Origin of the sequence: Aeromonas sp. FDAARGOS 1411 (assembly GCF_019047125.1) — a bacterium.
GTDB classification, from domain to species: Bacteria; Pseudomonadota; Gammaproteobacteria; order Enterobacterales; family Aeromonadaceae; genus Aeromonas; species Aeromonas veronii.
Map to the genome: position 1 here is coordinate 3,742,501 of NZ_CP077214.1, position 57,018 is coordinate 3,799,518.

The 57,018-nt window shown below is 57.6% G+C and carries 50 protein-coding genes and 2 rRNA genes (2 of these 52 cut by a window edge); 30 read left to right on the plus strand and 22 right to left on the minus strand.

The annotated features are described in order from the left end of the window. From I6L41_RS16925 to tcdA, 3 genes are all read left to right on the plus strand, one after another. A 23S ribosomal RNA gene (locus tag I6L41_RS16925) occupies nt 1-2,260 on the plus strand; it begins 630 nt to the left of the window's first position. A gap of 125 nt (nt 2,261-2,385) precedes the next feature. After that, a 5S ribosomal RNA gene (gene rrf, locus I6L41_RS16930) occupies nt 2,386-2,500 on the plus strand. Between the two features lie 194 nt (nt 2,501-2,694). Beyond that, entirely contained in the window at nt 2,695-3,531 is an 837-nt protein-coding gene (gene tcdA / locus I6L41_RS16935; protein ID WP_215802458.1) for a tRNA cyclic N6-threonylcarbamoyladenosine(37) synthase TcdA, read from the plus strand. Nucleotides 3,532-3,552: 21 nt separating this feature from the next. Here the strand turns inward: tcdA and I6L41_RS16940 are convergent, their stop codons facing one another. Both I6L41_RS16940 and I6L41_RS16945 read right to left on the minus strand, forming a co-directional pair. Beyond that, the gene (locus I6L41_RS16940; protein ID WP_216960206.1) at nt 3,553-3,987 is read right to left on the minus strand and encodes a SufE family protein; all 435 of its coding nucleotides are present in this window, start codon (nt 3,985-3,987) and stop codon (nt 3,553-3,555) included. Between the two features lie 13 nt (nt 3,988-4,000). Beyond that, a complete protein-coding gene (locus I6L41_RS16945) occupies nt 4,001-5,221 on the minus strand; it encodes a cysteine desulfurase (RefSeq protein WP_216960209.1) in 1,221 nt (406 codons plus the stop codon). A 181-nt stretch (nt 5,222-5,402) separates the two neighbouring features. Here I6L41_RS16945 and rep point away from each other — a divergent pair, with 181 nt between their 5' ends. Further along, complete coding sequence (rep, locus tag I6L41_RS16950) at nt 5,403-7,415, plus strand: DNA helicase Rep (protein WP_216960212.1); 2,013 nt, start codon at nt 5,403-5,405, stop codon at nt 7,413-7,415. Between the two features lie 2 nt (nt 7,416-7,417). On the opposite strand, the gene I6L41_RS16955 is transcribed toward rep, so the two are convergent. The 5 genes from I6L41_RS16955 to I6L41_RS16975 all read right to left on the minus strand — a co-directional run bounded on the left by I6L41_RS16955 (nt 7,418) and on the right by I6L41_RS16975 (nt 13,466). Further along, nucleotides 7,418-9,694: a bifunctional diguanylate cyclase/phosphodiesterase gene (locus tag I6L41_RS16955; RefSeq protein WP_216960215.1), complete on the minus strand. Its 2,277-nt coding sequence runs from the start codon at nt 9,692-9,694 to the stop codon at nt 7,418-7,420. Between the two features lie 84 nt (nt 9,695-9,778). Beyond that, nucleotides 9,779-10,234, minus strand: a complete 456-nt coding sequence (locus I6L41_RS16960; RefSeq protein WP_041234042.1) for a cytochrome c5 family protein — start codon at nt 10,232-10,234, stop codon at nt 9,779-9,781. Nucleotides 10,235-10,431: 197 nt separating this feature from the next. Then, nucleotides 10,432-11,460 (minus strand): L-threonine 3-dehydrogenase, encoded by a 1,029-nt coding sequence (tdh, locus tag I6L41_RS16965; protein WP_005340852.1) that lies wholly within the window; start codon nt 11,458-11,460, stop codon nt 10,432-10,434. Nucleotides 11,461-11,515: 55 nt separating this feature from the next. After that, nucleotides 11,516-12,706, minus strand: coding sequence for a glycine C-acetyltransferase (locus tag I6L41_RS16970; protein ID WP_005342487.1), 1,191 nt, complete (start codon nt 12,704-12,706; stop codon nt 11,516-11,518). A gap of 115 nt (nt 12,707-12,821) precedes the next feature. Next, nucleotides 12,822-13,466, minus strand: a complete 645-nt coding sequence (locus I6L41_RS16975) for a TetR/AcrR family transcriptional regulator (RefSeq protein ID WP_005340848.1) — start codon at nt 13,464-13,466, stop codon at nt 12,822-12,824. A gap of 158 nt (nt 13,467-13,624) precedes the next feature. Between I6L41_RS16975 and rfaD the strand changes: the two genes are divergently transcribed. The 6 genes from rfaD (at nt 13,625) to I6L41_RS17005 (ending at nt 20,704) form a co-directional block, all read left to right on the plus strand. Next, entirely contained in the window at nt 13,625-14,581 is a 957-nt protein-coding gene (rfaD, locus tag I6L41_RS16980; RefSeq protein WP_040069912.1) for an ADP-glyceromanno-heptose 6-epimerase, read from the plus strand. Between the two features lie 118 nt (nt 14,582-14,699). Beyond that, a complete protein-coding gene (locus tag I6L41_RS16985) occupies nt 14,700-16,460 on the plus strand; it encodes a polysaccharide deacetylase family protein (protein WP_216960218.1) in 1,761 nt (586 codons plus the stop codon). A gap of 39 nt (nt 16,461-16,499) precedes the next feature. Next, nucleotides 16,500-17,819, plus strand: coding sequence for an O-antigen ligase (locus tag I6L41_RS16990; RefSeq protein WP_216960221.1), 1,320 nt, complete (start codon nt 16,500-16,502; stop codon nt 17,817-17,819). Then, the gene (locus I6L41_RS16995) at nt 17,816-18,547 is read left to right on the plus strand and encodes a glycosyltransferase family 25 protein (RefSeq protein ID WP_139408931.1); all 732 of its coding nucleotides are present in this window, start codon (nt 17,816-17,818) and stop codon (nt 18,545-18,547) included. Before I6L41_RS16990 ends, I6L41_RS16995 begins: the two co-directional genes overlap by 4 nt. Nucleotide 18,548: 1 nt before the next feature. After that, complete coding sequence (locus tag I6L41_RS17000) at nt 18,549-19,259, plus strand: glycosyltransferase family 32 protein (RefSeq protein ID WP_216960224.1); 711 nt, start codon at nt 18,549-18,551, stop codon at nt 19,257-19,259. A 245-nt stretch (nt 19,260-19,504) separates the two neighbouring features. Further along, entirely contained in the window at nt 19,505-20,704 is a 1,200-nt protein-coding gene (locus I6L41_RS17005) for a 3-deoxy-D-manno-octulosonic acid transferase (protein WP_083243847.1), read from the plus strand. Between the two features lie 43 nt (nt 20,705-20,747). Here I6L41_RS17005 and I6L41_RS17010 read toward each other — a convergent pair whose 3' ends face one another. Continuing rightward, entirely contained in the window at nt 20,748-21,149 is a 402-nt protein-coding gene (locus I6L41_RS17010; protein WP_254203321.1) for a hypothetical protein, read from the minus strand. Nucleotides 21,150-21,585: 436 nt separating this feature from the next. On the opposite strand from I6L41_RS17010, the gene I6L41_RS17015 reads away from it, so the two are divergent. The 7 genes from I6L41_RS17015 (at nt 21,586) to I6L41_RS17045 (ending at nt 27,197) form a co-directional block, all read left to right on the plus strand. After that, nucleotides 21,586-22,302, plus strand: a complete 717-nt coding sequence (locus tag I6L41_RS17015; RefSeq protein ID WP_216960226.1) for an ABC transporter substrate-binding protein — start codon at nt 21,586-21,588, stop codon at nt 22,300-22,302. 60 nt (nt 22,303-22,362) lie between these two features. Next, the gene (locus I6L41_RS17020; RefSeq protein ID WP_216960229.1) at nt 22,363-23,184 is read left to right on the plus strand and encodes an AraC family transcriptional regulator; all 822 of its coding nucleotides are present in this window, start codon (nt 22,363-22,365) and stop codon (nt 23,182-23,184) included. A 40-nt stretch (nt 23,185-23,224) separates the two neighbouring features. Continuing rightward, nucleotides 23,225-23,860: a LysE family translocator gene (locus I6L41_RS17025; RefSeq protein WP_058059345.1), complete on the plus strand. Its 636-nt coding sequence runs from the start codon at nt 23,225-23,227 to the stop codon at nt 23,858-23,860. Nucleotides 23,861-23,917: 57 nt separating this feature from the next. Further along, nucleotides 23,918-25,048 carry a PotD/PotF family extracellular solute-binding protein gene (locus I6L41_RS17030; protein WP_216960233.1) on the plus strand — a complete coding sequence of 377 codons (1,131 nt, stop codon included), beginning with the start codon at nt 23,918-23,920 and terminating at the stop codon, nt 25,046-25,048. A gap of 391 nt (nt 25,049-25,439) precedes the next feature. After that, on the plus strand, nt 25,440-26,096 hold the full coding sequence (locus tag I6L41_RS17035) for a DUF3313 domain-containing protein (protein ID WP_110304241.1): 657 nt from the start codon (nt 25,440-25,442) through the stop codon (nt 26,094-26,096). Nucleotides 26,097-26,196: 100 nt separating this feature from the next. Continuing rightward, on the plus strand, nt 26,197-26,559 hold the full coding sequence (locus I6L41_RS17040) for a cystatin domain-containing protein (RefSeq protein WP_042054283.1): 363 nt from the start codon (nt 26,197-26,199) through the stop codon (nt 26,557-26,559). 125 nt (nt 26,560-26,684) lie between these two features. Beyond that, nucleotides 26,685-27,197 carry a cupin domain-containing protein gene (locus I6L41_RS17045; RefSeq protein ID WP_216960237.1) on the plus strand — a complete coding sequence of 171 codons (513 nt, stop codon included), beginning with the start codon at nt 26,685-26,687 and terminating at the stop codon, nt 27,195-27,197. 108 nt (nt 27,198-27,305) lie between these two features. On the opposite strand, the gene I6L41_RS17050 is transcribed toward I6L41_RS17045, so the two are convergent. Further along, nucleotides 27,306-27,806 carry a DUF1993 domain-containing protein gene (locus I6L41_RS17050; protein ID WP_216960240.1) on the minus strand — a complete coding sequence of 167 codons (501 nt, stop codon included), beginning with the start codon at nt 27,804-27,806 and terminating at the stop codon, nt 27,306-27,308. A 311-nt stretch (nt 27,807-28,117) separates the two neighbouring features. Here I6L41_RS17050 and ydfZ point away from each other — a divergent pair, with 311 nt between their 5' ends. Continuing rightward, on the plus strand, nt 28,118-28,315 hold the full coding sequence (ydfZ, locus tag I6L41_RS17055; protein WP_005342516.1) for a putative selenium delivery protein YdfZ: 198 nt from the start codon (nt 28,118-28,120) through the stop codon (nt 28,313-28,315). Between the two features lie 31 nt (nt 28,316-28,346). Here ydfZ and I6L41_RS20850 read toward each other — a convergent pair whose 3' ends face one another. Beyond that, complete coding sequence (locus I6L41_RS20850; RefSeq protein WP_302054521.1) at nt 28,347-28,478, minus strand: hypothetical protein; 132 nt, start codon at nt 28,476-28,478, stop codon at nt 28,347-28,349. 42 nt (nt 28,479-28,520) lie between these two features. Here I6L41_RS20850 and I6L41_RS17060 point away from each other — a divergent pair, with 42 nt between their 5' ends. From I6L41_RS17060 to I6L41_RS17075, 4 genes are all read left to right on the plus strand, one after another. Continuing rightward, nucleotides 28,521-28,958 (plus strand): DUF2846 domain-containing protein, encoded by a 438-nt coding sequence (locus I6L41_RS17060; protein WP_216960243.1) that lies wholly within the window; start codon nt 28,521-28,523, stop codon nt 28,956-28,958. 464 nt (nt 28,959-29,422) lie between these two features. Further along, nucleotides 29,423-30,178 carry a TIGR04255 family protein gene (locus I6L41_RS17065; protein ID WP_216960246.1) on the plus strand — a complete coding sequence of 252 codons (756 nt, stop codon included), beginning with the start codon at nt 29,423-29,425 and terminating at the stop codon, nt 30,176-30,178. 12 nt (nt 30,179-30,190) lie between these two features. Further along, a complete protein-coding gene (locus tag I6L41_RS17070; protein ID WP_216960249.1) occupies nt 30,191-30,727 on the plus strand; it encodes a hypothetical protein in 537 nt (178 codons plus the stop codon). Nucleotides 30,728-30,729: 2 nt separating this feature from the next. Beyond that, nucleotides 30,730-31,422, plus strand: a complete 693-nt coding sequence (locus I6L41_RS17075; RefSeq protein ID WP_216960252.1) for a hypothetical protein — start codon at nt 30,730-30,732, stop codon at nt 31,420-31,422. Between the two features lie 328 nt (nt 31,423-31,750). Here I6L41_RS17075 and uvrD read toward each other — a convergent pair whose 3' ends face one another. Next, complete coding sequence (uvrD, locus tag I6L41_RS17080) at nt 31,751-33,922, minus strand: DNA helicase II (RefSeq protein WP_005357014.1); 2,172 nt, start codon at nt 33,920-33,922, stop codon at nt 31,751-31,753. Nucleotides 33,923-34,428: 506 nt separating this feature from the next. Between uvrD and I6L41_RS17085 the strand changes: the two genes are divergently transcribed. The 4 genes from I6L41_RS17085 to I6L41_RS17100 all read left to right on the plus strand — a co-directional run bounded on the left by I6L41_RS17085 (nt 34,429) and on the right by I6L41_RS17100 (nt 39,164). Continuing rightward, nucleotides 34,429-35,427, plus strand: coding sequence for a BMP family protein (locus I6L41_RS17085; protein ID WP_005340803.1), 999 nt, complete (start codon nt 34,429-34,431; stop codon nt 35,425-35,427). 85 nt (nt 35,428-35,512) lie between these two features. Continuing rightward, a complete protein-coding gene (locus I6L41_RS17090; RefSeq protein ID WP_216960256.1) occupies nt 35,513-37,078 on the plus strand; it encodes an ABC transporter ATP-binding protein in 1,566 nt (521 codons plus the stop codon). After that, complete coding sequence (locus I6L41_RS17095; RefSeq protein WP_005355626.1) at nt 37,078-38,196, plus strand: ABC transporter permease; 1,119 nt, start codon at nt 37,078-37,080, stop codon at nt 38,194-38,196. Before I6L41_RS17090 ends, I6L41_RS17095 begins: the two co-directional genes overlap by 1 nt. 2 nt (nt 38,197-38,198) lie before the next feature. Continuing rightward, nucleotides 38,199-39,164, plus strand: a complete 966-nt coding sequence (locus I6L41_RS17100) for an ABC transporter permease (RefSeq protein ID WP_021230728.1) — start codon at nt 38,199-38,201, stop codon at nt 39,162-39,164. A 266-nt stretch (nt 39,165-39,430) separates the two neighbouring features. On the opposite strand, the gene I6L41_RS17105 is transcribed toward I6L41_RS17100, so the two are convergent. Then, entirely contained in the window at nt 39,431-41,422 is a 1,992-nt protein-coding gene (locus tag I6L41_RS17105; protein ID WP_021230729.1) for a bifunctional 2',3'-cyclic-nucleotide 2'-phosphodiesterase/3'-nucleotidase, read from the minus strand. A gap of 349 nt (nt 41,423-41,771) precedes the next feature. Between I6L41_RS17105 and I6L41_RS17110 the strand changes: the two genes are divergently transcribed. Then, nucleotides 41,772-42,713 carry a hypothetical protein gene (locus tag I6L41_RS17110; RefSeq protein WP_204482099.1) on the plus strand — a complete coding sequence of 314 codons (942 nt, stop codon included), beginning with the start codon at nt 41,772-41,774 and terminating at the stop codon, nt 42,711-42,713. A gap of 80 nt (nt 42,714-42,793) precedes the next feature. Here I6L41_RS17110 and mgtE read toward each other — a convergent pair whose 3' ends face one another. From mgtE to argS, 9 genes are all read right to left on the minus strand, one after another. After that, nucleotides 42,794-44,218: a magnesium transporter gene (mgtE, locus tag I6L41_RS17115; protein ID WP_005355593.1), complete on the minus strand. Its 1,425-nt coding sequence runs from the start codon at nt 44,216-44,218 to the stop codon at nt 42,794-42,796. Between the two features lie 146 nt (nt 44,219-44,364). Then, nucleotides 44,365-45,765, minus strand: coding sequence for a siroheme synthase CysG (gene cysG, locus I6L41_RS17120; RefSeq protein WP_216960259.1), 1,401 nt, complete (start codon nt 45,763-45,765; stop codon nt 44,365-44,367). A 12-nt stretch (nt 45,766-45,777) separates the two neighbouring features. After that, nucleotides 45,778-46,590: a nitrite transporter NirC gene (gene nirC / locus I6L41_RS17125; protein ID WP_216960263.1), complete on the minus strand. Its 813-nt coding sequence runs from the start codon at nt 46,588-46,590 to the stop codon at nt 45,778-45,780. A 57-nt stretch (nt 46,591-46,647) separates the two neighbouring features. Then, on the minus strand, nt 46,648-46,965 hold the full coding sequence (gene nirD, locus I6L41_RS17130; RefSeq protein ID WP_128836546.1) for a nitrite reductase small subunit NirD: 318 nt from the start codon (nt 46,963-46,965) through the stop codon (nt 46,648-46,650). Continuing rightward, entirely contained in the window at nt 46,965-49,511 is a 2,547-nt protein-coding gene (gene nirB, locus I6L41_RS17135) for a nitrite reductase large subunit NirB (RefSeq protein ID WP_216960266.1), read from the minus strand. The genes nirD and nirB overlap by 1 nt, the downstream gene beginning before the upstream one ends. A gap of 264 nt (nt 49,512-49,775) precedes the next feature. Next, a complete protein-coding gene (hslU, locus tag I6L41_RS17140) occupies nt 49,776-51,104 on the minus strand; it encodes an HslU--HslV peptidase ATPase subunit (protein WP_216960269.1) in 1,329 nt (442 codons plus the stop codon). A 65-nt stretch (nt 51,105-51,169) separates the two neighbouring features. Then, on the minus strand, nt 51,170-51,703 hold the full coding sequence (gene hslV, locus I6L41_RS17145; protein WP_005342555.1) for an ATP-dependent protease subunit HslV: 534 nt from the start codon (nt 51,701-51,703) through the stop codon (nt 51,170-51,172). A 187-nt stretch (nt 51,704-51,890) separates the two neighbouring features. Continuing rightward, the gene (locus I6L41_RS17150; protein ID WP_005340771.1) at nt 51,891-52,736 is read right to left on the minus strand and encodes an SPOR domain-containing protein; all 846 of its coding nucleotides are present in this window, start codon (nt 52,734-52,736) and stop codon (nt 51,891-51,893) included. Nucleotides 52,737-52,739: 3 nt separating this feature from the next. Continuing rightward, the gene (gene argS, locus I6L41_RS17155) at nt 52,740-54,485 is read right to left on the minus strand and encodes an arginine--tRNA ligase (protein WP_216960272.1); all 1,746 of its coding nucleotides are present in this window, start codon (nt 54,483-54,485) and stop codon (nt 52,740-52,742) included. A 310-nt stretch (nt 54,486-54,795) separates the two neighbouring features. Here argS and I6L41_RS17160 point away from each other — a divergent pair, with 310 nt between their 5' ends. The 3 genes from I6L41_RS17160 (at nt 54,796) to I6L41_RS17170 (ending at nt 56,761) form a co-directional block, all read left to right on the plus strand. Further along, the gene (locus I6L41_RS17160) at nt 54,796-55,362 is read left to right on the plus strand and encodes an LON peptidase substrate-binding domain-containing protein (RefSeq protein WP_216960275.1); all 567 of its coding nucleotides are present in this window, start codon (nt 54,796-54,798) and stop codon (nt 55,360-55,362) included. Between the two features lie 141 nt (nt 55,363-55,503). Then, entirely contained in the window at nt 55,504-56,073 is a 570-nt protein-coding gene (locus I6L41_RS17165; protein ID WP_005355542.1) for a sigma-70 family RNA polymerase sigma factor, read from the plus strand. After that, nucleotides 56,066-56,761 carry a ChrR family anti-sigma-E factor gene (locus I6L41_RS17170; protein ID WP_216960277.1) on the plus strand — a complete coding sequence of 232 codons (696 nt, stop codon included), beginning with the start codon at nt 56,066-56,068 and terminating at the stop codon, nt 56,759-56,761. The genes I6L41_RS17165 and I6L41_RS17170 overlap by 8 nt, the downstream gene beginning before the upstream one ends. Nucleotides 56,762-56,827: 66 nt before the next feature. On the opposite strand, the gene bacA is transcribed toward I6L41_RS17170, so the two are convergent. Further along, nucleotides 56,828-57,018 carry the 3' portion of an undecaprenyl-diphosphate phosphatase gene (gene bacA, locus I6L41_RS17175; RefSeq protein ID WP_005355537.1) on the minus strand. The gene runs 625 nt beyond the window's last position, so only the last 191 of its 816 coding nucleotides appear in the window; the start codon falls outside the window, past its right edge — the gene reads right to left on this strand; it ends in the stop codon at nt 56,828-56,830.

Sequence of the window (57,018 nt, forward strand, 5' to 3'; positions counted from 1 at the left end):
TAACTGGGCGTCTAGTTGCAAGGTGTAGACCCGAAACCGGGTGATCTAGCCATGGGCAGGTTGAAGGTTGAGTAACATCAACTGGAGGACCGAACCCACTAACGTTGCAAAGTTAGGGGATGACCTGTGGCTGGGGGTGAAAGGCCAATCAAACTCGGAGATAGCTGGTTCTCCCCGAAAGCTATTTAGGTAGCGCCTCGGACGAATACTACTGGGGGTAGAGCACTGTTTGGGCTAGGGGGTCATCCCGACTTACCAACCCCATGCAAACTCCGAATACCAGTAAGTAATATCCGGGAGACACACGGCGGGTGCTAACGTCCGTCGTGAAGAGGGAAACAACCCAGACCGCCGGCTAAGGTCCCAAAGTTCTGGTTAAGTGGGAAACGATGTGGGAAGGCTCAGACAGCTAGGATGTTGGCTTAGAAGCAGCCATCATTTAAAGAAAGCGTAATAGCTCACTAGTCGAGTCGGCCTGCGCGGAAGATGTAACGGGGCTCAAACCAGGCACCGAAGCCGCGGATTCACACTTATGTGTGAGTGGTAGGGGAGCGTTCTGTAAGTCTGCGAAGGTGTATCGAGAGGTATGCTGGAGATATCAGAAGTGCGAATGCTGACGTAAGTAACGATAAAGGGGGTGAAAAGCCTCCTCGCCGGAAGACCAAGGGTTCCTGTCCAACGTTAATCGGGGCAGGGTGAGTCGACCCCTAAGGCGAGGCCGAAAGGCGTAGTCGATGGGAAGCAGGTTAATATTCCTGCACGACTTGTAATTGCGATGGGGGGACGGAGAAGGCTAGGTGGGCCAGGCGACGGTTGTCCTGGTGAAAGTGCGTAGGTGGTGTTTGTAGGCAAATCCGCAGACACAACGCTGAGACACGAGACGAACACACTACGGTGTGGAAGCCATTGATGCCCTGCTTCCAGGAAAAGCCTCTAAGCTTCAGATTACAAGTCATCGTACCCCAAACCGACACAGGTGGTCGGGTAGAGAATACCAAGGCGCTTGAGAGAACTCGGGTGAAGGAACTAGGCAAAATAGAACCGTAACTTCGGGAGAAGGTTCGCTCTTGATGGTGAAGTCCCTTGCGGATGGAGCTGTCGGGAGTCGCAGTGACCAGATGGCTGGGACTGTTTATCAAAAACACAGCACTCTGCAAACACGAAAGTGGACGTATAGGGTGTGACACCTGCCCGGTGCCGGAAGGTTAATTGATGGGGTTAGCGCAAGCGAAGCTCTTGATCGAAGCCCCGGTAAACGGCGGCCGTAACTATAACGGTCCTAAGGTAGCGAAATTCCTTGTCGGGTAAGTTCCGACCTGCACGAATGGTGTAACCATGGCCATGCTGTCTCCACCCGAGACTCAGTGAAATCGAATTCGCCGTGAAGATGCGGTGTACCCGCGGCTAGACGGAAAGACCCCGTGAACCTTTACTACAGCTTGGCACTGAACATTGAACCTACATGTGTAGGATAGGTGGGAGGCTTTGAAGGCGTGACGCCAGTTGCGCTGGAGCCGTCCTTGAAATACCACCCTTGTATGTTTGATGTTCTAACGCAGGGCCCTGAATCGGGCTCGCGGACAGTGCCTGGTGGGTAGTTTGACTGGGGCGGTCTCCTCCCAAAGAGTAACGGAGGAGCACGAAGGTTGGCTAATCCTGGTCGGACATCAGGAGGTTAGTGCAATGGCATAAGCCAGCTTAACTGCGAGACGGACAGGTCGAGCAGGTACGAAAGTAGGTCATAGTGATCCGGTGGTTCTGAATGGAAGGGCCATCGCTCAACGGATAAAAGGTACTCCGGGGATAACAGGCTGATACCGCCCAAGAGTTCATATCGACGGCGGTGTTTGGCACCTCGATGTCGGCTCATCACATCCTGGGGCTGAAGTCGGTCCCAAGGGTATGGCTGTTCGCCATTTAAAGTGGTACGCGAGCTGGGTTCAGAACGTCGTGAGACAGTTCGGTCCCTATCTGCCGTGGGCGTTGGATGATTGAAGGGAGTTGCTCCTAGTACGAGAGGACCGGAGTGAACGAACCTCTGGTGTTCGGGTTGTCACGCCAGTGGCACTGCCCGGTAGCTAAGTTCGGAATCGATAACCGCTGAAAGCATCTAAGCGGGAAGCGAGCCCTGAGATGAGTCATCCCTGACCCCTTGAGGGTCCTAAAGGGCCGTTGGAGACCACAACGTTGATAGGTGGGGTGTGTAAGCGCAGTGATGTGTTGAGCTAACCCATACTAATTACCCGTGAGGCTTAACCATACAACACCCAAGAAGTGTTCTAAGGCTTGTAGCAAATACCAAGCGAACTACTCAAAATTCAGTGATAGTGACAAGCCAGGCGCAACATCACTAGTCACGTCAGCTTTCTCAGATTGAAGAATTTGCCTGGCGGCCATAGCGCCGTGGAACCACCTGATCCCATGCCGAACTCAGAAGTGAAACGCGGTAGCGCCGATGGTAGTGTGGCATTCGCCATGCGAGAGTAGGACACTGCCAGGCACCCAATACAAGAAACCCCGCTCATCGAGCGGGGTTTTTTATTGCCTGAAAATCCGCAAATCGCCTGATAATTGACCGTTCATTCTCTCTTCTCTGCCGTTTTCTCTGTTTTCCCTCCCTGATTTTCTCCGGTTATGCCATCGCGGCTGGCGGTGGTTGCCGTTATAATGGCCGCCCTCAAGCAAGGTGGTGGTATGAAAGCAGAGTATCTACAGCGATTCGGGGGCATTGCCCGTCTTTATGGTCAGAACGCCTTGCGTTCCTTTAGCCAGGCCAAGGTCTGTGTGGTCGGGATCGGCGGCGTTGGCTCCTGGGCTGCCGAGGCGCTGGCCCGCGCCGGCATCAACCAGATCACCCTGATCGACATGGATGATATCTGCATCACCAACACCAATCGCCAGATCCACGCCATGCAGGGTACGGTTGGTCGCCTCAAAACCGAGGTGATGGCCGAGCGTATTCGCGCCATCAATCCTGATTGCGAAGTGATCGAGGTGGACGATTTCGTCACCGCTGATAATCTAGCCGAGCATATCAAGCGGGAGTTTGACTATGTGGTGGATGCCATCGATTCGGTCAAGGCCAAGGTGGCGCTGATTGCCTTCTGCAAGCGCAACAAGATCCCGGTGATTGTGGCGGGTGGTGCTGGCGGGCAGATGGATCCGACCCAGATCACTGTGGCCGATTTGGCCAAGACTATTCAAGACCCGTTGGCGGCCAAGGTGCGCTCCGATCTGCGCCGATTGCACAACTTCAGCAAGAATCCGGCGCGCAAATTCGGGGTGGAGTGTGTCTTCTCAACCGAGCAGCTGAGCTATCCGGATGGCAATGGTGGCACTTGCCAGGCCAAGGCAGCCAGCGATGGCACTATGAAGATGGATTGCGCCTCCGGTTTTGGCGCCGTGACGCCTGTGACGGCAACCTTTGGGCTGGTTGCCGCGTCCCGGGTATTGAAGAAGATTGCCGAGCGGGGTGCCCGCGCCGAGAAAGAGGCCGGGAATGAAGATGCCGGGTCGACTAGCGAAGCCTAATCGACCACTGGACGAGGTGGGTTAGACCGCTCGCTCCCGGATCGCCAGCACGATCGCTCTGAGCCCGTTGCCTCGTGACGGGCTCAAGTGTTTCTCAAGCCCAAGTTCGCTGAAATACCCTTCTATATCAAAAGCCTGGATCGCCGCAGACGATTGGTGGTTGAGTGCCGCCAGCACGATGAAGATGAGGCCCCGAACGATGCGGGCATCGGAATCACAGGCAAAGTGCCAGCAGCCATCCTCGCTTTGTTCTCCCTTCAGCCAAGCCTGGCTTTCACACCCCTTGAGGCGAAACTCCTCCTGCTGCCATTCGCCGGGTAGCGCTGGCAGCTGTTTGCCGAGCTGGATGATGAGCCGGTACTGGTTCTCCCAGCCGTGAGCTGCGGCAAACTGCTGGCGGATGGTGTCGGCGTTGGGCTCAATGCCAATCTGGGTATAGCTTGCGAGGTCACTCATTCGGTTGTCTGCCTTAGAAGAAGTCACTGAGTTTGTGCAGGGCGGCCAGCAGGGCGTCGACATCGTCCCGGTTGTTGTAGCAGGCCAGCGAGGCGCGCATGGTGCCGCCGATCCCGAGTGACTCCATCAGCGGCATGGCGCAGTGATGGCCGACTCGCAGGGCGATCCCCTGCATGTCGAGCAGGGTAGCGGCATCTTGCGGGTGGATGTCGTCGAGCAAGAAAGAGGCTGCACCGGCGCGCTGATTGGGTTCGCCGATCAGGCGCAGCCCCGGCACCTGTTGCAGGCCTGCGACCAGATAGTTGGTCAGCGCCTCTTCATGCTTGGCTAATGAGCTTCGGTCTTGCGCCATCATAAAGTCGATGGCAGCGGCGAGGCCGATAGCACCAACAATATGGGGGGTGCCCGCCTCGAATTTGAAGGGCAGGGTATTGAAGGTGGTGCCGCTGAAACTGACGCGATCGATCATCTCGCCACCGGCTTGCCAGGGCGGCATCCGTTCCAATAGCTCGGTGCGGCCCCACAACACGCCAATGCCGGTCGGGCCATAGAGCTTGTGGCCGGAGAAGGCGTAGAAGTCGCAACCGATGGCCTGCACATCCACCTCGAGATGTGCCACTGCCTGGGCGCCGTCGATCAGGGTCAGGGCGCCGGCCACTTTGGCGGCAGCCACTATCTCTTTGACTGGATTGACGGTGCCGAGGGCATTGGAGACGTGGGCCACGCTCACCAGCCGGGTGCGTGGCCCCAGCATGGCATGATAGGCATCCAGATCGAGATCGCCCCGCTCATCGAGCGGGATAACCCGGATCACCGCGCCGGTACGCTGGGCGACCAGTTGCCACGGGACGATATTGGCGTGATGCTCCAGCGTGCTGAGGATGATTTCGTCCCCCGCCTTGAGCTCGCTCATCCCCCAGCTCTGGGCTACCAGATTGATCGCTTCTGTGGTACCACGGGTCCAGATAACTTCGTGGCTGCGGGGCGCATTGATAAAGCGGGCGACCGTCTCGCGGGCATCTTCGAAGGCGCGGGTCGCGCGGCCGCTCAGGGCGTGAGCAGCACGGTGCACGTTGGCGTTGTCGGCCCGATAGTAGTGAGCGATGGCATCCAGTACCGCGTGCGGCTTCTGGGTGGTGGCGGCATTGTCCAGATAGACCAGAGGGTGGCCGTTTACCGCCTGCGCCAAGGCCGGAAACTGGCTGCGCAGTTGGTCATGCTGTTGCTGATTCATACTCCCCTCATCATCTGGAAAAAGTCATCATCTCGAAAGGTCGGCCATGATCCTGAAAATAGCGCTCGAACACAAGGCGCGATAAGCCCGATAGGCGGTTGCCTGCCGTGCAGCAGGTACGGCTCGTCGGGTGATTTCTGGTACAATGCCGCCCCTCATCATAAGCCAAGAGATCCGGCCCATGAAGCTCAACCCCAATCAGAACGAAGCGGTCAAGTATGTTTCCGGCCCTTGCCTGGTGCTGGCGGGTGCCGGATCGGGCAAGACCCGCGTCATCACCAACAAGATTGCCTATCTGGTGCAGCAGTGTGGTTACAACGCGCGCAACATCGCCGCAGTTACCTTTACCAACAAGGCTGCGCGGGAGATGAAGGAGCGGGTCGGCCAGACTTTGGGGCGCAAGGAGGCGCGGGGGCTGATGGTCTCCACCTTCCATACTCTGGGGCTCGAGATCATCCGCCGGGAGCACAAGAGCCTGAATCTCAAGGCGAACTTCTCCCTGTTCGACGATACCGACCAGCTGGCGCTGCTGAAAGAATTGACCGAGACAGAGCTCGACAACGACAAAGACAAGCTCTCGGCCCTCATTACCCAGATCTCCAACTGGAAGAACGACCTTATTCTGCCTGCCCGCGCCATGCGCATTGCCCGTGGCCCGGAAGAGGTGCTGATGGCCCAGCTCTACGAGCGTTATCACCGCCAGATGGTGGCCTATAACGCGCTGGATTTTGACGATCTCATCGTGATGCCGACCCTGCTGCTCAAGAGCAACGAGGAGGTGCGCACCCGCTGGCAGAACAAGATCCGCTACCTGCTGGTCGACGAGTATCAGGACACCAACACCAGCCAGTACGAGCTGGTGAAGCAGATCGTCGGTGAGCGTGCCCGCTTCACCGTGGTTGGGGACGATGACCAGTCCATCTACTCCTGGCGAGGTGCCAAGCCGCAGAATCTGGTGCTGCTGAATGAAGACTTTCCGAACTTGCGGCTCATCAAGCTGGAGCAGAACTACCGCTCCAAGGGGCGCATTCTCAAGTGCGCCAACATCCTGATCGCCAACAACCCCCATGTGTTCGACAAGGCGCTCTTCTCCGAGCTCGATTACGGGGTGCCGGTCAAGGTGCTGTTTGCCAAGAACGAGGAGCACGAGGCGGAGCGCATCGCCGCGGAAATGATGGGCCACAAGTTCATGAACCGCACCCGGTTCAAGGATTACGCCATCCTCTATCGGGGCAACCATCAGTCGCGCATCTTCGAGAAGGCGCTGATGACCAACCGGATTCCCTATCGCATCTCCGGCGGCACCTCGTTTTTCTCCCGCACCGAGATCAAGGACATCATGGCCTACCTCAAGCTGCTGGTGAACCCGGACGAGGACACCGCCTTCCTGCGGGTGGTCAACCTGCCGCGCCGCGAGATTGGCCCCACTACCCTCGAAAAGCTTGGCCAATACGCCAATCAGCGCGGCAAGAGCCTGTTTGCCGCCAGCTTCGAGCTGGGGCTGGAACAGCACCTCTCCGGGCGTGGCCTCGTGGCCCTGCAGGCATTCACCAACTGGTTGGTACGCCTTGGCGATGAGGCGTTGCGCGGCAATCCAGTGGAGGCGGTGCGGGACATGATCAAGGAGATCCACTACGAAGAGTGGCTCTACGAGACCTCGCCCAGCCCGAAAGCAGCCGAGATGCGGATGCAGAACGTCTCTACCCTCTATCGCTGGATCACCGAGATGTTGGAGGGGGATGAGCTGGAGGAGTCGATGACGCTGGCACAGGTGGTCACTCGCCTCACCCTGCGTGACATGATGGAGCGCAACGAGGGGGAGGATGACGCTGATCAGGTGCAGTTGATGACGCTGCACGCCTCCAAGGGGCTGGAGTTTCCCTATGTCTACATGGTTGGGATGGAAGAGGGCTTGCTGCCCCACCAGACCAGCATCGATGAAGATAATGTCGAGGAGGAACGGCGTCTCGCCTATGTGGGCATTACCCGTGCCCAGACCGAGCTGACCTTTACTCTTTGCAAGGAGCGGCGTCAGTACGGCGAGTCGGTGCGTCCGGAGCCGAGCCGCTTCCTGCTGGAGCTGCCACAGGATGATCTGGAGTGGGAAAACCAGAAGAAGGTGACGGCCGAGGAGCGCCAGCAGAAGGGGCAGGTCGGTGTTGCTAACCTGCGGGCGTTGTTCAAGAAGGATTAACCCTAAGGATTGGCCGGGGTCAGTAGCGGTACTATGTCTGCTCCAGGCATGGGCGGTGAGATATAGCGCCCTTGCCCCATCCGGCAGCCAATATCAATCAGCTTCTGCAACTGCTGCTGGTTCTCGATCCCCTCGACCACCAGGGTGTAATCGAGATCCTGACAGATATCACGCATGGCGCGGATCAGCGCCAAATCTTTGGGCGATTGCAGCATCCGCTGGGTAAAGCTGTCATCCACCTTGATGTAATCCACCGGGAAGTGGAACAGGGCGTTGAGGGAGGAGAAGCCGGTACCGAAATCATCGAGGCTGATCTGGATACCCTTGGCCCTCAGGTCATGCAGGGATGCCAGCGCATCGGAATCTTGCCGCGACAGCTCCCGCTCGTTGAATTCAAAAATCAGATAGCCGGGGGCGACCCCTTCCTCTTCGATAATTCCCATTAGGCGCATGATGTGGTCATGGTTGACCAGATGCTTGCCCGACAGATTGATGGCGACCTTGAACTTGCTCTGCCCGGAGATTGGCAGCCAGTTCTTCAGTTGCTGACAGGTGTGGCGCAGGATCTGGTAATCCAGCTCCAGTATCAGACCGCACTGCTCTGCCAGCGGAATAAAGTCGAACGCATCCTTCAGAATCCCCTCCTCGGTCAGCCAGCGCGCCATCACCTCCAGTCCGGTCAGGCGGCTATCCTGCAGCCGGATCACCGGCTGGAAATAGGGGACGATACGCCCCTCCCGCAGGGCTCTGGCCAGCATCTCTTCCGGCGAATTCCAGTTCTGGTTGATGCAATCATCCGAGTAGCTGACGATGCGACTGCGACCATTGCGTTTGGCCTGATACATGGCCAGATCGGCCTGATGGAGCAGCTGGCTGATATCTGAGGTTTGCTCGGAGACGCTCGATACCCCAAGGCTGACGGTAATGCTCAACTCGTTGCCGAGTAGCCGGAACGGGTAGGAGAGACGGCTGATAATGCGGTTGAGTACCGGGCTGATGTCATCGTCGCTCTTGCTGCTGTCCAGATAGATAACGAACTCGTCGCCCCCCAGTCTGGCCACCAGATCATTTTGCCGGATGCAGGTCTGCAGGCGGCGGCTCACCTCCTTGAGCAGCTGATCGCCAGCGCTGTGGCCCAGGGTGTCATTGATCTGCTTGAAGTGATCCACATCGATAAAAATCACCGCGAATCCCGGCGATTTGTAGCGGTTGTAGTGGGTCATGGCGTGGTTGAGGTGGTTCATCAACAGCGCGCGGTTGGGCAGCTGGGTCAGCGGGTCGTGAAGCGCATCGAATTGCAGCCGCCGTTCCAGCTCCTGATGCTGCTTGAGCTGCTTTTGCAGCCTGAGGTTGGTCTGACGCAGCTGTTGCAGCCGCTGGTTGATGGAGTCCTCGGTATTGATGTCGTTGAGCTGCTGGCGGATCCGTCTCAGCTCCAGCAGCAGGGTGAGCTGGCCACGCAGGAAGTCGAGAAACAGCTTGTCGTCGGTCTCCAGCGGTTGAGCCGTGCTGATGATGAAGTGGGCGAAGTACTGTTGTTGCAGCCGCAGCGGCATGCTGTGCCAGTAGCGTGACTCCCTGCTCACCTCGATATTGCTGGTGCTGTGGCATAAGCCGCTGATGAACTCGTCTCCCTGATGGGGATGGGCGGGGTAGATCTTTTCCAGCTTCTGACTGGTTAGCCTGACCAGCAGCATGTCCTCGATGGTGAGCATCTGGCGCAGTACCGCTTCCAGCTGGGAGAAGAGCGCCTGAGCCGGCAGGGTATTGGCGAGCCGCATGATGCGGCTGATGCTCTCGATTTTCTTTTTCCAGTTCGGGTCTTTGCGGATCAGCGGTGAAGGGAGCTCGGTGAGATGGGATCCCGCCTGGGTTTCGGTCAGCCGTTTGGCCAGACACTCCAGCAGCAGACGCAGGGTCGGCAGGTCGGCAGGGGTGCCGCGAGCCAGCAACCACTGTATCTGGCCATGCTCAATGGGGAAGACGCACCACCCTTCGGCCTCATCCAGCTGGGTGAGCTGATCGGTGATGCGGGACTGCTCACGGCCCAGCTGTTGCTTGAAGATATCGCTGACCTTGTAGGCGTAAAGCCAGTTCAGACCGGTATCGGAGAGGCCCAGCATGCCGAAATGTTGCAGCGGGCAGAGTTGGTCAATCTGCTGGATCAGGGAATCGTAATCGTCAGACGTGGCGGTTTGTGACGCCGGGAAGTCCATAATGGCAGAGACCAACGCCAACAGAGGAGTTGAGTAGTGGGGTTCGATGGATTGGGACGACATGTGCAACTCCCGATATGTCTACCTTACAAGAGTAGTCGGAAGCCGATAGATTGAAAGGGCCGCAATTGCGGCCCTTTCAAATACTTACAGCTTGTCGATCATGTAGTGGATGGCGTTTTCAATCTCTTCATCACTACAGTTCGCACAGGTGCCGCGCGGAGGCATCATGCCGGACTTGCCGGTAAAGCCTTCAATGGCATGTTTCTTGAGAGTATCAATGCCCTGGGCGATGCGAGGATCCCAGGCTGCCTTGTCACCCCGTTTGGGGGCACCAGCGGCGCCGGTGTCGTGACAGGCAAAGCAGGCGCCCTTGTATACCGTTTCGCCATCGCGGGGACCGGAAGAGGCGGCCGCCGTCGGTGCAGCACTCGCGCCGGCAATACCTTCCAGATCCTTGGCGGTATAGACCTGACCGATTGGTTTGATCCGCTCGGCAATAGCCTCCGGTGACATCTCATCGGCAGCAAGCACTGCCCCAGACAAGCTGGCGGCCGTCATCCCGACAGCCAGCAAATAGCTCAGTTTTTTCAACACGCTCATATACTCCCAGCAGTCTTTTATTATCCATGTAAACGACGGGATTATAACCGAATAGTTACAGCCATTTAAACGCTTGTGTGTGAAGTGTTAAACACTCTGCGTACAAAGTTTTGGGCGATCTCACGGCAATTCTGGTGGTGGAGATAAAAAGAAACCCGGCATTCGCCGGGTTTCGAGTAACCAAAGGGTGAAAAGGGTTATTTATCCCAGCTCAGGATCACCTTGCCGGAGTGGCCGGAGCGCATCGCATCGAACCCCTGCTGGAATTCGTCGATGTGGAATCTGTGGGTGATGATGGGGGAGAGATCCAGCCCGGACTGGATCAGGCTGGCCATTTTGTACCAGGTCTCGAACATCTCGCGGCCATAGATCCCTTTGATAAACAGCCCCTTGAAGATCACCTTGTTCCAGTCGATGGCCATGGTGGAGGGGGGGATGCCAAGCATGGCGATCTTGCCGCCATGGTTCATCTTGTCGAGCATCTCCTGGAAGGCGCTCGGGACTCCGGACATCTCCAGCCCCACGTCGAAGCCTTCGGTCATGCCCAGCTCGCTCATCACGTCGGCCAGCTTCTCCTTGGCCACGTTGACCGCGCGGGTGGCGCCCATCTTGCGGGCCAGCTCCAGCCGATATTCGTTGACGTCGGTGATCACCACGTGGCGCGCACCCACATGGCGGCAGACGGCGGCGGCCATGATGCCGATGGGGCCTGCCCCGGTGATGAGCACATCTTCACCCACCAGATCGAAGGAGAGGGCGGTGTGCACCGCATTGCCGAACGGGTCGAAGATGGCAGCCAGCTCGTCCGGGATGTTGTCCGGCAGCTTGAAGGCGTTGAATGCGGGGATCACCAGATACTCGGCAAAGGCGCCCGGGCGGTTGACGCCAACGCCAATGGTGTTGCGGCAGAGGTGAGTGCGCCCGGCGCGGCAGTTGCGGCAGTGACCGCAGGTGATGTGCCCTTCGCCGGAGACCCGATCGCCGATAGCGAAGCCGCGCACCTCCTGACCGATGGCGACCACTTCGCCGACATATTCGTGGCCGACCACCATGGGTACCGGAATGGTCTTCTGGGACCACTCGTCCCAGTTGTAGATGTGGATATCGGTGCCGCAGATGGCGGTTTTGCGGATCTTGATCAGCAGGTCGTTGTGGCCGAGCTCGGGGGCTGGCACATCCGTCATCCAGATGCCGACCTCTTTGTGCAGTTTGGAGAGTGCTTTCATGGCTGTTCCTTCAATATGAATGCAGAAAAAAGGGGCTGCAGCCCCTTGATTCAAATCAGATAACGCCGAGTTCACGGCCGATGCGGATAAAGGCGTCGATCGCCTTGTCCAGCTGCTCGCGGGTGTGAGCGGCAGACATCTGGGTGCGAATGCGCGCCTGGCCCTTGGGCACGACCGGGAAGGAGAAGCCCACCACATAGATGCCGGCTGCCAGCATGCGGCTTGCCATTTCGGAGGCCAGTTTGGCATCCCCCAGCATCACCGGAATGATGGCGTGGTCGGCGCCTGCCAAGGTGAAACCGGCGGCGCTCATCCGCTCGCGGAAGTAACGGCTGTTCTCTTTCAGGCGGGCACGCAGGTCGTGACCTTCCGCCAGCATGTCGATCACCTTGATGGTGGCGGCAACGATGGAGGGGGCCAGCGAGTTGGAGAAGAGGTACGGGCGGGAGCGCTGACGCAGCCAGTCGATCACCTCTTTCTTGCCGGAGGTATAGCCGCCGGATGCGCCGCCGAGCGCCTTGCCCAAGGTGCCGGTGATGATGTCGACCCGATCCATCACGCCGCAATATTCGTGGGTGCCACGACCGTTTTCGCCGATAAAGCCGACGGCGTGGGAGTCATCCACCATCACCAGCGCATCGTATTTGTCTGCCAGATCGCAGATGGATTTGAGGTCGGCGATGACGCCATCCATGGAGAAGACACCGTCGGTGGCGATCAGCTTGAAGCGGGCGCCGTCGGCGTCAGCCTGTTTGAGCTGGGCTTCCAGCTCGGCCATGTCGTTGTTGGCGTAGCGATAACGCTTGGCCTTGCACAGCCGCACGCCGTCGATGATGGAGGCGTGGTTGAGGGCATCGGAGATGATGGCATCTTCGGCGCCGAAAAGGGTCTCGAACAGACCGCCATTGGCATCGAAACAGGAGGAGTAGAGGATGGTGTCTTCGGTGCCGAGGAAGGCAGACATCTTCTGCTCCAGCGCTTTGTGCTGATCCTGGGTGCCACAGATGAAGCGCACCGAGGCCATGCCGAAGCCATGGCTGTCGAGTCCCTGATGGGCGGCAGCGATCAGATCCGGGTGGTTGGCCAGCCCAAGATAGTTGTTGGCACAGAAGTTCAGTACCTGCTCACCGCCGACGGCGATGCTGGCCTGCTGGGCGGAGGTGATGATGCGCTCCTGCTTGTACAACCCTTCAGCTTGCACCTGGTTCAGTTGCTCGGTCAGGTGACGATAGAATCCGTTAGACATCCTCGATCCTTAGTGGCTATTTCAGCTGCGTATCAACAGAGGGCGACATTTTACTGCAATCTGTTGCGGTAAATTCAAATGATTGTGCTGATATTCAACAAATGTGAAACAGATCTCACCCAGCTGGTTGGGCCAGCTGGCGGTAGTGCTGCTCCAGCTGCTGGATCTGTCCGGCTACCTGGGGTTGCACATAGGGGCGCAGCAGGAACAGCACCTTCAATACCCCCTGATAGAGCAGCGGTTTGGTGATGCGGGTGTTGGGGGCCTGGGCAATCTGGAAGGGGATCCAGCAGGTCACCACCATCTTGATGGTCTGTCCCAGATCCGGCAGGTCTTCATCGCTGACATCGATAATGCCCCCTTCGCGCAGGCTTCTGAGCAGCGCGACCACGGAAGAACGCATCTGCTCCTGGGCCTTGAGGTACTTCTGTTGCAGCGGTTCGTCACGACTCAGGATGTCCGGCAGGTTGGCGTAGAAGAAGCGGAACTGCCACATCAGATAGAAGATGGCATCGAGATAGCCCATCAGATCCTGCAGGGTGATCTCACGGTTGCGGGTCGGCACGAAGCTCTCGCTCAGGTGACGGGCATACTGGTCGAAGATGGAGTGGATGATGTCTTCTTTATTGCGGAAGTGGTAGTAGAGGTTGCCCGGGCTGATACCCATGTGCGCCGCAATATGGTTGGTGGTGATGTTGCGTTCACCCTGATCGTTGAACAGCTCGGTCGCGCTGTGAATGATCCTGTCTCTGGTTTTCATCACTCATTCCTCCAACAGGTTCCGCTCGGGGCAGTTTTGAACAAGGTCGAATCCCCGGACGGCCCGTGATAAACTTTTCGGCAATTTCAAATTGGCTCACTATACACAGCTTTAACAAGCAGTCACATGTAGCCATCAACGTACGAGAGGCAAACTCCATGATCGTAGTAACTGGCGGTGCTGGCTTTATCGGCAGCAATCTGGTCAAGCAGCTGAACGCTCAAGGACGGACCGATATCGTGGTCATTGATGACCTGACCGACGGCACCAAGTTCGTCAACCTGGTCGATCTGACCATCGCTGACTACATGGACAAGGACGAGTTTCAGGCGCGCATCGTCTCCGGTGACGAGTTTGAAGAGTGGGACAACGGCATCGAGGTGATCTTCCACGAAGGCGCCTGCTCTGCTACCACCGAGTGGAACGGCAAGTTCATCATGGAGGTCAACTACGAGTACTCCAAGGATCTGTTCCACTACTGCATCGAGCGTGAAATTCCGTTCATTTACGCCTCTTCTGCCGCTACCTACGGTGGCCGCAACGACAACTTCATCGAAGATCCCAAGTTCGAACAGCCGCTCAACGTCTACGGCTACTCCAAGCAGTTGTTTGACCAGTACGTGCGCCGCTGGATGCCGGAGATCAACTCTCAGGTCGTTGGCCTCAAGTACTTCAACGTCTACGGCCCGCGCGAGCAGCACAAAGGCTCAATGGCTTCCGTCGCCTTCCACCTCAATACCCAGGTGAAGAAGGGCGAGAATCCCAAGCTGTTCGAAGGTTGCGATGGCTTCCCGAACGGTGGTCAGATGCGTGACTTCATCTATATTGACGACGTCTGCAAGGTAAACCTCTGGTTCTGGCAGAACCCGCAGCATTCCGGCATCTTCAACTGCGGTACCGGCCGTGCCGAGCCATTCCAGAACGTGGCCGAAGCGGTGATCAAGCATCATCAGAAGGGTTCTATCGAATACATCCCCTTCCCGGATCACCTCAAGGGGCGCTACCAGAGCTTTACCCAGGCTGACATGACCAAGCTGCGCAGCGTGGGTTATGACGCCGAGTTCAAAACCGTTGCCGAAGGGGTAGCGGATTACATGGCCTGGCTCAACCGCTAACAGGTGAGCACAACGCGGCAGTTTGAGCGCAAAACCGGAAGTGGGCACTCGCCTGCTTCCGGTTTCTGGTCTCTGTGGCTGCTTGCCGTTCCTCTCTTCTCAACCGGGTAACCGCGCGATGAATATATTGATGGCACTCTCCCAGCTCGAGGTAACGGGAGCTGAGGTCTATGCCACCACGGTCGGTAACGAACTGACCCAGCGTGGTCACAACGTCTTTTATGTGTCAGATACCCTGACCAAGCCGACCCTTGGCCCCGTCTTCAAGCTTCGATTCAACAAGCGCAGCATCTTGCGCCGTTTCTGGCACGTCTTTTACCTTATCTATTTCATCAAAAAGCACCATATCCAGTTGGTGCATGCTCACTCCCGCGCTTCCGGCTGGAGCAGCTATGTGGCTTGCAAGCTGACTGGCACCCCGATGATCACCACGGTGCATGGTCGCCAGCCGGTGCACGCTTCGCGCAAGGCGTTCCATGCACTCGGCTATCGGGCGGTTGCCGTTTGTGAAGATATTGCCCATCAGATAGTCGACAATCTGGGAGTGGATCCCGCGATTGTGCAGGTGCTGCGCAACGGTATCGAAACCGACAAATTCCAGCTTGTGCCTGCGCCGGATAATCCAAAGCCGGTGATTGCCATCATTGGCCGTTTGAGCGGCCCCAAAGGGGAGCTCTGTTACCGTCTGCTCGACGAGGTACTCGATCTGGATGCCTGCAAGGTGCGGATTGTCAGTGGTACCAAGGTGCCTGAGCGCTTTGCCCGTTTCGAAGGCCGTGCCGAGTTTGTTGGGTACGTCGATGATGTTCCCGCTCTGCTGGCTGGCAGCGATTTGGTGATAGGTGCCGGTCGGGTGGCGATGGAAGCACTGCTCTGTGGTCGGCCCGCCTTTGCCATTGGTGAAGCTAGGGCCATTGGTCTGGTGACCGAACAGAATCTGGACGAGGCGCTGGCGAGTAATTTTGGCGATATCGGCCCCAAGGATCTGGCTATCGATTTTGCTGCCCTGAAGGGAGAAATCGAGACCGCCTTGGCCAGCAAGACGGTGCCGGAAGTCATTCGCCAACGCATTCAGGATGAGTATGGCTTGCAGGGGGTGGTCTCCGGCCTCGAAGCCATCTATCAGGATGCTGTAGTCGAAACCCTGCGCCGCGAGATGCCGGTTATCATGTACCACCGTTTTATCGAGCAGGATAGCGAGAAAGGGGTGCATGGCACCTGGATGCCGATCACCATGTTCGAGAAGCATCTGCGACTGATGAAGTGGCTAGGCTACGAAACCCTGACTTTCCGCGATTTGGCGGACAAAGGCTTTATCCACCGTCTGCAATACGGCAAGAAGTACCTGATGATCACCGCCGATGACGGCTATCAGGACAACCTGACCCGCATGCTGCCACTGCTGGAAAAATATGGTTACAAAGCCGTGGTGTACGTGGTTACCGGTGAAGGCTATAACCGTTGGGATGTGGAGCATCCGACCAATCCGGACACCAAGGTCTCATTGATGAGTGGTGAGCAGGTCAAGGCGCTGGCCGCCAGCGGTCATGTGGAAATTGGTGGTCATACCCTGACTCACCCCCGCTTGAGCAAGATCACACCCGAACAACAAGCCCATGAAATTCAGGAGAATAAACGCCAACTGGAGGCCCTGCTTGGCCATCCGCTGCTCTCGTTCGCCTACCCTTACGGAGATATGAACGAGAGTGCCAAGGAGCAGGCTATCGCCGCTGGGTATCGTTTTGCCGTCGCTACCAATAGCGGCCCCAAAGCGATGCACCAGGACCCTTTCCAGATCCGCCGGATTGCTATCTTCCCCCGAACCGATGTGTTCGGATTGTGGCGCAAAATTCGCGGGAATTATGTGTTCAGGAAGTGAACTGATAGCTTCCTGCCATACTCAAGGTAATTAATAGGTATGACAGACTCTATAAAGCGATACTTGGAGAGTGAGCGTTGCTCATCATTAATGTTTCTCTCCATTATATGCTACGTGATGTTTAAAGATTCATTTCAGGTTGTTGGCGATTTCTTTCAAACCGTTATGATTATTGGTGGTTTGGTGGCAATAGCAGTGTATCGGGATTTTTTTTCCAGAAATGTAGTATTTTGGTTGCTAGTAATTGGAGGAGTAATTCAGTTCGCAAGCTGGTTTATGTCAACTAGAACTATACCTGAACTCGCACAGCCTACTCCTAATCTCAAACCGTTTTCTTATTTAATGGTGTTTCTTGTCGTGGCTTTTTGGCTAAAGGGGTCACTTAAGCGATCTATCGTGACACTACTTGCATTTTCTGTTGGTAGTGTTTTTACGTTGTTTTATTACTCTGATTTTTTTGAACAATTTATAATTGGAATGCACGGTAGTCGAGTAGACTTTGGCTATAGAAATGCGCAGCATGGTTCCTTGATAATAGGCGCAGCTTTCATTTGTACACTTTGGTTTATATATACTATTGCGCCACGAAAAATAAATAACAAAGGTATTGTTGTTTCAATATCATGTTTGTTTTTGGTTCTTTTAGGGGCATTGTTGATGATGTTACAGTCAAGACAATCTTGGCTGGCAGTTTTCATATCTATATTTTTGATACCATTGTTGTATGCTTATTTTAGAGACAGGGTTTCACTCAGAAAGATTATCATGCTATATGGTATATTATTCGTCATCGGAATTCTCATATATCATGTTGATTTTGTTCATAATCGTATTTATGCTGGCTTTTCACATCCAGGTGATTTACATAACATGTTATCAGGGAACTGGCGGGAGGTGAAAGATATAAGTATTGGTGTCAGGCTACAGACATGGCTGGAAGCGATTAATTGGTTTTATTCTCATCCTATTTTTGGTACTGGTGATGGCAGCCGTTCTTTAGTGATTACTCAGTCAACTGTTTTGCCTGACTATATTAAGGCGGAATTTAGACATCTGCATAATTCAAATTTTGAAACTGCAGTTTCTTATGGTGCAATGGGGCTCGTATTCACCTATGTACTGATGTGCTATCCTGTATACAAGGCTGTGAGGAGTAATGCTCCTACCTTAATAAAAGGTATTGCCATTAGTTTCTTGATCTATTGGCTAATAATTAACAATTTTGAATCGTTCTTGTATATGCGTTCAGGTCAATGGGTTTTCAATACCTTTATGGGAACAGTGTATTCATTTGCATTATATAGTGACTTTCTTGAATATCAATCTCGCCGAAATAAATTGGACGAATATAATATATGAAAATTTTTATTGTCAGCTTAAAAAATGCTGAGTCTCGCCGTGAGCGAGTTAAGCGAGTTTTGGCAGAACTTGATGTTGAGTTTGAATTTTTTGATGCAATAAATGGTTTTGCTGGACTGCCAGAAAGATTACAAGGGTGTCCAGATGATATGCACCGAAAATTATTAAGAAGTCGTCCACTGACTCCTGGTGAGAAAGGTTGCTATGCAAGTCATTATTTACTATGGGAGAAATGCATAGAGCTAAATGAGCCGATAATTGTCCTTGAGGATGATTTTCTACCGACAAGATATTTCTGTGATATATTCGAAGCCCTACCTAAACTACATGAAAAATATGAGTATTTGAAGCTGGAGCCGCAGATCGGTGACGCGACGGCACTGGAATATGAGCATGGAATACAAACAATGCTCTGGCATAATAATGTTAGGTGGACGACGGGATATAGTATTAATCCTGAAGGAGCTAGAAAGCTGGTTGGTTGCAGTAGCAGATGGCTATGTTCAGTAGATAACTTTATTGGTGAGTCATATCGACACAAAGTCCAGTCAGTCGGTGTGCTACCATATGCAATATATAGTCCCGGTGATATGGAGAGTGGAATTCAAAACAAGGTAGCCTTGGCTAAGGTGCCACTACTTTTTAAGGCATCTCGAGAAATATATAGATTTTATCGCTTTGTAAGAATGTATTTTTGGAATAAAAAATATAAAAATCAGAAGGGGTAACATGAAAACTACAAAAAATAATGTAGAAATAGGTTGTGATAAAATACATGCAATATGGTTGGGAGACCGCTTGCCACCACTTGCACATGTATGTATTGATGATTGGAGTAAGCAGGGGTACAAATATAAGCTATGGTTAGATTGTGACCCTAAAATAAAAAATTGGATCGCTGGGTGTGAATTTTCCAGGCGATGCTATGAAAAGGGTCTCTATGCTTTTGTGACTGATTATCTTCGCTTGAAAATTCTTGCTGAAGAGGGTGGTCTATATATGGATACGGATGTTACAATAAATAAAAATCCGTTTGGTATTTTTCATGACTATAATTTTGGGGTTGGTTATGAAGAGGGTGATAGAATTGGTACGGCAATAATTTACGCCAAGCAGGATTCTTCTACATTAGCACGGTTGATCCATTTCTACGAGAATGAAATCATGAATTCAGAGCTCTATATGGGGCCTGATATTATGACCCATATTATTAAAAATGAATCTATTGTGGAAAATGTTGGGGTTTTTGATAAACATTATTTTTATGATTATAGTGGCGAAAAAATAAATTATACTCCACACCCAGATAGATATGTAACACACTGGTTCCAACATAGTTGGAAACGCTCAAACGGATTAGTATTCCTGAAATCAAAACATAAGGGTATGTTGGGGTTTCTATATGAATATCAAAAAGAGCTATTTCGCTTCAGGAGTTAAGGAATGATACACTTTTTGCATTCATTCTTAACGCTTGATGTCGATGATAAAATGTGAGTTGCAGTTGGGAAACATTGGTGAATAACTGTTAAAGTTCCAGTCAAATTTTTCTGGTTGGTATGAATTTGATGGTTGTGTTTAGTGAGCGCTACAGCAAGATGATGTTTGGGGCCGTTATTTTGTCTGGGCTGATGTTATCTTGGTTGTTCTTTAGCCACCAACTCCTCACCGGCGACCAGACCCAGATGCTTTACAAGGGTTACCTTGGGGCTTATGAGGGGGTCTGGCTCAGCTATGGCAATGCGGCGAGTGCGGTGGGCAATGTGCCGGGGAGCTTGTCGGCCTGGCTGATTGGCGGGCCGCTTCTGCTGTGGGATTCTCCCTATGCCCCCATGGTGTTGCTGCTGGCGATGCGGTTGGTCGGTTTCCTGCTGTTTGATGCGGTGATCCGCCAGGTGTTTGATGACAGGGTGCGTCTGCTGTTTCTGGTGCTCTGCTGGCTCAACCCCTGGTTCCAGTACGAGAGTCTGCTCTACAACCCCTCCTATCTGTTCCTTTTCTCGGCCATGCACTGCTGGTCTGCCTGGCATATGCGCGAGCGGGCCTCCTTCTGGCACATGATCGTTCACCTGCTGGCCATCGGCATGGCGATGCAGCTGCACTACTCCTGGCCGCTGCTGGCGGTAATGTCCACCTATCTGTTCTGGCGCCGCATTCTCAAGGTGAGCTGGAGCGGGGTGGTGGTGGCTACCCTGCTGATTGGTGCCTCCCTGATCCCTTACGCCATGGAAGTGATGAGCAACAGCCACATCACCCAGAACGTCGATCCCGAGGCGCGCCAGCGCTATATCGGCTGGGGGCTGGTGCATGTCTATCCGGTGCTGAAATCAGTGCTCTACTGGCTGCGCTACGGCTCCTGGCTGTTTGCCAGCAAGCTGGTCAATGACACCCAATTCATCTGGCTGGCGGGGCACGAATACCTGCAGATGGCGGCAGTCTGGCTGTGGCGGGTGGTGATTTACGGGGTAGGCTCGGCGACTGTGCTGCTGGCGGCCAAGGCCAACTGGCAGCTGTGGCGCGAACTCAAGCCGCGTCTGCTGCGCAGCGATCGCGCGCCAGTGGATGGTGAAAGCTGGCTCGGTCTCTATGCGCTGGCGGCGGTGCTGGCGGTGCTGGTGAGTGCGGCGCTCTCGCCCATCATCTTCAACTACTGGCACCTGATGCTGATCTTCCCCTACGCCTTGTTCCCGATCCTGCTGTTGCTGGTGCGCTGGAGCCGTCGTTATCCGCAGTGGGTTGGCAAGGGGCTGCTGGCAGCAACCCTGTTCTGCACCGCGGTGAACCTGATCGCGGCGTGCGACAGCACCAAGTTCTCCTATCAGGCGGACTACAAAACCCAGGTGCTGGAATATCTGCAAGAGATGAAGCTGCAACCCAAGCAGTGAGTCATCCACGGCCAGCTCCCCGATCTCGGGGGGCTGGCTATCACTATTCGAAACGGTCCATATGGGCAAAGTTTTTGGCTTCGGCAACCCAACCCTCACGCCCCTGCTTGTCCCGAATTCTTACCCACCACTGGTTCTGCGGTGACCGGCCGTATCTGATCTCTTTGCGCGCATAGTCATAATCGAGAATGTAGGTTTTGCCCTTGTACCAGAACAGGCTATTGCCTTCGCCCAGTCCGCCGAGGATATAAAGCGTTTCCCCTGCCTTCATATTCAACAGCGGCCCTTTTCCCTCCTTGCCATAGCCCAGCTTGACCGATCTGAGTATTTCGACGATCCCCGGTTGTTCGGTAATGACGACCCCGGTCAGCCCTTCCACCTGCTGGCCGCGGGGTAGCCGGAACAGCGCTTTGGCTGTCAGGGATGGTTCGGCTCTGACGATCACCTCTTGCTTGGTGGTCCACGACTAATAGGTACAACCCTCAAACGGGCAGCGACCCCAGTCGTAATAGGGCAGGCGCGGCTTTTCATCAGAACTTACGGTCGCAGCAAACAACGACAACAACAGCAAAAACAGTCTCATGAATCTACCTGTCCGGCTGGGCGCTCACCCGCCGGTTTGATGAATGGGGCCGCACTATATCTCAAGAGACCAAAATCCATCAAAGCAGCGGAATTATTGATTTTCACCGCAATAAAACGGGGCTCATTGGTCATGGGAGTCGGTGGCGCAAGAGGCCGAAGCTCGGCGGGAGCGGATAGCCCGCCCCTTTGCCTTGTGCCATGCTGATGGCTATCAGGGCATCGGGTCGGCACTTATGGGCATCTCTCGTTCGGGCACGCGTTTGGTATTACTGCTATCGGCACTTCTTCTCCCTCTTATGACCATCAGCCAGGCTGTGGCGATCAACGCGCCACTGCGGGGATGCGTCTTTCAGCTGGCGCCGCTGGTCACCATTGATCAGCAGGGCAAGGTCTCCGGGCCGGTGATCGACTACTTTCGCCGTCATATCGAACCCGCGATCGGGCGTACCATCGAGTGGCAGGGGCTCAATGTGGCGCGGCTGCTCAGCAACCTCGAGAGCGGCGAGTGCGATCTGACCCCGCTGCTGAGTTACAGTCCCGAGCGTGCTCGTCACTTTCGCTATATCGACCCCCACCTGTTGCTGCTGCGGCCGGTGCTGGTGGTACTGGTGCCATCGCGACTTCACTCGGTCGAACGGCAGGAAGATCTCTACGGCACTACCATCGGCTGGTCGAGTCAGGCGATCGTGCCGCCGCTGTTGCAGCATCCGCAGATCCATATCGACACCCTCTCCCAGCTCAGCTGGGAGCATGGCAACATGCAGAAGTTGCTGCGTGGGCGCATCGATGCCGCGCTCTTCTCCAACGATATTTCCGCCAACCATTTTCGTGCCAAGCTCCCTGCGGCGACCCGCCTCATCTACCTGCCGGTCACCCCGCTGCAGGTGCATATCGTGCTGAATAAGTCGCTGGGGGATGGCAATCCCGAACTGGTGCAGCGTATGCGTCAGATGGTGGAGCGGGTGCCGCTCGCCTCACTGGTGGAGCCAACCCCGCGGCTGTGGGGGCGTTGAGAGGGGGTTGCGTGCAATAATCTACAAGTCCAAGGCCCGCTTCTGGTGTATCTATAACCCATGAATACCACCGATTCCCTCATCCGCTACTGGCAATCCCCGCAACTGCCGGGGGTCGAGCTGTCACACTCCCACCACAGGGCGTTCAGCTACGGTCGCCATGTCCATCTCGACTACCATATCGGGCTGGTGCAGCGGGGTGGCCAGAAGTTTATCCACAAGGGGAACAGCCACCATCTGGTGCGCGGGGTGCTCTCTACCGTTAACCCGGACGAGGTGCACGACGGCCTTAGCCTGCTGCCGGAAGGGTATGAGGTACGGGTCTTCGCCATCGATCCCCAGCAGCTGGCGCTCTGGCTGCCGGAGCAGCCGGAACCCTTCTTCGACAAGGGATTGCAGAGCCGCCCCGACCTCTACCAGGGCTTTGCCCAGCTGCACGGCTATCTCGACAACCCCAAGGCCGATGGCCTGCTGATCGAGAGTCAGCTGCTTGCCCTGCTGGGGGAGCTGCTGCATCTGGCCCCCGAGGTACACCAGTTGGCGGATCCCCAACTGCGATTCCTGCGCGACTACCTGATGGCTGCCCTCGACGAGCCCCACTCGCTGGAAGAGCTGGCGGGGCTGCTTGGGCTCGACCGCTTCGCCTTCCTGCGCCAGTTCAAGAAGCGCAGCGGCATGACCCCCTATGCCTGGCTGAAACGGCTGCGGCTGGAGCAGGGCAAGCGGCTGCTGGCGAGCGGCATGGCGGTGAGCGAGGTGGCGCTGGTGGTCGGCTTCTTCGATCAGAGTCACTTCCACCACGGTTTTCGCCAGGCATTCGGTCTGACACCCGCCGAATTTCGTGCCCAGATGCAATCTTTTACAAGCCGCGCCCCCCGCTGATCCGCCATGCTGGCTCTCCGTCGTTAAAGCGAGAGTTATTATGCTGACCAGTCTGTTCGTTACCCTCGGCCTGATGCATCTGATTGCACTGGCCAGCCCCGGCCCCGATTTCGCCCTGATCCTGCGTACCAGCCTGCACCGGCCGACCGCTCTTGGCGCGGCGCTGGGCATCTCGCTGGCGATCATGGTACATGCCACCCTGAGCCTGACCGGGATCAGCATGCTGATCGCCAGTCACCCGCTGCTGTTTATGGTGATCAAGTGCTGCGGCGCCCTCTATCTGGGCTGGTTGGGGTGGGGCGCCCTGATGGCGGCTCGCCAGCAGAGCAGTACAGTGATGGCCAGCGCCGCCAACGAGCTGCGCGGCTGGGGCAGGGGCGTGCGCACTGGCCTTGCCACCAATCTGCTCAACCCCAAGGCGCTGGTGTTCTTTATCGGTCTGTTGGCCGCCATGGTGACGCCAGAGGTGGATGGGATGACCCGCAGCCTGCTGGTGGGCGAGCTCTTCATCATCTCCCTCTGCTGGTTCGGGCTGCTGGCGTGGAGCCTCTCCACCGATCGTGCCCAGCGCCTGCTGCTGCGGGTGCAGCGACCGCTCAATCTGGTGACCGGCGTGCTGTTTGCGGTGGTCAGCCTCTCCATTCTGGCGAGCATGGGCGCCGAGCTGGTGGCCTGACGAGTCGGCGCATGGGCCTATACTCCAACAAGGTTTGCCTGTCAGGAGTGCCCGGCCATGCGTCTACTGCCTCTTTGCTGGTTGTTGGGGATGACCCCGACGCTGGCGGCCCCGGTTCAGCTCAAATTGCTGGAGTGGGGCTATCTGCCTGCGGGGTATGAACAACAGTTTGCCGACTACGCCAAAACCCATGGGGTGGAGGCGACGGTCAGCCGGATCGAGCCGCTGCTGACCGATTTCGACAGCGTCTACCGCGCCCTGCGCACCCGCAGCGCCGATGTGGTGCTGCCGACCAGCTACTTCTACAAGGCCCATCACCAGCCGCTGTTCAAGCTGCTGCTCCCCATCGATTTCAGTCGCCTGCAGCACTACGCCGAGGTGAAGCCCGCCCTCAAGAACACCGAGTATGACAAGCAGGGGGAGCGCAACTACTCGGTGCCCTTCTCCTACGCCATGTTCAGCCTCGCCTATGACAGCAAGCAGGTGCCGCAAGCGCCCACCAGTTGGCAGGTGCTCGCCAACAGCTCGCCGTCGGGCCAGTTTGCCGAGTTCTGCGACCAGTTCGAGCCGCTGCTCTTTTCGGTGCTGCTCTCGCTGGGCAAGTCGCCCGCCCTGTTTGCCAGCGGCGAGATGCTGGCCGACAAGACCTTGCAGCAAGAGGTGGAGCAGCAGCTCTCGCAGCGGCTGCGAGCCAGTCGCGGCTTCTGGTTCAATCAGGCCAACCGCTGTGAGGATCTGCGCCAGCAGACCTTTGCCACCACCTGGGGGCTGGAGCTGGTGGAGTGCAACAAGCAGAACGATCAGCAGTGGCGGATCGCCATGGTGCAGGAGGGGGCCATCTATGCCCTCGATGCGATCTCCATCGCCCGCCATGTCGGCGATGATCCCGCACGGCTCAAGGCCGCCTACCTGCTGGTGGATTTTCTGCTGAGCGCGCCGCTGCAACGCCAGATGTTGGTGGGCACACCCACCATTTCGGCCAGCAATATGGCCTCCCGGCCGCCCCTCAGCCCGCAGGAGCAGGCGGTGCTGCCGGATCGCCCGCTGCCGGAGTTTGACGAGCGGCTGCTGGTGCCCGCGTTGCCCGCCCATATCAAGAATCGCTACAAACGGATGGTGCAGCAGGCGATCGTCGCCAGCGGCAAAGAGGGGCTGGTCAAGCTGTGCCCCTGGGATCTCGATAATTGATGAATGAGCCTGCCGCTTCTCCGGCGGCAGGCAAGTTTGCGCAAGATGGCTGATGATCGGTCATCGCCCGTTCCAGGGCATTCCCCCGTTCAACTCACGCCGCCCGCGGGCTCGCATCGTTTGAAAAAACCTGAGCGCTTTTCGCAGCCCCATTTAGCCGGATTAAACAACCGAACCCTCGCCAGATTGCCGTTCATACCCTGGCTGACCCTGTACAAAAGTGCCTCAATTGTGACAACTTGGATGTGAGCTGAACAATCCTGATCTGTCCCTTGTGGGAAGGTGATGAATAGGTTATTTCTCTGTGATATTGGCGGCATCCGGCACGGGTTCTCCAGCCATGTGGTGCGAAATCCACAGCAAAAACAAACAGTAAAATGCAGGAGCAAATATGAAAAAGGTCGTGATGGTTGCCGTGGCTGCGGCCCTTCTGGGTGGTTGCGCCGTCAAGAATCAGGTATCCCACAGCTTGCAGGCGATCCCGCTGACTGCCTTCCAGCAGAGCGAGAGCAACCCCAATCAGCGCGTCTACAAGGAGCCGGGCGTTGACCTGCGCCAATACAATGAAGTGCTGCTCGATCCGCTGCAGTTTATCCGGCAGGAGAACGGCCAGTGGTATCTGCTGACCGCCAACGAACAGAACCAGATTGGCCGCTACTACCACGACAAGTTCCAAAGCGAGCTGATCAAGCAGGGCGTCAAGATCGCCACCGCCCCCGGCCCGAAAGTGATGCGGATCCAGGCCGCCGTCACCAACTTCGACCTGACCCGCCCCGACCCCAAGCTGCGTGACCTGCTGCCAGCCAAGATCGCCATCAATGTCACCCGCGAAGTGATCGGCAAGGAGCCTTATCTGCTCAAGGTGGGCAGCATGGCCCAGCTGCTCGACTCCCAGAGCGGCAAGCTGCTGGTGCGGGTGATGGATGCCCGTGAGAGCACGGATACCACCCACAAGGATGAACCCATCACCGCCGGGGAGATGGAGAAGATGATCGACCAGTGGGCGGCCAGCCGCGCCAAACAGCTGGCGGACAATCTGGGGCGCTGATCGATTGGTGCGTCCAAGCGGGGCGCAGCGGGAGCCTTTTGGGCTGCAATAATGGCAAGATGTTGATAAGGTGGTCATTTTGCAGGCAGGAGAAAATGATATGAAACGTGTGTTGTTACCCATCCTTGTTGCTGGCCTGTTGAGTGCCTGCAGCACCTCGTCACCCACGCCTGAGTGTGCACCGATGGCGGGTGGCTGGCAGAGTCAGCCGTTGCCCAATGCGGAAGGAGAGGCTGCGCTGGCCAGCGTGCTGGCTCGCATGAACACGGCCGCCAAACTGCAGAGCATCCGCGAGGTGCGCAGCCAGGTGGTCTCCGGGGTCAACTACGACATCGAGTTCCAGCTCGACAACGGAGAGGTGTGGAACACCCGTGTCTATCGGGATCTTGCCGGCAACTACCAGATGACCCGCCCGGCTGCACAGGGCGAGCTTCCTCCCTTGCCTTGCGTCAAGGCCAAGTAATTCCTGCTTGTTGAGCCCCTCGTCAGAGGGGCTCATCTGACCAGAAAATTTCTGCTTTTCTCCCCGCATTCTGACAGTCAGGATGACCCCTCCCGTGACTGCATCCTCATAGAAAAGGAACCGCTATGAATCGCCACCCCTGCATCAAACACTGGAGCGAGCTGCAAGAGCAGACGCCGCGCTACTACTCCGGCAGTCAGGAGCCCCTTTCTCGCGGCTGTGCCCTCGGCAAACACTTCGGCTTTAGCCGCATCGGCATTCACCATGAGATTGTCGAACCCGGCCATCGCACCAGCTGGCCCCATGCCGAAAAGACCGAGGATGAGTTCGTTCACGTGCTGGAAGGGACGCCGGATGTCTGGCTCGATGGCGTGCTCTATCGGCTGCAACCGGGCGACTCGGTCGGCTTCAAGGCCGGTGACGGGCTGGCCCACGCCTTTATCAACAACACCGACGAGATTGTCCGCCTGCTCTGCATCGGCGATACCGACCGGGAGGACAACCGCATCCACTACGCCGTTCACCCCGAGCGTAATATCACCCTCGGCAAGCTGCACTGGGATGACGTACCCGCGCGCGAGCTGGGGGATCACGACGGCCTGCCCGACAAGCTGCGCGAGAGCAACGGCCCCTTCTAGGGTGCAGTCCTTCTGCACACCAGCCCAGTACCACCCGATATAAAAAAGCCTGCCGCTTGGCAGGCTTTTGCTATCTGTTTGCTGTTTGCCGCCTGTGGCGAGCGGCGCTTATAGCAGGTTGAGCCCGCCCAGATAGTCACGCTTGCCGAGATCGACCCCGGCGCGGCGCAGCAGGGCGTAGGCCATGGTGAGGTGGAAGTAGAAGTTGGGAATGCCGTACTCATGGACGCAGGTATGGCCATCCATCCCCTTGCCGCCCGCCCAGTGGGGCACGTAACGACCGCTGGCATACTGGCTGTAGTCCGCGTCCAGCTTGCCTTGCAGATAGCTGATGGTCTTGCCGATATGGGCGCGCAGATCGGCGATGGTTTTGGGCTCATCGCCCATGGCCGGCAGCTCGCTGTGGCTGGCGGTGGCCACCACGCTGCGGGCTGCATCGCAGCAGATCAGCACCTGCTTGCTGAAGGGCAGCATATCGACGATCAGCCGATCGCCGAAGAAGTTCTCCACGTTGAACTGCTTCGCCGCGGCGTGGGCCTCGGCCTTGGCCAGACAGTGGTCGAGGTTGGTCAGCATCTTGATAAACTGGGCGGTAATGTCGCGATTCATGAGCACTCTCCATCTTGTTGAAACAGCGGCCCGCTTGCGCGGCCACGGTGAATGAGACTGGCTAATCGGCCACCAATATACCCCAACCGCTGCCGGGTTCGAGCCCGCCACGACGAAAAGGGCAGGGTAGCGCTACTTTGCGCGACAGCCGTTGGCCAAGGGGCCATGTTCGCTTTTTGAACCTGTGAGTCCCTTATCGCCCCTTTGTTGATCTGTGACATAAATCACCTTTTTTCAGGGGCGTAGGCTGAATGCCGTTGTCCTGGACACGCGCCTGCGCATTCGCCAGGACACAAGAAAAGGAGAATGAAATGAAGATCTATGACCGTAACCGCAATGTGCTGAACCTGGGTCAGCGCGTGATGATTGCCGCCACTGGCGCAGTCGATTTTCTGAAAGAGGCCCACACCGACAATATGACCCCCTATCAGGCGGAGCATGAGAAGTGCGTGCTGCTGGCAAACTCCGGTGAGCGCTACGCCCCCATCGAGTTGATTAGACTAGGCTGATCCCTTTCCCTGTCACCCTACTCTTTACAATTCACCCGGCCACCGCGCCCCATCTGGCGGCCGGGTTTTTGATTTCCCCCACCTTCATCCCACCAAATGCCGAAAAATTGAACCGGGTCACACCTCGCTCGATTTGAGCGATTGTCAGCCAGCGCAGGCTCATGCGAACCTTTTAGTCCCGTTAACCCACTAAAAAATAACGACTATGTTCAGGCAAATAATGATGAGTGCCGCCCTGCTGTCGGCGGCGCTGCTTTCCGGTTGTGCTTCCGTGCCTATGGCCGATGCCACCGCAGACGCCCAGGCCAAGCAGTTTGTGGCGCCCAAAGATGCGGCCAACCTCTATATCTATCGCAACGAGACCTTCGGGGCGGCCGTTAAAATGCCGGTGCTGGTGGATGGTTCTGCCGTAGGCGATACCGTGGCTCACAGCTATATCCTCAAGCAGGTGACGCCGGGCAGCCACACCATCACCTCCAAGTCGGAGAACGATGCCACCCTGACCCTCAGCACCGAGGCGGGGAAAAACTACTACGTCTGGCAGGAGGTCAAGATGGGCCTGCTGATGGCCCGCTCCAAGCTGAGTCAGGTCAGTGAAGAGGAGGGCAAGCAAGGGGTGATGAAGAGCAAGCTAGTGAAGTGAACTGTTTAGCTTTTATCTGACTTTGGAAACATAACGGTGTCTAAAGACCTAAAATTTATTGACCTAGTGCAAAGTTTCACCCACGCCCCTTTCACTTATGAACTCAAAAAGTTAGCATCTCCAACTGACAACTCATGTTCTGGGAGTTCTCGCATGAGTCACACAGCACACAACATGTGGGTAAAAAGCAGCGCACTGGAAGCTGAGATTCAGGGGCGGTAGCCTTGTCAATTGACTATTAATAAGTGCTCTGGCCATGCTTAGATACTAAAATGGCAGACTTTATTTACTGAGTTAGGCATTCATCTGAAATATAGGGCAATTCACATTGAAATAATCCCCTATTTCTAGGGGGGATTCTCTAAAATAGAGGTAAATTAAATGCCATATACTCTTCATTTACATGCAACAAATTAACATGAGCTAAAACCCTCCATTTTCTTTACATTTATAATGAGAAAAACATGGAAAAAAAATATCCGTTAGTAGAGGCGATTTTTGAGTTACGTTGGGGAGAGCGAAGCCCTGGCAGATTCAGTTTCGGCAAAGAGGATACGGATGTCTACTATCAAAAGTTTGCTATACAGGCTAGTTTAAATGAATTCATTGTTGTCGAAACACCAAACCTAGATGCTCCACCAATACCTTATTTAGTTAAGTTCCGTTATAGGAAAAGAGAGGGGGTATGGCCATGTTATCAAACAGGATTAGGAATATTTACAATCAATCAGATATTGGATGGGTATAATAGAGACCAATTTTTATCCGATATTGAAGATGGCATGAAAATTTTCATAAACAGTTTGTCTGGGCATTTAGGAAAAGTAGCCGAAACCCTCAAGATTAGTTTGAGATATCAAAATGCATTTTATGAGAACACAGCGTCTGATGCAATCAAAAAACTAGAAAATACCTTAGGCATTAAAATTATGTTTCCAGAACATTATAATGCGCGCTTGGGAGAGTTAAATATACTAAACATGAACTTCGGCATTACTTGTAATGTACCTCAGAAGTCTACTGCACAAATATCAATTTCAGATGCAGTCATAGAAGGAAAGCCTGGGCTATTTGTCGATACTGCGGTTGAGTCGAGACTAACTGACATTGTTGATATTAAAGAGGGCGAACATATTATTAAAACTAAAGTGACGGAATGGCTTAGTAGTGCTTATAGTTTTCAAAAAATCAACTACGAAATATTAATGGACTCTAAGTAAGTGGAGTGACCTATGACCGAGATACATAGACATTCAACAAACACTCTTATCTTGGATAGTTGTCAGCCTTATCTAAAAGAAGAGCAGTTAGAGTATAAAACCTCTCTCGAAAATATGTTCGAGAGTTATATTAACTTTAACCTTCTAGGTTCTTCTGTTGAAGTTCTTTTGGAAGGTGTTTCTGAATCATCGAGCTCTCTAGAGGTGCAGAAAAATATTAATCCTGAGTATATGGATCTAATTAAAGAGCAACCTTGGGTGGTTAATTTTTATACGAAAGCAAAAAAGCTGAATTCAGCAAGGGATTTGATACCATATTATAAAGAAATAAATCGATTGATAGATATCAACTCTCTAGATAACATTGATGATTTTTTATTTTATATCGAAACTAAAGAAATGTCTGATGTTTTGCTTCCGGGTATACTTAGATTAACCTTAACAAAAAGAAATGAACTACATCATTGGAGAGATTTAAAGAGCCGAGTTGAGATAGAATTAATAGAGCGCGGACTTGATTCACACGATATTCTTCGAGGCTTAGAATAATTGTGAGCTATTGCATTTCATGGGATAAAACTGCCATAAAAGAAGGCGTTGCGATTGCAATTAAGAAGTTTTCTGAAGACCAACTTCATCTAGGTATTTTATGTAAAGATGAAGAGAGTAGTGATATAATTCACTTAAGTGGTCACTTTAGCCTTAGAAAATCAGTACATCTAGATCAATACAATTATGTTAATATAACTCAGCTAAGTAATATTGATCACACACACATGCTGGCTTATATTCTTTCTGTGTATGATCAAAATCAAGCAACAATTCCATATGGACCTTGTGATGGGGGCGGATTCGATCAGTCGGGAGCCTATAGTGGCAATGTAGGCGATGGTTTGACATGCTCTTCTTTTGTTGTCACTTCATTTGAGTCTCAGGGGTTTGATTTTATAGATAAGTCAACTTGGCCTGAAAGAGAAGATGATAAAAATTGGCAAGAGATGATAATTGGAGATTTTAGAAGAGAGCACGCTGATAGTGAAGAGAGTATTGCCCATTTTGACAAACAATTAAGGAAGATAGGAGCCCTGAGATATCGACCCCATGAGGTTGCAGCATCTGTTACTTTTTCTGATTATAAAAAAAGCTTTGAAGACATAGCACCAATTTCGCTGAAAATTAAAAATGAAGTGTTAGGGATTTCTAGCGTGGTAAACCAGGGAGATGAAGTTACCTCTTTTTTTTAAAGCGACAAGTATAAGTAATTGCTTTTGTAATGATGTGTATAACGCATATGTCTAGATGGGGCGGATTTAAATCAACGGAATGATTTAACAGCAGATAAATATAGTTTTTGTAAATCTCTCCTAAATGTTCCGCAGCCCCGATAGCTTTATGCAAACCTGCTTCCACTTTTGCTTAGTATTGTCTTAATGGTTTCAGGTTAATAATGGTGGTGTTAGGTTAGCCTATAATATATTCTGATATACGCATAATTACTTACGTGTGCTCACTGACAAATATTACAACTAACCCGGCCTAAGCCGGGTTAGTTGCATCAAAAGGCAGGAAAAATCAAAGCGCTTCCAATCTGGCATAGGCCGTCACCAGCCACTTGGCGCCGACGTCGTCGAACTGGATCTGCACCCGGCTCTGCTGGCCGACCCCTTCGAAGTTGAGCACAATCCCTTCCCCGAATTTCGGATGGAGCACCCGCTGGCCGAGCTTGATGCCGCTGGCATCGAAGCTCTGCTGCACCTCGTTCTGGCTGAAGCGGCCGTACTGGGTGGGGCGGCTGACCTGAGTGCGCAGCCGGATCTCTTCCAGACACTCGGCGGGCATCTCGCGGATAAAGCGGCTCGGCTTGTGGAACATCTCGCGGCCGTAGATGCGGCGGCTCTCGGCATAACAGATGTAGAGCTTCTCCATGGCGCGGGTCATGCCGACGTAACATAGGCGGCGCTCCTCCTCCAGCCGGCCCGACTCCTCGGTGGATTGCTGGCTGGGGAACATGCCCTCTTCGACGCCGACCAGCAGCACCAGCGGGAACTCCAGCCCCTTGGCGCTGTGCAAGGTCATCAGCTGCACCGCGTCGGCATATTCGTCGGCCTGATTCTCGCCGGATTCCAGCGCCGCGTGGGCGAGGAAGGCGGAGAGATCGCTCATATCCTCCAGCTCGTCCGGGCGCTGGTACTGGCGGCAGGCGGTGACCAGTTCGTCCAGGTTCTCTACCCGCGCCTGGGATTTCTCGCCTTTTTCCGCCAGATACATCGCCTTGAGGCCGGAGTTCTGGATGGCGATATCCGCCTGCTGGTGCAGCGGCAGCATGGACACCTGCTCCTCCAGCGCGTCGATGAGATCGACAAAGCCGCGCACCGCATTGCCGGCGCGACCGGTCAGCACCTTGTCGTTGAGCAGGGCCTTGGCCGATTGCCACAGGTTGAGCCCCTGATCGCGGGCGTTGCCGCGCAGGATCTCGAGGGTGCGATCGCCGATGCCGCGGGTCGGGGTGTTGACCACCCGCTCGAAGCTGGCGTCGTCGCCACGGTTGTTGATAAGACGCAGGTAGGCCATGGCGTCTTTAATTTCCTGCCGTTCGAAGAAGCGCAGGCCGCCGTAGATGCGGTACGGCATGGCGTCTTGCATCAGCGCCTCTTCCAGCACCCGCGACTGGGCGTTGGAGCGATAGAGGATGGCGCAGTCGGCCAAGAGGCCGCCCTTTTCCTTCCAATCCTTGAGGCGACCGACCACGAAGCGCGCTTCGTCCACCTCGTTGAAGGCGGCGTAGAGCGAAATCGGCTCGCCCTCGGCCCCTTCGGTCCACAGCTCCTTGCCAAGGCGCTCGGCGTTGTTGGCGATGACGCTGTTGGCGGCTTTGAGGATATTGGCGGTGGAGCGGTAGTTCTGCTCGAGGCGGATGGTCTCGGCGCCCTGATAGTCGGTCAGGAAGCGCTGGATGTTCTCGATCTTGGCGCCGCGCCAGCCGTAGATGGACTGGTCATCGTCGCCGACGATCATCACCTTGCCGCTGTTGCCCGCCAGCATCCGCAGCCAGGCGTACTGGATGCCGTTGGTATCCTGAAACTCGTCCACCAGGATGTTCTGGAAGCGGTCGCGGTAGTGCTCGAGGATGTGGGGCTTGTTCAGCCACAGCTCGTGGGCGCGCAGCAGCAGCTCGGCAAAGTCCACCAGACCGGAGCGATCGCAGGTCTCCTGATAGGTCTTGTAGATCTGCTGATAGGTGCGGGTGACGGGATCGCCGTAGAGATCGATGTCGCCGGGGCGCAGCCCTTCATCTTTCTTGCCGTTGATGTAGCCCATTACGGCGCGCGGGGCCCAGTGCTTCTCGTCCAGATTGAGCGCCTTGAGTACCCGGCGAATGAGGCGGTACTGGTCGTCGGAGTCGAGGATCTGGAAATCCTGCGGCAGGCCCGCATCCAGATGGTGGGCCCGCAGCAATCGGTGGGCGATACCGTGGAAGGTGCCGATCCACATGCCGCGCACGCCGTCGCCGATCACTTTTTCGACCCGGCCGCGCATCTCGGCCGCCGCCTTGTTGGTAAAGGTGACCGCGATGATGGAGAAGGGTGAACAGCGTTCCACCTGCATCAGCCAGGCGATACGGTGCACCAGTACCCGGGTCTTGCCCGAACCGGCACCGGCCAGCACCAGCAGGTTGCTGCGGGGCGCCGCAACGGCATCTCTTTGCTTGTCGTTGAGCCCGTCGAGCAGGGTTGAAACGTCCATCACCACTCCTGTTTATTTATACAGGCGGGGATTATACGGCCATCCCCCTGCCAGACCAAATCCAAACTCGGGGGGAGCGGCGAGATGGGGGTTTGCGGGGGCGCCGGTGCGGCCATTTTTGGCTGGCGCAGAAAGAAGAGGGGGCTGAGGTTTCCAGCTGTAGCCAATCCTTGCTCACGCGGTTTGTGGGGATTTTGCGAGCCGGATCACGGGCTTGCCGGGGGGCTCGATGAATAACAGGGGAAAACGGTTTACAGTAACTTGCTGAACAATAAGAGAAATGTCGTTTGGGTCTTTTGGTTGTTAGCATAAAAAACTGAAAAGTAGCTAAAAAACAACTGCTTATAAGGTTATTTGCTTAGAATTCAAACCGTTAACGCAAACGTTTTTCCCTTATCATTTGCTTGACCCGCATCGGGGCTGACTTAGAGTAAGCCTGCGTGCTAGATAGCCTGCTCTGACAGGCAAGCAAGTTCCCTCACTTAATAACAATCAAGGATACGATCGTGACTAAAGTGCTCAAGCTGGCCACTGTGGCCTCCCTCACTCTCGCTGCTCTCTCTGCTCAGGCTGCTTCCGAGCCAGCCGTCATTTATGACACCGCGGGCAAGTATGACAAATCATTCAACGAAGCCGTGTTCCGTAACGGCGTCGAGCTCTACAACAAGGACAAGGGCGTCAAGGTCAAAGAGTTTGAACCCCAGAACGAAGCCCAGCGCGAGCAGGGTCTGCGTCGTCTGGCCAGCCGTGGCAACGGCCCGATCGTGGCGGTCGGTTTCAACATGGGTTCTGCGGTAGAGAAGGTTGCGACCGAATTCCCGAAAACCCAGTTCACCATCATCGACATGGTGGTCGACAAGCCGAACGTCCAGTCCGTCATCTTCAAGGAGCATGAAGGTTCCTTCCTGGTGGGCGCGCTGGCTGCCATCGCTTCCAAGAGCGGCAAGGTCGGCTTCGTGGGTGGCATGGATATCCCGCTGATCCGCAAATTCCAGTGCGGTTACGAGCAGGGTGCCAAGTTCGTCAACCCGAAGATCGAAGTGTTCCAGAACATGGCGGGCTCTACCCCGGCCGCGTTTGCTGACCCGGCCAAAGGTGCCGAGCTGGCCAAGTCCCAGTTTGCCAAGGGCGCTGACGTGGTTTACGCCGCAGCTGGCGGTACCGGTATCGGTGTCTATCAGGCAGCCAAGGACAGCGGCAAGTTCGCCATCGGGGTGGACTCCAACCAGAACCACCTGCAACCGGGCACCATGCTGACCTCCATGGTCAAGTCTGTGGGTCTGGCCGCTTACCAGACCTGGGATGACGCTGCCAAAGGCGAGTGGAAGCCGGGTATCAAGAACTTGGGTCTGGCCGAAGGCGGTGTGGATTGGGCGCTCGACAAGGACAACGAGAAGCTGATCACCCCGGAAATGAAAGCCAAGGTAGATGCCATCAAGGCTGAAATCATCGCTGGCAAGGTCAAGGTTCATGACTACATGAGCGATAACACCTGCAAATACTAATTAGATAGTTGCTACGACTCTCAACGCACCACCGGCCCGCACGGGCCGGTTTTTAGTCTTATTTCATGAAACGCAGGGCTGCATCATGGACCAGACAGATCGCTATGCCATCGAATTAAGAGGTATCGATAAGCGGTTCGGCGAAGTGTACGCCAACAAGCTGATCGACCTTAAGGTTCGCAAAGGCAGTATCCACGGCATTGTCGGCGAAAATGGCGCCGGTAAGTCCACCCTGATGAGCATCATTTATGGTTTCTACCATGCCGACAAAGGCGAGATGCTGATCGACGGGAATCCTTTCAAACCCCATGGCTCACAAGATGCGATTGCCGCAGGGGTGGGCATGGTTCACCAGCACTTCATGCTGGTCAACAACTTCACCGTATTGGAAAACGTCATCCTCGGCGCTGAGAACGGCTGGCACCTTCAGCAGAGCGTGGCGTCAGCCGAAAAGCTGCTTGGCGAACTGGCGCGGGATTATGGCCTCGACGTGCCGCTGCACGAGAAGGTCGAAGATCTGCCGGTGGGTTTGCAACAGCGGGTCGAAATACTCAAGGCGCTCTATCGCGGCGCCCGCATCCTGATCCTCGACGAGCCGACCGGGGTGCTGACCCCGCAAGAGGCGGATCACCTGTTCGAGGTGCTGAAAAAGCTGCGGGATCAGGGGGCGACCATCATCCTTATCACCCACAAGCTGCGCGAGATCTTGGCCATTACCGATCAGGTCTCCATCATGCGCCGTGGCGAGATGGTGGCCCACGTCGCCACCAAGGATACCGACAAGGAGCAGCTGGCCGAGCTGATGGTGGGCCGCAAGGTGCGCCTCAAGGTCGACAAGGGGCCAACCCAACCCGGTGAAGCCAAGCTGAAGATCGAAGGGCTCAGCTATTTCGACGCCAGTAAGGTGGAGCGGGTCAAATCGGTCAGCTTCGAGGTGCGGGCCGGTGAAGTGGTCGGCATCGCCGGGGTCTCCGGCAACGGTCAGTCCGAACTGCTCAGCCTGCTTGGCGGCATTCTCAAACCGAGCAAGGGCTGCTTCACCATCAGCAGCCGCAGCGGCGTGCACAAGGTGAGCGCGGAGCACCCGGCCGATCCCGAACTGGTGCGCAACTACGGCCTCGGTCATGTGCCGGAAGATCGCCACAAGATGGGGCTGATCAACCGCTTCGAGGCGAAAGAGGCCTTCATTCTCGGCTATCACCGCCGCCCGCAATACAACAAGGGTTGGCTGCAGAACAAGGAGGCGATCCAGCAGGATTGCCAGGCCAAGATGGAGAAGTGGGACGTGCGCCCGCCCCATCCCGATCACAAGACCGCCAACTTCTCCGGTGGCAACCAGCAGAAGCTGGTGATCGCCCGTGAAGTGGAGCAGGACCCGGATGTGCTGTTGATCGGCCAGCCGACCCGCGGGGTCGACATCGGCGCCATCGAATATATCCACCAGCAGATCATCGCCATGCGCGACAAGGGTAAGGCGGTGCTGCTGGTCTCGGTGGAGCTGGATGAGATCATGAGCCTCGCTGACCGGATCCTGGTGATTGCCGATGGTCGCATCGTCGGCGAGCTGGATGGTGCCAAGGCGGACGAGCGCACCATCGGCTTGATGATGGCGAATATCGTTCCCGATGACGTTGCCAAGGAGGCCCACTGATGAGCCAAGTACGTATTCCTGCCTGGGTCTCCGTAGGCGTCTTGTCTGCGGTCAACATCCTGCTGGCCTTCCTGGTGTCGGCCATTCTGTTCTACTACCTCGACATCAACCCGGTCGATGCCGCCAAGATCATGTGGTACGGCGCGTTCGGCACAGGTGAAGGGGTCGGCTTCACCCTCTACTACGCAACCGGCTTTATCTTTACCGGTCTGTCGGTGGCGGTCGCTTTCCACGCCGGTCTGTTCAACATCGGTGGTGAAGGTCAGGCCTATATCGGGGGGCTCGGTGTCGGTCTGGTCTGTCTGATGCTCGGCGATGTGCTGCCGTTTGCCCTGCTGTTGCCGCTCTCCATCATTGCCGGTGGTCTGTTCGGTGCGGCCTGGGCCTTTATTCCGGCTTGGCTGCAAGCCAAGCGCGGTAGTCACATCGTGATCACCACCATCATGTTCAACTTCATCGCCGCCTCGCTGATGGCCTATCTGCTGGTGGAGGTGTTCAAGCCGCCCGGCTCGATGGCGACCGAGAGCAAGGTGTTTGCCGAAGCAAGCTGGCTGCCCAAGATGAGCGGGCTGGCCAACCTGTTCGGGATGGAGATCCCCAACAGTCCGCTCAATATCAGCTTCTTCTGGGCGCTGATCTGTGCGGCGCTGGTGTGGGTCTTTATCTGGCACACCCGCTGGGGTTACGAGATCCGTTCGGTCGGCGCCAGCCAAAGTGCCTCCGCCTACGCCGGTATCTCCTATCCCAAGGTAGTGATCCTGGCCATGGTCATCTCCGGCATTCTGTCGGGCTTCTTTGCCCTCAACGTACTGCAGGGTGAGTTGCACCAGATCAAGCTCAACTTCGTGGAAGGGTTCGGCTTCACCGGTATCGCGGTGGCGCTGATGGGGCGCAACCACCCGGTCGGTGTCATCATCGCCAGCCTGCTGTTCGGTTTCCTCTATCAGGGGGGCGCCGAGCTCAGCTTCGAGTTCGGTGTCGACCGCAACATCGTAGTGGTGTTGCAGGGTCTGGTGATCCTGTTCTGTGGCGCCCTTGAGCACATGATGCGTCCGCGCATCGAGCAGCTCTATCTGGCGTTTGCCAACCGCTCAGCCGCGCAAGCTAAAGGAGTCTGATCATGTTTGAAATTCTGATCCTGATGCTGGATGCGACCATCCGTACCGCGCCGCCGCTCATTTTGGCCGCCATGGCGGGCATGTTTTGCGAGCGCTCCGGGGTGGTCAACATCGCGCTGGAAGGCAAACTGCTGGCGGCAGCGTTCGCCAGTGGTGCGGCGGCTGCGGTCTCTGGTTCTGCCTGGATAGGTCTGGGGGCCGGGGTGGGTGTCTCCATCCTGTTTGCCCTGATGCATGGCTTTGCCACCATCACCCACCGCGGTGATCAGGTGGTGAGCGGCATGGCCATCAACATTCTGGCGGCCGGTCTGACCGTTACCCTGGGCCGTTACTGGTTCGATCAGGGTGGCCAGACCCCGGCGCTCTCCGGTGATGCCCGTTTCGCCCCCATCGATCTGCCCTATGCCAAGGAGCTGTGGGATGTACCGGTGATCGGCCAACTCTACAGCGAGCTGCTGAGCGGCCACTCCCTGCTGGAGTACGTGGCCTTCGCCTGCGTGCCGCTGGCCTGGTGGGTGATGTTCCGTACCCGCTTCGGTCTGCGTCTGCGGGCGGTGGGCGAGGCGCCCGCAGCGGTCGATACCGCCGGTATCTCTGTGGTGCGGATGCGCTACACCGCGCTCCTTATCGGCGGCCTGCTGGCCGGTATCGGTGGCACCTATCTGGCGGTAGCCCAGACGGCCCAGTTCATCCCCAACATGAGTGCGGGCAAGGGCTTTATGGCACTGGCGGCGCTGGTGTTCGGCAAGTGGCGCCCCTGGAATGCCATGGCCGCCTGCCTGCTGTTCGGCTTCCTCGATGCGGTCGCCATCCGCCTGCAAGGGGTCAGCATCGGTGGCTTCGCCATTCCGGTGCAGGCCATCGAGGCGCTGCCCTACATCCTGACCGTGTTCCTGCTGGCTGGATTTATCGGCCGCGCCGTGGCGCCGAAGGCACTTGGTACACCCTATGTGAAGGAGCGGGAGTAGCGCTCTTAAGCGCGGCATTCCCGACCACACAGATAACAACAGGCCCACTTCGGTGGGCCTGTTTTTTTATGGGCGGTATGGGGCAGACCAGCCGGGATCTGGATGGTTCGACAGAGGGAGGCGATGGCGTGAAGGGATAAAGGGGCTGCGTGAGTTGTTGCGGGGAGCGGCTGGCTTACAGGTGCATATCCCGCTGCCAGTACCATTAAAAACCCCCTCTTATCAGGAGGGGGTTGCACTGCTTATTGCCGGATTAACCCTGAGGCTCAGGGAGCCAGCACCAGCTTGTAGACGCCAAAGCCGGGGTGTTTGGCATCGGTGGGTGGCAGGGTCTCCACATAGTTCAGCTTGCCGCCGGTCAGGGCTTGCGCCTCGCTGCGTGGCGAGCTGTAGATGCGCAGATCCAGATTGGCGGGCAGGGGTGCCAGCTGCCAGTTGTTGTCTGCCGGGGGCTCGAAACCGGCCGGATTCTTCTCTGCCAGATCCTTGAGGTATTCGGAGAGCACTTCGCGGGTTTCGAACTGATCTTCATGGACGATCACCTTGGCGTTGATGCCCGGGAAGTTGCCACCACCGCTGGCGCGGTAGTTGTTGGTCACCACGTAGAACATCTGGGCCGGGTCGATTGCCTTGCCCTGATAGGTGAGGTTGGTGATGCGATAGCTGTCGCTCACCTTGTTGCCATCCACATCGTAACGGGCGGGTTTGGTCACATCGACCTGATAGTTCACCCCGTCGATCACGTCGAAGTTGTAGGTGCGGTACTTCTCGTTCACCAGCCACTGGGTCGCGGTACTGGCGGCATCGATCTTGTTGAACTGGACGGCGCTCTTCTCCAGCCACTCCTGTACGGTCGCGCCATTGATGGCGACCACCTGCAGGGTGTTGGGGTAGACATAGAGGTCGGCCACGTTGCGCAGGGAGATATCGCCAGCCGGTACATAGGTGAAGTCGGTCGGGCCGTTGCGACCGCCGCGGAATGGCGCGGCGGCGGAGAGGATGGGCCATTTCTCCTTGAGCTGACCATCCTGTTGCAGCTTCTTGGCGTGCCACAACTGGGCGTCGCTGACGATCTGGATGGAGGGGTCATCCTGCACCAGCGCGAAGAAGCTGTGGATCGGCTTGGTGATCTTGCTGAGGGGCTCGTCCAGCCACTGGTTGGCCTGCTCGTGCTCGGCAATGACCTGATCGACTACCGCCTGATCTTCGGTGCTGCTGGCACTGCTGTCGATTTTGCGCAGCTGGGACTGGCTGGAGGCCACTTCCCAGCGACCCTCTTTCCAGGTCATGTGCAGGTCGATGATGCCGAGGTGGTTACCCCAGACGCCCGGCATCACGGTCGGTACGCCCGCCAGAGTGCCTTTCTCGTTGTCCACGTCGGTCATGTTGGGGTAGTCGCCCGGGAAGGTGCGATGGGCATGGCCCAGCAGCAGGGCATCGACCCCTTTCACCTTGGCCAGCGGCAGTGCGGCGTTCTCCATCATGGGTTCGCGCGGGTCACCTATGATGCCGGTGTGGGCCACGACCACGACGATGTCTGCACCCTTGGCGCGGATTTCGGGTACATAGTGCTCGGCGGTCTCGACCATATCGGCCACCACCACCTTGCCTTCCAGATTGCGCTTGTCCCACTGGGTGATCTGGGGCGGAGTCAGGCCCAGCACCCCGACCTTGATGGTCTGGGTATTGCCGTTGGCATCCTTCACCTGACGATCCAGCACCACATAGGGTTTGAACTTCTGCTTGCTCCAGTCGATGGTGCCCTTGCCATCACGACTGAAGGCATCGGCCTGGAAGACGTTGGCGTTGATGTAGGGGTAGTTGGCCCCTTTCAGGGTCTCTGAGAGGAAGTCGAGACCGAAGTTGAATTCGTGGTTGCCCAGGTTGCCGACATCATAGCTCATGGTGTTGAGCGCCTTGATGGCGGGGTGGGTCTGCTTGCTCAGCCACTGCTGTTTGACCTGCTGGTCGTGGATATAGTCGGCCAGCGGGGTGCCCTGGATCAGGTCGCCGTTGTCGATCAGCAGGTTGTTGGCGTTCTCTTCGCGGGCCTTGCGGATCAGCACTGCGGTGCGGGCGAAGCCCAGCGAGGCATCCGGCTTGTTCTGGTAGTAGTCGTAACTCAGCAGGTTGGAGTGGATATCAGAGGTTTCGATCAGCCGCAGGGTGAGATCACCGGGGGCCTGAGAGTTGTTGTCGTCACAGCCGGACAGCAAAAAGATAACTGCCACCGCGCTCAGTTTGAGGGTGGTTTTCATTGTTGGATTCTCTTGTTATGGGTATGCCAGCGTGGTGCATTCTATCGACAGCAAAAGAATCCGATTGTGAGCAGGCTGGCAATTCGGGCTAATTATCCTCCTGTTAATAGAGTTATGACTCTGATTTTCATCTGTTTTTTTGGTTCGCTACCCTCGCTGCTTTTCCGCCGTTAGTCACCCTGTCGTCACCGCTGTGCGGTCGGGGCAAGCGGAGCGGTCTGCCGCTCCTGCGAGGCTGTAATGGTTGGTTACAGATCTCCATTCGACTGATAGATGACCTTTCCCTTAAATTCAGCGGCGATTGATTGCATCTAAAAAATTACAAAGCGACAGCAAGGAATAAAACCTCATGAAAATGCACAACAAAGCGCTGTTGGCCATCGCCTGCGCCGCCGCCCTGTCTGCCTGTGACAGCGAAAAAGCTGCCAACAGTATCGCCAAGCGGGTGCCGCTGGCTCTGCCGGAGGCGGGTCTTTACCAAGCGAATCTGATGAGCCGCGATGGCGACAAGGCGACGCCGCGCATGATCAAGGATCTGGATGGTCTGGCGCTGGTCTACCCGAAGGGTGAAACCGTGCAGCACTGGGGTGTCTGGGTGGATCATCAGGTGGGCAAGGTCGAGACCAACAGCCAGTGGCTGGGTCAGGCTGACCAGAAAGCCGACAAAGACGGGATCTACCCGGTGCAGTTGATCCGCAACAGCGAACGGCTCGGTACCAGCACGGCGCTCAGCTCGGTGACCAACGACCACAACCTCATCACCTTCCAGGATCAGCCGGTCATCGATCTGCAGGGCAAGGAGATCAAGCGCTGGGTTTTTGATTTCACCCGGACTGGCACCAAGTTCTCCGACAACTCCCCCATCTATTCCGGTTTCAGCGGTCATGTGGCTGTGACGGCCCTGACCACCAAAGCGGTGACCACGGCCAGCTGGAGTGCCACGGACAGCGATGGCTTCAGTAGCGACATGGTGGGCAAGGTGGATACCACCAACAACGGCGGCAAGCTGACGGTAGCGATCGAGTTTCCGGCGGCAGGTTGTACGCTGGTGGGCGAGGGGAGTGCCACTGCAGGGTTGAGTAAGCTGACCATGACCGGGTTTGGCAAGTGCAACTTCAAGCAATCCGCTGCCGCCACGCCGATCGAAAACCTCTGGAATGCCGCTCTGGCTCGGGCGATGGATAACCGCGTCGCTTATATCACCACCTTTACCTCGGATGCCAAAAAAGAGGCGCTGATCATCGGTTTCCCCGACACCAATGGCTTGCTGATCACCGCTGACAAGCGATAAGCAGCTAACGGCAGGGGTTGGCAAACGCGCCTGAAACAACAAGGGAGCCAGTGGCTCCCTTGTTGTTTTCAACGCACGGTTTACAGCAGGAACAGGGTCGCCAGCCCGAGGAAGATAAAGAAGCCGCCGGTATCGGTGATGGCGGTGATCATCACGCTGGCACCGACTGCCGGGTCGCGGCCGAGGCGGGTCATGGTCATGGGGATAATGACCCCCATCAGCGCCGCCACCAGCAGGTTGAGCATCATGGCCAGGGTCATCACGGCGCCGAGCGCCGCATCCTGATAGAGCAGATAGGTGGCAATGCCCATGGTGCCGCCCCACACCAGCCCGTTGATAAAGGCGACGCCAAGTTCCCGTAGCAGCAGGAAGGAGAGGTTGCCCGCCTGAATGTGCTGCAGCGCCAGCGCCCGCACTATCATGGTGATGGTCTGGTTGCCGGTGTTGCCGCCGATCCCGGCGACGATGGGCATCAAGGCCGCCAGCGCCACCAGTTGGGAGATGGTGTGCTCGAACAGGCCGATCACCCGCGAGGCGACAAAGGCGGTGCAGAGGTTGATGGCAAGCCAGGCCCAGCGGGTCTTGACCGCCTTGGAGACGGGCGCGAATACGTCTTCATCCTCGCTGATACCCCCCATCCGGCGCAGGTCGGTGTCACTCTCCTCATAGACCAGATCCACCACCTCTTCGACGGTGAGGCGGCCCATCAGCTTGCCCTTGCCATCCACCACGGCGGCGGAGAGCAGGTCATCCCGTTCGAAGGTGCGGGCCGCCGCTTCGTCGTTATCCTCCGGATCGAAGGTGACCGGATCCCGCTCCATCACGTCGCTCACCAGGGTGGCGGGCTTGTGCAGCAGGACAGTGGTGAGGGCCAGCTCCCCCAGCAGGTGGTTGCGCCGGTCGATGACGAACAGCTTGTCGGTGTTGGCGGGGATCTTGCCGCGCAGGCGCAGATAGCGCTGCACGGTGGCGAGCGTCACCTCGGGGCGGATGGTGATGATCTCGAAGTCCATCATGGCGCCGACGGTGTGCTTGCCGTAGCGGATCACCTCCCGCACCCGATCCCGCTCGGCGGGGGCCATATAGGTGAGCAGCCGCCCCATCAGGTTGCGGGGCAGGTACTGGCCCAGATAGATCTGGTCGTCGATATCCAGGGTGCGCAGAGCGTGCAGCAGCTCCTTGTCGCTCATCCCGCTGATCAGGCTGTCCCACACCGTCTCCGACGCTTCGACCAGGATCTGGCCGCGCTTCTCCTCCTCCACCAGCGCCCACAGGGCATGACGCTCATCGGGCGGCAGCGACTCCAGCGCATCGGCGACGTCGGCGGCAGGCAGCCCGTTGACCAGTGTGGTGAGTTCGCTGGTCTGATCGCGTTGCTCGGCATCCTGCACCACCTGCGGATCGAGCAGGCTGTCGGTGAGGGCATCATCGCGCAGCAGCAGGGTGAGAATGCGGGATCTGTCATCCGCGCGCTGCCGGGCGCTGTTCTTGATGGGAAGAGACATGGGATGAATTCCTGAGATGGTAGCCAAGGGCTCAATGCCCATAGGATACCAGACTTAAAACAACAGGTTATGACCGTGATAGGGGAAGAGGGAGGTAAAAGTGAGGCCACCTGCTGGTGGCCTCATGGTGAGTTGCCGAGGATCCCTCAGGCGAGGGCTTGCTGAACCTGCGGTGCCTCGCCAAACCAGGCGAGCCGGTCGGCAAGGGTCACCACGGACCCCACCATGATCAGCGCCGGGCTTTCGACCCCCACCGCCAGCGCGGGTAGCTCATCGAGAGTGCCGCGAATGACCCGCTGGCAGGGCTGGGTGCCGCGCTCGATCAGCGCCACCGGGGTGTTGCCCGCCTTGCCGTGGGCCAGCAGCTGCTCGCGGATGGTGGCGCAGGATGAGAGCCCCATGTAGAACACCAGCGTCTGTTTGTCTTTGGCCAGCAGTGACCAGTCGAGATCCCGGGCGCCCCCCTTGCCGTGGGCGGTGACGAAGCGAACGCTCTGGGCGTGATCGCGGTGGGTGAGCGGAATGCCGGCGTAGGCGGCGCAGCCGCTGGCTGCGGTGATGCCGGGCACCACCTGAAAACCGATGCCGCTGCCGACCAGCGTCTCCAGCTCCTCGCCGCCACGGCCGAAGATGAAGGGGTCACCCCCCTTCAGCCGCACCACCCGCTGCCCCTTCTGCGCCTCCTCTAGCAAGAGCTGGTTGATCCCCTCCTGCGGCACGCAGTGGTTGCCCGCCTGCTTGCCGACGAAGATGCGCTTGGCATCCCGGCGCACCAGCGCCATCACCTCATCCGAGACCAGCCTGTCATAGACCACCACGTCGGCTTGCTGCATCTGGCGCAGGGCGTGCAGGGTGAGCAGACCCGGATCGCCGGGGCCGGCTCCCACCAGCACCACTTCGCCTCCGGTCAGGCTTTCGTCGGCAAACAGGTTGTCGGCCAGCTGATGGGCAGAGGCGCTATCGCCCCGCGCCAGCGCCTGCCCGAGTCGGTCTGCCCCGAGTAGCCGCTCCCAGAAGTGGCGCCGCTCCCCCATGCTGGCAAAGCGGGCCTTGACCCGCTCCCGCAGGCTGCCGGCAAAGGTCGCCACTGCCCCCAGATGCTGCGGCAGCAGGGCTTCCAGTTTTTCCCGCAGCAGCCGGGCCAGCACCGGCGCCTTGCCGCCGGAGGAGATGGCCACCATCAGCGGCGAGCGATCGATGATCGACGGCATGATGAAGCTGGATCGTTTCGGGTCATCCACCACGTTGGCAAAGATCCGCGCCTGATTGGCGCTCTGGTAAACCAGCGCATTCACCTCGCGCCGATCGGTGGCGGCCACCACCAGCCACTTGCCCGCCAGTTGTTCCGGCACAAATTCACCGGCCAGCCACTCGATGCTGCCATTGGCCGCCAGTTCCGCCAGCTCGGGGTCGAGCTTGGGCGCTACGACTGTGAGGTGGGCACCGGCATCCAGCAGCAGACGCGCCTTGCGCTCTGCCACCTCGCCGCCGCCGACCAGCAGCACGGGTTTGTTGTCGAGTCGGCAAAAGATGGGCAAGTAGTCCATGGGGCCTCCGGATCAGGCGGTTCGGGTCTGGTTGGCGGTGCTGGTGGTCTCGCTCACTGCGACCGGGCGCTCAGCCTTGGGGGTGGCATACCAGTAGCCGAGTCCCATAAAGAGGACGCCGGAGACGGTGTTGCCCAGGGTCACCCACAGCAGGTTGTGGCCGATGCCGCCCGGGGTGTAGGCCTCGGAGTGGGCGCCAAACCAGGAGAGGGCGAACAGGGTCATGTTGGCGATGGAGTGCTCGTAGCCGGAAGCGATAAAGGCCAGCAGACACCACCAGATGGCGATGAAGCGGGCCGCCCCTTCGGTGCGCAGCGCCATCCAGATGGCGAGGCAGACCAGCCAGTTGCAGAGGATCCCCTTCATAAACAGGGTCAGCGCCGGTGCCTGGGTTTTGGCCAGCGCCACCTTGTGGGCCAGACTGCCTGCGTCCGGCAGCAGGCTGCCGCCGTAGGAGTAGATGAGCGCCACCACGACGGAGCCAATCAGGTTGCCCGCCCAGGTCTGCGGCAGGATGCGCAGCAGGTCGGCCATGGTGATCTTGCCCGTTTTCACCCCGAAGGTGAGGAACATGGTGTGGCCGGTAAACAGCTCGGAGCCGGCGATGATCACCAGTGTCAGGGCGATGCCGAAGGTGGCCCCCATCACCAGCGGCCGGATGGCGGGATCCACCAGATTGCCGAGGGTGAAGATGAGGATGATGCCGAGGCCCACATAGGCCCCCGCCATGGCGGAGCTGAGCCAGAAGCCGAGCTTGTCGCTGCGCTCGAAGCGGTTGATGCGGGCCGCGTTGGCGGCGCACTTGTTGATGGTTTCCGTGTACATCTTGTGAGTCCTTGAAAGGGCTGCCCTCAGGCAGCCCGAAAGAGAGTGAAATCGGCTTTAGACGGCGACCCAGACCTGCTGGTCGCGTACTTCAACGGGATAGCTCTGCACCGACATCGCAGGGTTGTCGAAACAGTGGCCATCGCTCAGGCGAAAGCGCTGCTTTTTGAGCGGGCTGGCGACCCAGAGTTCGCCGTCGTGTTCGCAGATCAGGCCCCGCGACAGCACGTTGGCGGCGAAGAAGGGGTCCCGGTTGTCGATGGCGAACACCTCGGCCGCCGCGCTCGGGCGAAACAGGGCGAGCTGGCGACCTTCAATGAGTGCACAGACGCCGGTTCCCGGCAGGATGTCGTTGAGTTGGCAGGCAAGTTTCATCATTTGGTTTCCACCTCGATCTGGTAGACGGGGATGCGCTCGGCCGGGGTCGCCGGTCGGTGCTGGTCGCGCTCGGCGACGAACTGAACGTCCGGATCGCGCTTGTCGCTGTTGATGAAGTGGCTGAAGCGCTTGAGCGCCTCCTCTTCGTTGAGGGTGCGCGACCATTCGCACTCGTAGCTGTCGATAAGGGTCTGGATATCGCGCTCCAGCGTCTCGGCCAGCCCCAGCTTGTCGTCGACGATCACCTCGCGCAGGTAGTCGACGCCCCCTTCCAGATTGCCGAGCCAGACCGAGGTGCGCTGCAGTTTGTCGGCGCTGGTGACGTAAAACATCATAAAGCGGTCGATCAGCTTGATGAGGGTCTCGCGGTCGAGGTCAGAAGCCAGCAGATCGGCGTGGCGCGGCTTCATGCCGCCGTTGCCACCCACATAGAGGTTCCAACCCGCATCGGTGGCGATGATGCCGACATCCTTACCTTGGGCTTCCGCACATTCGCGGGTACAGCCGGAGACGCCGAACTTCATCTTGTGGGGGGTGCGAATGCCCTTGTAGCGGTTCTCGAGGAAGACCCCGAGGCCGACGCTGTCCTGCACGCCGAAGCGGCACCAGGTGCTGCCGACGCAGGTCTTGGCCATGCGCAGCGCCTTGGCGTAGGCCTGACCGGTCTCGAATCCGGCGGCCAGCAGCTTGCGCCAGATGGCGGGCAGATCATCCTTCTGGGCCCCGAACAGACCGATGCGCTGGGCGCCGGTGATCTTGGTGTAGAGCTTGTAGTCGCGGGCCACTTCGGCCACCGCCAGCAGCCCCTCCGGAGTCACTTCGCCACCGGCCATGCGCGGGATGACGGAGTAGCTGCCGTCTTTTTGCATGTTGCCGAGGAAGATATCGTTGGTGTCCTGCAACGGGATATTGCGCGGGCTCAGCACATGCTCGTTCCAGCAGGAGGCGAGAATGGAGCCGACGGTCGGCTTGCACACCTCGCACCCATAGCCCTGACCGTGCTTGGCCAGCAGCTCGTCGAAGCTCTTGATCCCCTCCACCTTGACCAGATGGAACAGCTCCTGACGGGAGTGGGGGAAGTGGGCGCAGAGGTGGTTGTTGACCTCGATGCCCTGCTTCACCAGCTCGGCGTTGAGCACCTGGCTGATGAGCGGCACGCAGCCGCCACAGCCGGTACCGGCCTTGGTGTGCTGCTTGATGGCGGCCAGGGTGGTGTGACCCTCGGCCACCGCCTGGGCGATGTCGCCTTTGGAGACATCGAAGCAGGAGCAGATCTGGGCGCTCTCCGGCAGGGCATCGACCCCCAGCGTCGGCTTGGCACCGGCGTAGGCGGGCAGGATCAGGGTGTCCGGGTGGCTCGGCAGCGGCAGGGCGTTGAGCATCATCTGCAGCAGGTTGCCGTAATCTTCCACGTCACCCACCAGCACGGCGCCGAGCAATCGGCTGTTGTCCTCGCTCACCACGATCTTCTTGTAGACGCCGGCCTGATCGTCCTGAAACACATAGCTGTGGCTGCCCGGGGTGCGGCCATGGGCATCGCCGATGGAGCCGACGGAGACGCCGAGCAGCTTGAGCTTGGCGCTCATGTCCGCCCCTTCGAAGCGGCTGTCGCCGCCCTGCAGATGGTCGACGGTGATCTGGGCCATCTTGTAGCCCGGCGCCACCAGCCCGAAGAAGCGGCCCTGCCAAGCGGCGCACTCGCCGATGGCGTAGATGTCGGGGTCGGAGGTGAGGCAGTGATCGTCGATGACGATGCCGCCGCGCTCGGCGATGGCGAGATCACCGTAGCGGCCGAGGGTATCTTGCGGGCGAATGCCGGTGGAGAAGACCACCACGTCCACTTCCAGGTGGCTGCCGTCAGCGAAGGCGAGGCGGTGTTTCGCCTGCTCGCCGCCATGCATCAGGATCTCGCTGGTGCTCTTGCTGGTGTGTACCTGCACGCCCATGGATTCAATCTTGCGGCGCAGCAGCTGGCCGCCCTGACCGTCGAGCTGCTCGGCCATCAGTACCGGGGCAAATTCCACCACGTGGGTCTCGAGACCCAGCGCTTTGAGGGCACCGGCGGCTTCGAGGCCAAGCAGACCGCCCCCGATCACCACCCCGCTCTTGCCGCTCTTGGCGGCGCTGCGGATGGCTTTCAGATCCTCGATGGTGCGATAGACGAAGCACTCGTGGTGCTGGCTGCCCGCAATGGGCGGCACCCAGGGGTAGGAGCCGGTGGCCAGCACCAGTTTGTCGTACCCGACCACAGTGCCCTTGTTGGAGTGCACTTCGCGGTTGGCCCTGTCGATTTTTTTCACCGCTTCGCCGAGCAGCAGGCGGATACCGTGCTTGTCGTAGAAGCCGGGTTTGACGAGGGAGAGATCTTCGCTGGTGTGATGGGAGAAGTAGGAGGAGAGATGGACGCGATCGTAGGCGGGACGGGGTTCTGCACCGAAGACGGTGATCTCGTAGCGGCCCGGGTCGGCCCGCTCGATCAACTCTTCGATGAAGCGGTGCCCCACCATGCCGTTGCCCACAACGACCAGTCTGACTTTGCTCATGATTGCCTCTAGTTTGGAGTAATAAAACATCATTCTGGGGCTAGGCTACCCAGTCAGTCGGGGCGGGCAATTGATGCAAATCAAGTGTCTATTTATATATCTCGTCAGGGGTAATTCGATAAAATTCAAAGATATACAAAAATAGGTATACCAGTTGAGAGTTTTGGTGCTGGGTGCGAGTGGGGCATAGAGAGAAGGGGGCTGGGGCTTAAAATGCAAAACGCCCCCATTTCTGGAGGCGTTTTTTTACAAACAGAACTGCGCTTACAGAATAAAGCGGCTCAGATCCTCATCCTCGACAAGCGCACCGAGGTGGGCGTTGACGTATTCGGTGTCGATGACAAAGGTCTCGCCGGACTTCTCGGAGGCGTCATAGGAGATATCTTCCATCAGGCGCTCCATCACGGTGTGCAGACGGCGGGCACCGATGTTCTCGGTACGCTCGTTGACCTGCCAGGCCGCTTCGGCCAGACGGCGGATACCATCCTGGGTGAACTCGATGTTGACCCCTTCGGTGGCCATCAGCGCCTTGTACTGATCGGTCAGGGAGGCGTTCGGCTCGGTCAGGATCCGCTCGAAATCTTCAGTGGTCAGCGCGGTCAGCTCGACCCGGATCGGCAGACGGCCCTGCAGCTCGGGGATGAGGTCGGACGGCTTGGCGATCTGGAAGGCGCCGGAGGCGACAAACAGGATGTGGTCGGTCTTGACCATGCCGTGCTTGGTGTTGACGGTGCAGCCCTCGACCAGCGGCAGCAGGTCGCGCTGAACCCCTTCACGGGAGACATCGGGGCCCGAGCTCTCGCCACGCTTGCAGATCTTGTCGATCTCGTCGAGGAAGACGATGCCGTTGTTCTCGACCGCAGCGATGGCCTTCTGCTTCAGCTCTTCCGGGTTGACCAGACGGGCTGCTTCCTCTTCGATCAGCGCCTTCATGGCCTCTTTGACCTTGATCTTGCGCTTCTTCTTCTGGTTCTGGCCCAGGTTCTGGAACAGCCCCTGCAGCTGGTTGGCCATCTCTTCCATGCCCGGCGGGGTCATGATTTCGACGCCCATCGGGGAGGCGGAGAGTTCCAGCTCGATCTCCTTGTCATCCAGCTGACCTTCCCGCAGTTTCTTGCGGAAGATCTGGCGGGTGTTGGAGTTGTCGGCTTTCTCTTCTTCACCCCAGGTGTTGCGCGGGTTGGGCAGCAGGGCGTCGAGGATGCGCTCTTCGGCGGCTTCCTCGGCGCGGTATTTCATCTTCTCCATCTCGGTTTCGCGCACCAGCTTGATGGCGGCATCGGTCAGATCGCGGATGATGCTGTCTACTTCCTTGCCGACATAGCCCACTTCGGTGAACTTGGTCGCTTCCACCTTGATGAAGGGGGCGTTGGCCAGTTTGGCCAGACGACGGGCGATCTCGGTCTTGCCGACACCGGTCGGGCCGATCATCAGGATGTTTTTCGGGGTCACTTCATGGCGCATCTCTTCGTTGAGCTGCATCCGGCGCCAGCGATTGCGCAGGGCAACGGCAACGGCGCGCTTGGCATCGGCCTGACCAATGATGTGACGATCCAGTTCGTGGACGATTTCTCTCGGGGTCATCTCGGACATGATGGTGTTCCTGTATCCGGGGCGGGCAGTGCCCACCCCTTGGGAAATTGGGTTGGCTGGCGGCTTTACTTGGCAGCGTAGTCCAGCACTTCGATGGTGTGGTTGCCGTTGGTGAAGACGCAGATGTCGCCCGCAATCTTGAGGGACTTCTCGACAATGGTCCTGGCATCCAGCTCGGTGTTTTCCAGCAGCGCGATGGCGGCGGACTGGGCGAAGTTGCCGCCGCTGCCGATGGCGATGAGATCATGCTCCGGCTGTACCACGTCACCGTTGCCGGTGATGATGAAGGATTTGTGTTCGTCGGCCACGGCCAGCAGCGCTTCGAGGCGGCGCAGGGCGCGATCGGTGCGCCAATCTTTGGCCAGCGCCACGGCGGCGCGCTCCAGATTACCCTGATGGGCCTGCAGTTTTGCTTCGAAACGCTCGAGCAGGGTGAAGGCGTCGGCGGTACCGCCAGCGAAACCGGCCAGCACCTTGCCGTTATAGAGACGATGAACCTTGCGGGCGTTGCCCTTCATGACGGTGTTGCCAAGAGAGACCTGGCCATCGCCACCGATGACGACCTGACCGTTGCGGCGAACTGAAACTATGGTAGTCACTTTACTTACCTCGCTTGAGCCGAATGACGGCCTGACTGTGCATGGCAAGAAAGATGGGGATGGCAAACGGGCTTTTCAACCCTGCCTTTGGTCGGGATAAACGGGGTAGTAAAGAGCGTGGGTGCGAGTGACACCAAAAGAACAGGGCCGGGTGTTGCCACCCGGCCCTGCGTCATCGGTAAACGGATTACCCTTTCTTGGGAATGCAGCCGCTGATACCGGAGCTCTGCAGCTTGCTGTTGGCCGCATCGGCGGCCGCCTTGCCGTTGAAGGGGCCGACCATCACCTTGTAGACGGTGCCGTTGGCGCCATTGATCACCTGCAGGCTGGAAGAGAGGCCGGCGGTGAAGGCGATACGAGCCTTGAGCGACTCTGCGGAATCCTGCGAGCGCAGGGCGGCGCACTGCATCATGTAGCGACCGCTGTCGGCGGCTGCGGTCTGGGCTGGCGGGGTCGCCGCTTTGGCCTTGGCCGCTTCGGCGCGCTCCCGTTCCAGCTCGGCACGGATCTCTCGCTCCATCCGTTCCCGTTCTGCCTTGCGGTCGATCACCTGCTCTTGCGCGCTGGCAACCGGTGCACCCGAGGTGGAAGGGGTGGTCGCCGGATTGGGCTGATAGGGCTTTGGCTGGCCGATAGGTGTTCCCGGTTGGGGAATGTCGGTCGGCACCGGCTGTGGCAGTTTTTCCGGTTGCAGGGTCATGGTATCTGCCGGTGGTGGCGGCAGCACACCCGGCTGGGTCGGCGGCTCTATGATATCGACCTGCTTGTTCTCAAGCCGTTCGATGTAGCTCCACTTCTCCTGAGGCAGCCCGTTATTCTGCGCTTTTGGCTTGTTGGCCTTTACCTGCTCCTCAATGGTGGGGGCGTCGTTGCCCTTGCCATTGATCATGTAAAGGAAGCCACCAAAGCCTGCCAGCAGTGCCACGACCAGCAGCACTGGAATAACAGGAAAGCGGCGAGGGGCCGCTTTCTTGGTATTGCGGCCACCCGCCCGACGTCGCGGGCGGCTGCCGACATAATCCCGGGTTGCCATCTATTACATGCGCTCCAGGGTATGGATGCCCAGTACGCCGAGGCCCAGTTTCAGCACCTTGGCGGTGGCGGCGCACAGCAGCAGACGGCTCTGACGGGTTGCTTCGTCCACGCCATCCTTGTTGATCGGGCAGGCTTCATAGAAGGTCATGAAGTTGCCGGACAACTCGTACAGGTAAGTACAGAGCAGGTGCGGCATGCCTTTGTCGGCCACGCCGTTGACCGCGTCGGAGAACTGGATCAGCTTCTGGGCCAGCACCTCTTCGGCCTCTTCGTTCAGGGTCACATTGCCGGTCAGGGTAGCGGCATCGACGCCAGCCTTGCGGAAGATGGACTGAATACGGGTGTAGGCATACTGCAGGTAAGGGGCGGTGTTGCCTTCAAACGACAGCATCAGATCCCAGTCGAAGATGTAGTCGGTAGTACGGTTCTTGGAGAGATCCGCATACTTGACCGCGCCCATGGCGATGGCATTGACCACATTGGCCTTCTCTTCGGCAGAGAGGTCGCTGTTGCGGCTCTCCAGCAAGGCTGCGGCGCGCTCTTCCGCTTCGTTCAGCAGGTCAACCAGCTTGACGGTACCACCGGAGCGGGTCTTGTAGGGACGACCATCCTTGCCCAGCATCATGCCGAAGGCGTGGTGCTCAAGCGGTACGGATTCCGGCACATAGCCCGCCTTGCGGGTGATGGTCCAGGCCTGCATCAGGTGCTGGTGCTGACGGGAGTCGATGAAGTACATGACACGGTCGGCGCCCAGGGTCTCATAACGGTATTTGGCACAGGCGATGTCGGTGGTGGTGTAGAGGAAACCGCCATCGCTCTTCTGGATGATGACGCCCATGGCCTCGCCATCCTTGTTCTTGAACTCGTCCAGGAAGACAACGGTGGCGCCTTCGCTCTCGACCGCCAGCCCCTTGGCTTTCAGGTCGGCCACGATCTCCGGCAGCATGTCGTTGTACATGGACTCGCCCATGATGTCCTTGTTGGTCAGGGAGACATTCAGGCGGTCATAGTTGATCTGGTTCTGCTCCATGGTCATGTCGACCAGCTTCTTCCACATGGTACGGCAGTACTCGTCGCCGCCCTGCAGCTTGACCACGTAGTTACGGGCGCGCTCGGCAAAGGCTTCGTCTTCGTCGTAGCAACGCTTGGCCTGGGTGTAGAAGGCTTCCAGATCCTTGAGTGCCATGTCGCTGGCGTGCTCGTTGGACATCTTCTCCAGATAGGCGATCAGCATCCCGAACTGGGTGCCCCAGTCGCCGATGTGGTTGGCACGGATCACTTTGTGGCCGAGGAACTCCAGCGCACGAGCGGCTACGTCACCGAGTACGGTGGAGCGAATGTGGTGCACCGCCATCTCTTTGGCCACGTTGGGGGCGGAGTAGTCCACCACCACGGTTTGTGGCATGGGCAACCGTACGTTGGCGTTGGCAGAGGTCACCATGGCTTCGACCTGACCGGCCAGCCAGCGCTGGTCAAAGAAGAAGTTGATGAAGCCGGGACCGGCGATCTCGACCTTGGCGATCAGGTCGGAGGCAGGCAGGTGCTCGATGATGGCCGCTGCCAGCTCACGGGGATTCTTGCGGGCCGGTTTGGCCAGCAGCATGGCCAGGTTGGTAGCCAGGTCGCCGTGAGCTTTTTCCTTGCATCGGTCTACTTGCACGCGGGCTTCCAGGTCCGCCGGCAGGACGCCTGCTGACTTGAGATTGGCTACCGTTTGTTCAAGTAGATGATGAATATGCTCTTTCATAACTGACCACCAAGGTTGCGCGTCGAAAAATGACTGATATATAAGGGCGTGAATTTTACCCGCATCGGCCCGAGAAAACTATAGGGATGACCCGCCGCTCGCTGTCGGGCGGATATTTCACTGCGTTTGGCGCCATATTCCAGAATATTGGGCGGAAATTACGGTGCTTATCCATTTCTACTGCATATCGAAGCGGCTTGTCCAGGCTATTTTCCCCTGATTGTTAAGGGTTTTTCCTTTCCGCTGACGGGAATGATCTCCTCCCTCTGGCCCGACGTATCAACAGAGGTTCCCAACCGAGGAGTTTGCGATGCGACTGGCGCTGTTTCCCCTATCTGCCCACCTGCTGCCCGGCGGCGTCATGCCGCTGCGGATCTTCGAACCGAGATACCAGCGGATGATTGCCGAGGCGGGGGAGTCCGGCTTTGCCCTCTGCATGGTGGACCCTCGCCAGCCCGACGCCCTTCGCAACATGCTGCCCATCGCCACCCGGGTCACCATCATCGATTTCGATCGGCTGCCGGACGGCATGCTGGGGATCACGGTGCTGGGGATGGAGCGGGTGCAGATAGAGGATCTGTGGCAGGAGCAGGATGGCCTGCGTATCGGCGAGGTGACGCCGCTGACGGCCTGGCCGCCCCGCCGGCTCCATCCCGATCAGCTGCCGCTGGTCGATGCGCTGCGGGAGGTGTTTGCCGATTATCCCGACTATGCCGCCCTCTATCCCGCCCCCCGCTGGGACGATGGCAACTGGGTGGCCCAGCGCTGGCTGGAGGTGCTGCCCATCCCCCCTGAACAGAAGCAGTTGTTGCTGGCCGCTGCCGACAATCAGCCCGCCATCGCCCTGCTCAAGGGGGTGCTGGTGGCCAGCCACTGATTTTTTCCTGACCCGCTGATCCGCCACTGCCGCAGCGCCGTACAAGTCATCACCACAGCATGTTCGACAGCACACCAAAGGGATGGCGCAATGGCATATACTGGCCAACCACACTCGACCATACGCAGGACCTCGCCCGTGATGGATAACCCGGATGGCGACCTCAAATCTCTGCTGATCAGGGTGGCAGAGCAGGCCGACAAGGCTGCTTTTGCCCGCCTGTTCCAACACTTTGCGCCGCGTATTCGCAGCTACGGCCTGCGCCACCTCGGCAGCGAAGCCAACGCCATGGAGCTGGTACAGGAGACCATGCTGCTGGTGTGGCAAAAGGCGCGCCTCTACCACCCCGAGAAGGGTGCGCCGACCACCTGGATCTACACCGTGATGCGCAACCAGTGCTTCGACATGCTGCGCCGTCGTCGCGCCAGCAAGGAGGATCTCTGTGCCGAGGAGCTGTGGCCCGTGCTGGAGTTTCAGGCCGAAGAGGAGCATCTGAGCGGCGGTGAGGATGCGGTGCTGACCCGTCAGATGGCCCACTATCTGGGCACGTTGCCGGAGCCGCAACAGCAGGTAGTGCGTGGCATCTATCTGCAGGAGTTCTCCCAGCAGGAGCTGGCGGAGCGGCTCGGCGTGCCGCTCGGCACTATCAAGTCCCGCCTCAGACTGGCGTTACAGAAACTGAAAGAGCAAGTGGAGCAAGGCCATGATTAAAGCCCATCCGACCGACCCTATGCTGCGCGCCTTCGCCGCCGACGAGCTCCCTCTGCCGCTGGCGGTGGGGCTCTCCGCCCACTGTGAACTCTGCCCCGATTGTGCTGCCCGACTGAAGACATTCGAAGAGGAGTTGGCGCAGCAATATCTTGCCTCGCCAGCAGAGCCTGAGCTGGACTCCCGCGATGAAGTGGCGCTGGATGCCGGATTTGACGCCATGCTGGCGGATATTCTGGCCCAGCCGCTGGCAGAGCCCCTCTCCGAGCCAACACATGACCAGCCCCGAACGCAGCACGGCGAGCTGGAGGTGGCCGGTCAGGCCTACCGTTTGCCACGGGTGCTGGCCCGCTACCGCTCGCCCAAGTGGCGCCATATCGGGGTCATTCGTCAGCAGAGTCTGCCGCTGGACGAGATGGGCGCGCGCGCCAGCCTGCTCCATATCGAAGCGGGCGGTCGCATCCCCGAGCACACCCATCAGGGCTATGAGCTGACCTTGCTGCTGGCTGGCAATATTCAGGATGGCGATACCCTTTACAAGGCGGGAGATTTCATCTGGCGCGATGCCAGTCACTCCCACAGCCCTCATACGCCCGATGGCTGCCTCTGCTACACGGTACAGGATGCGCCGGTGCAGTTCACCAAGGGGCTGTCGCGGCTGCTGAATGGCATCAGCCAGCACCTCTACTGAGCACCATGACGCCATAGAAAAAGGGACCAAGTTGGTCCCTTTTCTCATTTCATTGCAGGCTGCCGGTCAGGCGACAAACACCAGATAGACGGCGAATGCCACGATAAAGCGGTAGATGGCGAACGGGATAAAGTCGATGCGGCGGATCAATGTCAGGAAGGTCTTGATCGCAAACATCGCTACCACGAAGGCGGTGATAAAGCCCACTGCAAACATCGGGAAGTCGGCCATCGAGAGGAAATCGCGGCTCTTGTAGA

What these genes read in the sequence shown, in the direction of transcription:
- I6L41_RS17025 (WP_058059345.1), top strand. Translation starts at nt 23,225, where the DNA reads ATGCTGACCAGTCTGTTCGTTACCCTCGGCCTGATGCATCTGATTGCA.
- argS (WP_216960272.1), bottom strand. Translation starts at nt 54,485, where the DNA reads ATGAAAGAGCATATTCATCATCTACTTGAACAAACGGTAGCCAATCTC.
- I6L41_RS17060 (WP_216960243.1), top strand. Translation starts at nt 28,521, where the DNA reads ATGTTCAGGCAAATAATGATGAGTGCCGCCCTGCTGTCGGCGGCGCTG.
- I6L41_RS17045 (WP_216960237.1), top strand. Translation starts at nt 26,685, where the DNA reads ATGAATCGCCACCCCTGCATCAAACACTGGAGCGAGCTGCAAGAGCAG.
- I6L41_RS17050 (WP_216960240.1), bottom strand. Translation starts at nt 27,806, where the DNA reads ATGAATCGCGACATTACCGCCCAGTTTATCAAGATGCTGACCAACCTC.
- I6L41_RS16960 (WP_041234042.1), bottom strand. Translation starts at nt 10,234, where the DNA reads ATGAGCGTGTTGAAAAAACTGAGCTATTTGCTGGCTGTCGGGATGACG.
- I6L41_RS16995 (WP_139408931.1), top strand. Translation starts at nt 17,816, where the DNA reads ATGAAAATTTTTATTGTCAGCTTAAAAAATGCTGAGTCTCGCCGTGAG.
- I6L41_RS16945 (WP_216960209.1), bottom strand. Translation starts at nt 5,221, where the DNA reads ATGAATCAGCAACAGCATGACCAACTGCGCAGCCAGTTTCCGGCCTTG.
- I6L41_RS17035 (WP_110304241.1), top strand. Translation starts at nt 25,440, where the DNA reads ATGAAAAAGGTCGTGATGGTTGCCGTGGCTGCGGCCCTTCTGGGTGGT.
- uvrD (WP_005357014.1), bottom strand. Translation starts at nt 33,922, where the DNA reads ATGGACGTTTCAACCCTGCTCGACGGGCTCAACGACAAGCAAAGAGAT.
- tcdA (WP_215802458.1), top strand. Translation starts at nt 2,695, where the DNA reads ATGAAAGCAGAGTATCTACAGCGATTCGGGGGCATTGCCCGTCTTTAT.
- I6L41_RS16955 (WP_216960215.1), bottom strand. Translation starts at nt 9,694, where the DNA reads ATGTCGTCCCAATCCATCGAACCCCACTACTCAACTCCTCTGTTGGCG.
- I6L41_RS16990 (WP_216960221.1), top strand. Translation starts at nt 16,500, where the DNA reads ATGACAGACTCTATAAAGCGATACTTGGAGAGTGAGCGTTGCTCATCA.
- ydfZ (WP_005342516.1), top strand. Translation starts at nt 28,118, where the DNA reads ATGAAGATCTATGACCGTAACCGCAATGTGCTGAACCTGGGTCAGCGC.
- hslU (WP_216960269.1), bottom strand. Translation starts at nt 51,104, where the DNA reads ATGTCCGAGATGACCCCGAGAGAAATCGTCCACGAACTGGATCGTCAC.
- cysG (WP_216960259.1), bottom strand. Translation starts at nt 45,765, where the DNA reads ATGGACTACTTGCCCATCTTTTGCCGACTCGACAACAAACCCGTGCTG.
- I6L41_RS17150 (WP_005340771.1), bottom strand. Translation starts at nt 52,736, where the DNA reads ATGGCAACCCGGGATTATGTCGGCAGCCGCCCGCGACGTCGGGCGGGT.
- tdh (WP_005340852.1), bottom strand. Translation starts at nt 11,460, where the DNA reads ATGAAAGCACTCTCCAAACTGCACAAAGAGGTCGGCATCTGGATGACG.
- I6L41_RS16970 (WP_005342487.1), bottom strand. Translation starts at nt 12,706, where the DNA reads ATGTCTAACGGATTCTATCGTCACCTGACCGAGCAACTGAACCAGGTG.
- I6L41_RS17160 (WP_216960275.1), top strand. Translation starts at nt 54,796, where the DNA reads ATGCGACTGGCGCTGTTTCCCCTATCTGCCCACCTGCTGCCCGGCGGC.
- I6L41_RS17165 (WP_005355542.1), top strand. Translation starts at nt 55,504, where the DNA reads ATGGATAACCCGGATGGCGACCTCAAATCTCTGCTGATCAGGGTGGCA.
- I6L41_RS17070 (WP_216960249.1), top strand. Translation starts at nt 30,191, where the DNA reads ATGACCGAGATACATAGACATTCAACAAACACTCTTATCTTGGATAGT.
- I6L41_RS17000 (WP_216960224.1), top strand. Translation starts at nt 18,549, where the DNA reads ATGAAAACTACAAAAAATAATGTAGAAATAGGTTGTGATAAAATACAT.
- I6L41_RS17090 (WP_216960256.1), top strand. Translation starts at nt 35,513, where the DNA reads ATGGACCAGACAGATCGCTATGCCATCGAATTAAGAGGTATCGATAAG.
- nirD (WP_128836546.1), bottom strand. Translation starts at nt 46,965, where the DNA reads ATGAAACTTGCCTGCCAACTCAACGACATCCTGCCGGGAACCGGCGTC.
- I6L41_RS20850 (WP_302054521.1), bottom strand. Translation starts at nt 28,478, where the DNA reads ATGAGCCTGCGCTGGCTGACAATCGCTCAAATCGAGCGAGGTGTGACC.
- I6L41_RS16975 (WP_005340848.1), bottom strand. Translation starts at nt 13,466, where the DNA reads ATGAAAACCAGAGACAGGATCATTCACAGCGCGACCGAGCTGTTCAAC.
- I6L41_RS17005 (WP_083243847.1), top strand. Translation starts at nt 19,505, where the DNA reads ATGCTTTACAAGGGTTACCTTGGGGCTTATGAGGGGGTCTGGCTCAGC.
- I6L41_RS16985 (WP_216960218.1), top strand. Translation starts at nt 14,700, where the DNA reads ATGAATATATTGATGGCACTCTCCCAGCTCGAGGTAACGGGAGCTGAG.
- I6L41_RS17065 (WP_216960246.1), top strand. Translation starts at nt 29,423, where the DNA reads ATGGAAAAAAAATATCCGTTAGTAGAGGCGATTTTTGAGTTACGTTGG.
- I6L41_RS17170 (WP_216960277.1), top strand. Translation starts at nt 56,066, where the DNA reads ATGATTAAAGCCCATCCGACCGACCCTATGCTGCGCGCCTTCGCCGCC.
- I6L41_RS17020 (WP_216960229.1), top strand. Translation starts at nt 22,363, where the DNA reads ATGAATACCACCGATTCCCTCATCCGCTACTGGCAATCCCCGCAACTG.
- I6L41_RS17040 (WP_042054283.1), top strand. Translation starts at nt 26,197, where the DNA reads ATGAAACGTGTGTTGTTACCCATCCTTGTTGCTGGCCTGTTGAGTGCC.
- I6L41_RS17030 (WP_216960233.1), top strand. Translation starts at nt 23,918, where the DNA reads ATGCGTCTACTGCCTCTTTGCTGGTTGTTGGGGATGACCCCGACGCTG.
- nirC (WP_216960263.1), bottom strand. Translation starts at nt 46,590, where the DNA reads ATGTACACGGAAACCATCAACAAGTGCGCCGCCAACGCGGCCCGCATC.
- rfaD (WP_040069912.1), top strand. Translation starts at nt 13,625, where the DNA reads ATGATCGTAGTAACTGGCGGTGCTGGCTTTATCGGCAGCAATCTGGTC.
- mgtE (WP_005355593.1), bottom strand. Translation starts at nt 44,218, where the DNA reads ATGTCTCTTCCCATCAAGAACAGCGCCCGGCAGCGCGCGGATGACAGA.
- nirB (WP_216960266.1), bottom strand. Translation starts at nt 49,511, where the DNA reads ATGAGCAAAGTCAGACTGGTCGTTGTGGGCAACGGCATGGTGGGGCAC.
- I6L41_RS17095 (WP_005355626.1), top strand. Translation starts at nt 37,078, where the DNA reads ATGAGCCAAGTACGTATTCCTGCCTGGGTCTCCGTAGGCGTCTTGTCT.
- I6L41_RS17105 (WP_021230729.1), bottom strand. Translation starts at nt 41,422, where the DNA reads ATGAAAACCACCCTCAAACTGAGCGCGGTGGCAGTTATCTTTTTGCTG.
- I6L41_RS17110 (WP_204482099.1), top strand. Translation starts at nt 41,772, where the DNA reads ATGAAAATGCACAACAAAGCGCTGTTGGCCATCGCCTGCGCCGCCGCC.
- I6L41_RS17100 (WP_021230728.1), top strand. Translation starts at nt 38,199, where the DNA reads ATGTTTGAAATTCTGATCCTGATGCTGGATGCGACCATCCGTACCGCG.
- I6L41_RS16940 (WP_216960206.1), bottom strand. Translation starts at nt 3,987, where the DNA reads ATGAGTGACCTCGCAAGCTATACCCAGATTGGCATTGAGCCCAACGCC.
- I6L41_RS17015 (WP_216960226.1), top strand. Translation starts at nt 21,586, where the DNA reads ATGACCATCAGCCAGGCTGTGGCGATCAACGCGCCACTGCGGGGATGC.
- rep (WP_216960212.1), top strand. Translation starts at nt 5,403, where the DNA reads ATGAAGCTCAACCCCAATCAGAACGAAGCGGTCAAGTATGTTTCCGGC.